Origin of the sequence: Nostoc sp., assembly GCF_036919555.1 — a bacterium.
Lineage (GTDB): Bacteria > Cyanobacteriota > Cyanobacteriia > Cyanobacteriales > Nostocaceae > Nostoc.
Window position 1 is genome coordinate 1 of sequence record NZ_JBALCS010000015.1, and the last position, 57,671, is coordinate 57,671.

53 protein-coding genes and 4 pseudogenes (1 of these 57 running past the window's edge) are annotated in these 57,671 nt (G+C 42.2%); 28 read left to right on the plus strand and 29 right to left on the minus strand.

The window, feature by feature from the left end:
* Positions 1–338 (plus strand): hypothetical protein (locus V7K36_RS06005; protein ID WP_335114027.1); only part of this gene is annotated, 338 nt, incomplete at its 5' end.
* Between the two features lie 397 nt (positions 339–735).
* Here the strand turns inward: V7K36_RS06005 and V7K36_RS06010 are convergent.
* The gene (locus V7K36_RS06010; RefSeq protein WP_335114029.1) at positions 736–2,673 is read right to left on the minus strand and encodes an ATP-binding protein; all 1,938 of its coding nucleotides are present in this window, start codon (positions 2,671–2,673) and stop codon (positions 736–738) included.
* Positions 2,674–2,955: 282 nt separating this feature from the next.
* On the opposite strand from V7K36_RS06010, the gene V7K36_RS06015 reads away from it, so the two are divergent.
* Positions 2,956–3,240: a hypothetical protein gene (locus V7K36_RS06015; RefSeq protein ID WP_335114031.1), complete on the plus strand. Its 285-nt coding sequence runs from the start codon at positions 2,956–2,958 to the stop codon at positions 3,238–3,240.
* Here V7K36_RS06015 and V7K36_RS06020 read toward each other — a convergent pair.
* Positions 3,191–4,369, minus strand: a complete 1,179-nt coding sequence (locus V7K36_RS06020; protein ID WP_335114033.1) for a GNAT family N-acetyltransferase — start codon at positions 4,367–4,369, stop codon at positions 3,191–3,193. The genes V7K36_RS06015 and V7K36_RS06020 overlap by 50 nt on opposite strands.
* Before the next feature lie 56 nt (positions 4,370–4,425).
* Between V7K36_RS06020 and V7K36_RS06025 the strand changes: the two genes are divergently transcribed.
* Complete coding sequence (locus tag V7K36_RS06025; protein ID WP_334830112.1) at positions 4,426–4,659, plus strand: hypothetical protein; 234 nt, start codon at positions 4,426–4,428, stop codon at positions 4,657–4,659.
* Here the strand turns inward: V7K36_RS06025 and V7K36_RS06030 are convergent.
* Positions 4,624–5,007, minus strand: a complete 384-nt coding sequence (locus V7K36_RS06030; RefSeq protein WP_335114035.1) for a hypothetical protein — start codon at positions 5,005–5,007, stop codon at positions 4,624–4,626. The two genes, V7K36_RS06025 and V7K36_RS06030, sit on opposite strands and share 36 nt — an antisense overlap.
* Before the next feature lie 241 nt (positions 5,008–5,248).
* Between V7K36_RS06030 and V7K36_RS06035 the strand changes: the two genes are divergently transcribed.
* The gene (locus V7K36_RS06035; RefSeq protein WP_335114036.1) at positions 5,249–5,569 is read left to right on the plus strand and encodes a hypothetical protein; all 321 of its coding nucleotides are present in this window, start codon (positions 5,249–5,251) and stop codon (positions 5,567–5,569) included.
* A 67-nt stretch (positions 5,570–5,636) separates the two neighbouring features.
* Positions 5,637–8,141, plus strand: coding sequence for a phosphoenolpyruvate--protein phosphotransferase (gene ptsP / locus V7K36_RS06040; protein WP_335114145.1), 2,505 nt, complete (start codon positions 5,637–5,639; stop codon positions 8,139–8,141).
* A 343-nt stretch (positions 8,142–8,484) separates the two neighbouring features.
* Here ptsP and V7K36_RS06045 read toward each other — a convergent pair whose 3' ends face one another.
* From V7K36_RS06045 to V7K36_RS06065, 5 genes are all read right to left on the minus strand, one after another.
* Entirely contained in the window at positions 8,485–9,009 is a 525-nt protein-coding gene (locus tag V7K36_RS06045) for a GNAT family N-acetyltransferase (RefSeq protein ID WP_335114039.1), read from the minus strand.
* Entirely contained in the window at positions 8,996–9,283 is a 288-nt protein-coding gene (locus V7K36_RS06050; RefSeq protein WP_334943973.1) for a type II toxin-antitoxin system TacA family antitoxin, read from the minus strand. Before V7K36_RS06050 ends, V7K36_RS06045 begins: the two co-directional genes overlap by 14 nt.
* Positions 9,284–9,285: 2 nt before the next feature.
* Positions 9,286–9,465: a hypothetical protein gene (locus V7K36_RS06055; RefSeq protein WP_334830102.1), complete on the minus strand. Its 180-nt coding sequence runs from the start codon at positions 9,463–9,465 to the stop codon at positions 9,286–9,288.
* Between the two features lie 493 nt (positions 9,466–9,958).
* Complete coding sequence (locus V7K36_RS06060) at positions 9,959–10,891, minus strand: glycosyltransferase family 2 protein (RefSeq protein ID WP_335114041.1); 933 nt, start codon at positions 10,889–10,891, stop codon at positions 9,959–9,961.
* Between the two features lie 302 nt (positions 10,892–11,193).
* A complete protein-coding gene (locus tag V7K36_RS06065; RefSeq protein WP_335114043.1) occupies positions 11,194–11,418 on the minus strand; it encodes a Uma2 family endonuclease in 225 nt (74 codons plus the stop codon).
* A 223-nt stretch (positions 11,419–11,641) separates the two neighbouring features.
* On the opposite strand from V7K36_RS06065, the gene V7K36_RS06070 reads away from it, so the two are divergent.
* Together V7K36_RS06070 and V7K36_RS06075 are read left to right on the plus strand one after the other, a co-directional pair.
* Complete coding sequence (locus V7K36_RS06070) at positions 11,642–12,418, plus strand: class I SAM-dependent methyltransferase (protein ID WP_334830098.1); 777 nt, start codon at positions 11,642–11,644, stop codon at positions 12,416–12,418.
* A 55-nt stretch (positions 12,419–12,473) separates the two neighbouring features.
* Positions 12,474–13,022, plus strand: coding sequence for a hypothetical protein (locus tag V7K36_RS06075; protein WP_335114045.1), 549 nt, complete (start codon positions 12,474–12,476; stop codon positions 13,020–13,022).
* A gap of 89 nt (positions 13,023–13,111) precedes the next feature.
* Here V7K36_RS06075 and V7K36_RS06080 read toward each other — a convergent pair whose 3' ends face one another.
* Positions 13,112–14,269: an extracellular solute-binding protein gene (locus V7K36_RS06080; protein ID WP_335114047.1), complete on the minus strand. Its 1,158-nt coding sequence runs from the start codon at positions 14,267–14,269 to the stop codon at positions 13,112–13,114.
* Between the two features lie 345 nt (positions 14,270–14,614).
* Between V7K36_RS06080 and V7K36_RS06085 the strand changes: the two genes are divergently transcribed.
* Positions 14,615–14,986, plus strand: a complete 372-nt coding sequence (locus tag V7K36_RS06085) for a hypothetical protein (protein ID WP_335114049.1) — start codon at positions 14,615–14,617, stop codon at positions 14,984–14,986.
* 340 nt (positions 14,987–15,326) lie between these two features.
* Positions 15,327–17,291 (plus strand): di-heme oxidoredictase family protein, encoded by a 1,965-nt coding sequence (locus V7K36_RS06090; protein WP_335114051.1) that lies wholly within the window; start codon positions 15,327–15,329, stop codon positions 17,289–17,291.
* Positions 17,292–17,440: 149 nt separating this feature from the next.
* Here V7K36_RS06090 and V7K36_RS06095 read toward each other — a convergent pair.
* Positions 17,441–17,689, minus strand: a pseudogene (locus V7K36_RS06095) (TIGR00303 family protein); the annotation flags it as partial.
* 580 nt (positions 17,690–18,269) lie between these two features.
* On the opposite strand from V7K36_RS06095, the gene V7K36_RS06100 reads away from it, so the two are divergent.
* A complete protein-coding gene (locus tag V7K36_RS06100) occupies positions 18,270–20,240 on the plus strand; it encodes a di-heme oxidoredictase family protein (RefSeq protein ID WP_335114053.1) in 1,971 nt (656 codons plus the stop codon).
* 134 nt (positions 20,241–20,374) lie between these two features.
* On the opposite strand, the gene V7K36_RS06105 is transcribed toward V7K36_RS06100, so the two are convergent.
* Together V7K36_RS06105 and V7K36_RS06110 are read right to left on the minus strand one after the other, a co-directional pair.
* Positions 20,375–20,962, minus strand: a complete 588-nt coding sequence (locus V7K36_RS06105) for a PEP-CTERM sorting domain-containing protein (RefSeq protein WP_335114055.1) — start codon at positions 20,960–20,962, stop codon at positions 20,375–20,377.
* 174 nt (positions 20,963–21,136) lie between these two features.
* Positions 21,137–23,518: a phosphoketolase family protein gene (locus V7K36_RS06110; RefSeq protein WP_335114147.1), complete on the minus strand. Its 2,382-nt coding sequence runs from the start codon at positions 23,516–23,518 to the stop codon at positions 21,137–21,139.
* 423 nt (positions 23,519–23,941) lie between these two features.
* Here V7K36_RS06110 and V7K36_RS06115 point away from each other — a divergent pair, with 423 nt between their 5' ends.
* Positions 23,942–24,472 carry a hypothetical protein gene (locus V7K36_RS06115; RefSeq protein WP_335114057.1) on the plus strand — a complete coding sequence of 177 codons (531 nt, stop codon included), beginning with the start codon at positions 23,942–23,944 and terminating at the stop codon, positions 24,470–24,472.
* A 320-nt stretch (positions 24,473–24,792) separates the two neighbouring features.
* The gene (locus V7K36_RS06120) at positions 24,793–26,601 is read left to right on the plus strand and encodes an STAND family AAA ATPase (RefSeq protein ID WP_335114059.1); all 1,809 of its coding nucleotides are present in this window, start codon (positions 24,793–24,795) and stop codon (positions 26,599–26,601) included.
* 40 nt (positions 26,602–26,641) lie between these two features.
* Here V7K36_RS06120 and V7K36_RS06125 read toward each other — a convergent pair whose 3' ends face one another.
* The 4 genes from V7K36_RS06125 to V7K36_RS06140 form a co-directional block, all read right to left on the minus strand.
* The gene (locus tag V7K36_RS06125) at positions 26,642–26,887 is read right to left on the minus strand and encodes a type II toxin-antitoxin system PemK/MazF family toxin (protein WP_335114061.1); all 246 of its coding nucleotides are present in this window, start codon (positions 26,885–26,887) and stop codon (positions 26,642–26,644) included.
* The gene (locus V7K36_RS06130) at positions 26,887–27,141 is read right to left on the minus strand and encodes a hypothetical protein (RefSeq protein WP_335114063.1); all 255 of its coding nucleotides are present in this window, start codon (positions 27,139–27,141) and stop codon (positions 26,887–26,889) included. The genes V7K36_RS06125 and V7K36_RS06130 overlap by 1 nt, the downstream gene beginning before the upstream one ends.
* A gap of 120 nt (positions 27,142–27,261) precedes the next feature.
* Positions 27,262–27,849, minus strand: coding sequence for a ribosome maturation factor RimM (gene rimM / locus V7K36_RS06135; RefSeq protein WP_335114065.1), 588 nt, complete (start codon positions 27,847–27,849; stop codon positions 27,262–27,264).
* Positions 27,850–27,959: 110 nt separating this feature from the next.
* On the minus strand, positions 27,960–29,243 hold the full coding sequence (locus V7K36_RS06140) for a valine--pyruvate transaminase (RefSeq protein WP_335114067.1): 1,284 nt from the start codon (positions 29,241–29,243) through the stop codon (positions 27,960–27,962).
* Positions 29,244–29,526: 283 nt separating this feature from the next.
* Between V7K36_RS06140 and V7K36_RS06145 the strand changes: the two genes are divergently transcribed.
* The 3 genes from V7K36_RS06145 to V7K36_RS06155 are packed head-to-tail and all read left to right on the plus strand — an operon-like array spanning position 29,527 to position 31,386.
* A complete protein-coding gene (locus V7K36_RS06145; RefSeq protein WP_335114149.1) occupies positions 29,527–30,636 on the plus strand; it encodes an S-(hydroxymethyl)glutathione dehydrogenase/class III alcohol dehydrogenase in 1,110 nt (369 codons plus the stop codon).
* 37 nt (positions 30,637–30,673) lie between these two features.
* Positions 30,674–30,865 (plus strand): hypothetical protein, encoded by a 192-nt coding sequence (locus V7K36_RS06150; protein WP_335114069.1) that lies wholly within the window; start codon positions 30,674–30,676, stop codon positions 30,863–30,865.
* A gap of 11 nt (positions 30,866–30,876) precedes the next feature.
* Positions 30,877–31,386 carry a DUF29 domain-containing protein gene (locus tag V7K36_RS06155; protein WP_335114071.1) on the plus strand — a complete coding sequence of 170 codons (510 nt, stop codon included), beginning with the start codon at positions 30,877–30,879 and terminating at the stop codon, positions 31,384–31,386.
* Positions 31,387–31,405: 19 nt separating this feature from the next.
* Here V7K36_RS06155 and V7K36_RS06160 read toward each other — a convergent pair whose 3' ends face one another.
* Positions 31,406–33,325 (minus strand): GTPase family protein, encoded by a 1,920-nt coding sequence (locus V7K36_RS06160; protein ID WP_335114073.1) that lies wholly within the window; start codon positions 33,323–33,325, stop codon positions 31,406–31,408.
* 252 nt (positions 33,326–33,577) lie between these two features.
* Here V7K36_RS06160 and V7K36_RS06165 point away from each other — a divergent pair, with 252 nt between their 5' ends.
* The 3 genes from V7K36_RS06165 (at position 33,578) to V7K36_RS06175 (ending at position 34,585) form a co-directional block, all read left to right on the plus strand.
* Positions 33,578–33,868 (plus strand): DUF433 domain-containing protein, encoded by a 291-nt coding sequence (locus V7K36_RS06165; protein ID WP_335114075.1) that lies wholly within the window; start codon positions 33,578–33,580, stop codon positions 33,866–33,868.
* On the plus strand, positions 33,865–34,239 hold the full coding sequence (locus V7K36_RS06170; protein WP_335114077.1) for a DUF5615 family PIN-like protein: 375 nt from the start codon (positions 33,865–33,867) through the stop codon (positions 34,237–34,239). The genes V7K36_RS06165 and V7K36_RS06170 overlap by 4 nt, the downstream gene beginning before the upstream one ends.
* Before the next feature lie 82 nt (positions 34,240–34,321).
* A complete protein-coding gene (locus V7K36_RS06175) occupies positions 34,322–34,585 on the plus strand; it encodes a DUF5763 domain-containing protein (protein WP_335114079.1) in 264 nt (87 codons plus the stop codon).
* 305 nt (positions 34,586–34,890) lie between these two features.
* Here the strand turns inward: V7K36_RS06175 and ebsA are convergent, their stop codons facing one another.
* Both ebsA and V7K36_RS06185 read right to left on the minus strand, forming a co-directional pair.
* Positions 34,891–35,265 (minus strand): type IV pilus biogenesis protein EbsA, encoded by a 375-nt coding sequence (gene ebsA, locus V7K36_RS06180; RefSeq protein WP_334830063.1) that lies wholly within the window; start codon positions 35,263–35,265, stop codon positions 34,891–34,893.
* A 262-nt stretch (positions 35,266–35,527) separates the two neighbouring features.
* Positions 35,528–35,836 carry a hypothetical protein gene (locus V7K36_RS06185; protein ID WP_335094997.1) on the minus strand — a complete coding sequence of 103 codons (309 nt, stop codon included), beginning with the start codon at positions 35,834–35,836 and terminating at the stop codon, positions 35,528–35,530.
* 31 nt (positions 35,837–35,867) lie between these two features.
* Here V7K36_RS06185 and V7K36_RS06190 point away from each other — a divergent pair, with 31 nt between their 5' ends.
* Both V7K36_RS06190 and V7K36_RS06195 read left to right on the plus strand, forming a co-directional pair.
* Positions 35,868–37,274, plus strand: coding sequence for a glycosyltransferase (locus V7K36_RS06190; RefSeq protein ID WP_335114081.1), 1,407 nt, complete (start codon positions 35,868–35,870; stop codon positions 37,272–37,274).
* A 164-nt stretch (positions 37,275–37,438) separates the two neighbouring features.
* The gene (locus V7K36_RS06195) at positions 37,439–38,698 is read left to right on the plus strand and encodes an RNA-guided endonuclease InsQ/TnpB family protein (protein WP_335114083.1); all 1,260 of its coding nucleotides are present in this window, start codon (positions 37,439–37,441) and stop codon (positions 38,696–38,698) included.
* 37 nt (positions 38,699–38,735) lie between these two features.
* Here the strand turns inward: V7K36_RS06195 and V7K36_RS06200 are convergent, their stop codons facing one another.
* Entirely contained in the window at positions 38,736–40,832 is a 2,097-nt protein-coding gene (locus V7K36_RS06200) for a DNA polymerase III subunit gamma/tau (RefSeq protein WP_335114085.1), read from the minus strand.
* A 415-nt stretch (positions 40,833–41,247) separates the two neighbouring features.
* Between V7K36_RS06200 and V7K36_RS06205 the strand changes: the two are divergent.
* Positions 41,248–41,814 (plus strand): annotated as a pseudogene (locus V7K36_RS06205) (DUF4114 domain-containing protein); the annotation flags it as partial.
* Positions 41,815–41,875: 61 nt separating this feature from the next.
* On the opposite strand, the gene V7K36_RS06210 reads toward V7K36_RS06205, so the two are convergent.
* The gene (locus tag V7K36_RS06210; protein WP_335114087.1) at positions 41,876–42,022 is read right to left on the minus strand and encodes a hypothetical protein; all 147 of its coding nucleotides are present in this window, start codon (positions 42,020–42,022) and stop codon (positions 41,876–41,878) included.
* 239 nt (positions 42,023–42,261) lie between these two features.
* On the opposite strand from V7K36_RS06210, the gene V7K36_RS06215 reads away from it, so the two are divergent.
* The 3 genes and pseudogenes from V7K36_RS06215 to V7K36_RS34010 all read left to right on the plus strand — a co-directional run.
* A complete protein-coding gene (locus V7K36_RS06215; RefSeq protein WP_442948438.1) occupies positions 42,262–42,948 on the plus strand; it encodes a hypothetical protein in 687 nt (228 codons plus the stop codon).
* Between the two features lie 254 nt (positions 42,949–43,202).
* Complete coding sequence (locus tag V7K36_RS06220) at positions 43,203–47,078, plus strand: CHAT domain-containing protein (RefSeq protein ID WP_335114091.1); 3,876 nt, start codon at positions 43,203–43,205, stop codon at positions 47,076–47,078.
* Between the two features lie 21 nt (positions 47,079–47,099).
* Positions 47,100–47,273 (plus strand): annotated as a pseudogene (locus tag V7K36_RS34010) (transposase); the annotation flags it as partial.
* A 145-nt stretch (positions 47,274–47,418) separates the two neighbouring features.
* Here V7K36_RS34010 and recR read toward each other — a convergent pair.
* The 4 genes from recR to V7K36_RS06240 form a co-directional block, all read right to left on the minus strand.
* Positions 47,419–47,976, minus strand: coding sequence for a recombination mediator RecR (gene recR, locus V7K36_RS06225; protein ID WP_335071955.1), 558 nt, complete (start codon positions 47,974–47,976; stop codon positions 47,419–47,421).
* Between the two features lie 104 nt (positions 47,977–48,080).
* Positions 48,081–49,775 (minus strand): KGGVGR-motif variant AAA ATPase, encoded by a 1,695-nt coding sequence (locus V7K36_RS06230; RefSeq protein ID WP_335114093.1) that lies wholly within the window; start codon positions 49,773–49,775, stop codon positions 48,081–48,083.
* On the minus strand, positions 49,772–50,296 hold the full coding sequence (locus V7K36_RS06235; RefSeq protein WP_335114095.1) for a helix-turn-helix domain-containing protein: 525 nt from the start codon (positions 50,294–50,296) through the stop codon (positions 49,772–49,774). Before V7K36_RS06235 ends, V7K36_RS06230 begins: the two co-directional genes overlap by 4 nt.
* Positions 50,286–50,675, minus strand: coding sequence for a type II toxin-antitoxin system RelE/ParE family toxin (locus V7K36_RS06240; RefSeq protein WP_335114097.1), 390 nt, complete (start codon positions 50,673–50,675; stop codon positions 50,286–50,288). The genes V7K36_RS06235 and V7K36_RS06240 overlap by 11 nt, the downstream gene beginning before the upstream one ends.
* Before the next feature lie 255 nt (positions 50,676–50,930).
* Here V7K36_RS06240 and V7K36_RS06245 point away from each other — a divergent pair.
* Positions 50,931–51,047: pseudogene (locus tag V7K36_RS06245) on the plus strand (Uma2 family endonuclease); the annotation flags it as partial.
* Positions 51,048–51,122: 75 nt separating this feature from the next.
* Here V7K36_RS06245 and V7K36_RS06250 read toward each other — a convergent pair.
* Entirely contained in the window at positions 51,123–51,473 is a 351-nt protein-coding gene (locus tag V7K36_RS06250; RefSeq protein WP_335114099.1) for a histidine triad nucleotide-binding protein, read from the minus strand.
* Positions 51,474–51,694: 221 nt separating this feature from the next.
* Between V7K36_RS06250 and V7K36_RS06255 the strand changes: the two genes are divergently transcribed.
* Positions 51,695–52,573 (plus strand): glycosyltransferase family 39 protein, encoded by an 879-nt coding sequence (locus V7K36_RS06255; protein ID WP_335114101.1) that lies wholly within the window; start codon positions 51,695–51,697, stop codon positions 52,571–52,573.
* Positions 52,574–52,800: 227 nt separating this feature from the next.
* Positions 52,801–53,232, plus strand: a complete 432-nt coding sequence (locus V7K36_RS06260) for a hypothetical protein (protein ID WP_335114103.1) — start codon at positions 52,801–52,803, stop codon at positions 53,230–53,232.
* 392 nt (positions 53,233–53,624) lie between these two features.
* Here the strand turns inward: V7K36_RS06260 and V7K36_RS06265 are convergent, their stop codons facing one another.
* On the minus strand, positions 53,625–53,885 hold the full coding sequence (locus V7K36_RS06265) for a hypothetical protein (RefSeq protein WP_334945020.1): 261 nt from the start codon (positions 53,883–53,885) through the stop codon (positions 53,625–53,627).
* Between the two features lie 529 nt (positions 53,886–54,414).
* On the opposite strand from V7K36_RS06265, the gene V7K36_RS06270 reads away from it, so the two are divergent.
* On the plus strand, positions 54,415–56,553 hold the full coding sequence (locus V7K36_RS06270; protein WP_335114105.1) for a tetratricopeptide repeat protein: 2,139 nt from the start codon (positions 54,415–54,417) through the stop codon (positions 56,551–56,553).
* 79 nt (positions 56,554–56,632) lie between these two features.
* Here V7K36_RS06270 and V7K36_RS06275 read toward each other — a convergent pair whose 3' ends face one another.
* Together V7K36_RS06275 and V7K36_RS06280 are read right to left on the minus strand one after the other, a co-directional pair.
* On the minus strand, positions 56,633–57,388 hold the full coding sequence (locus V7K36_RS06275) for a hypothetical protein (RefSeq protein ID WP_335114107.1): 756 nt from the start codon (positions 57,386–57,388) through the stop codon (positions 56,633–56,635).
* 128 nt (positions 57,389–57,516) lie between these two features.
* Positions 57,517–57,671 carry the end of a DUF1565 domain-containing protein gene (locus tag V7K36_RS06280; protein ID WP_335114151.1) on the minus strand. The gene runs 1,378 nt beyond the window's last position, so the window shows 155 of its 1,533 coding nt (coding positions 1,379–1,533); its start codon lies beyond the right edge, outside the window; its stop codon occupies positions 57,517–57,519.

Genomic DNA, 57,671 nt, shown 5'->3' on the forward strand with positions numbered 1-57,671 from the left:
GGATTAAAGTGCGAACTCAATCCTGGTGGATTACCTTACTAAAGCTCTCATCCTTGAGTTTTTTATACCCATTTCTGAGAAACGAATCGCACCCCAATCCTAAAGAGACGGGGATTCTTGGCTCACCGAAACCACTTAAATTAGAGTCCTTGCGTCATCTAATCCAGAGGTGGGATTCTCCCCAAGCGTTAATTCGGGTATGCCCTACCCTATTCGCGTTGCCACGAGTTCTGTTTAGATTTGGAGACAATTGCCCCAAAATGCTGAACGCCCTAGCTCCTCTGAATCTTTTACCTACTGCGAGGTGGAGTCTAGAAAAATGCAGTAGAACCGCTTAGATTCAATTTTCAAGGTACAGCGCTTCGCCTTTCGGCAGCAAGGTTTTTAGCGTGGTTGATTACCTTTCCGACTATCGCTATTGTACCAAAAGCCGCCCTAGAACGGCGGGGCTTTAGACCCATTATTTTGGTAAGGGACTTCCAAATAAAAAAATACTCAACTACTTCTTGTGGGGTGGGCGTCTCGCCCGCACGTAGAGAAGGGCGGACAAAATGTCCACCCCACAAGATTGGATAATTTATTTCTTGGAAGTCCCTAAGAACTTGAAACGTTCTTGGCTTTCAGATTCTTACTGGTGGGCTTTCTGCTCTAATAGTTGTAATTGTTAGCTTATTAAGTGCTGTTGATTAACCTTTGGATTCAGAAATATTGGGTTGAGCGTCTTATTTACTTAGCTCACAAAATCGCTCCAGTTTCTTTCAAATAAACCCGTGTAAATGGTTCATCTTCACCCAAAGTATAATCTTCAATCAATCCTTGGCGACGGACAGAAATGCCGTTGCCTTTTCTAATCACCACAGTAGAAGCATCGACAACATTCCGCACTAGCATCATCTCAGTTTCTGTGGGATTATCCAAAACTACGATATTACTACTCTGGTAAAACATACCCTCGTCATTTAGGATGTCTTCCGCATACTCGACAATTAGCAAATCAAGTTTGGGATGACGCAGCAAAGTTTGGACATTGCCGTTGTAATTTTTGCTTAATACTTTTTTCGAGCGATTCAAAAAAACTGCATCACGACAAACAGCGCCTATTGTCCAGTTGGGATGTTGCAAAAGGATATGGTCAATCGTTGCTTCCAGTTCTTCAACTGAGATTTTATTAAAGGTAATAATCGGTATCCTCGCATCTGTACCCGACTCAAAAAAGGTTTCTAAGATCCGAGAAGGCACATCAACGCTTTCACCAACAGAAGGTTTAAGATGCATTAAAACGCCTGGTGCAGCATTGATTTCGAGAATGGCCAAGTTACTGAACTTCCAAGATTCTGAGAGACTTTTGGTCATGATATCAATCCCAAGGCAAGTTAGCTGGAAATGTTGGGCAATATCTTGCGCCAAGATAATATTGTCATCATGAACTGTCTGGGTTGCATCGATGCTTATACCTCCGGCTGAAAGATTGGCGACTTTACGCAGGTAAACAGTGCGTCCCTTCTCAATCACGCTGTCTAATGATAAACGCTGTTCGTCTAGGTAGAGTTCCATCGCTTCATCAATCTGAATTTTACTCATCGGCGAGGTTGGGGTGTCTAAACGTGCAGGTTTGCGGTTTTCTTGGCGGATTAACTCTGCAAGTGTTAAATACCCATCACCAATAACCGATGCTGGACGGCGTTCTGTGGCAGCAACAAATCTACCATTGACACACAACAAGCGAAAATCTGATCCTGAGATACTTTTCTCAACAATTATCCGGGTTAGCTGATCTTCGGGAATCGCTGCCAGTGCCCTATTATAAGCAGATTCCAGTTCTTTCGAGTCCTGCACGTCAGCCGTGACACCAATTCCTTTGTGACCGACCACCGGCTTAACTGCCACTGGGTAGCCAATTTGTCTCCCTGCTGCCAGGGCTTCCTTCTCGGAAAAGACGATATCACCTTCAGGTACTGGGAAACTCAAGGTTTTTAAAAATGCCTTGCAGTCATCTTTGCGGGTGGTGAACTCCGAATCTAGATGACTATCACAGTTAAATGTTGTTGCTACCCCCCGGACGTGTTTTTTTCCCAAGCCGTATTGCATCAATCCTTCTTCCCACAAATAAAAGGCGGGAATACCTTTTTCGTAGGCTGTTCGCAATAGGGCGTAAACCGTGGGGCCACCGTAGACCGATGCGCGGAATCTATTTTGCAGCTTCACTATCTGCTCATCAAAGCTAAAGTCTTCGTCTTGGGTAATGGCTTCAAACCAATCCCAAACAAAATAAACTACCTCCCTAGTTGTGCGTTCATGTAGCGATTGGACACTAATCCGCGTGCAATTTTGATATGGCTTGACACTGCAATGGTTAAGGTGCAAATCCATGTCCAGCTTTCCGACTTCGGACACAACTTGGGCAAATAAATGGGCATGGGATTCGTAGCTTTGACTGGCCAGGTCTTGATAGCGATCTCTCTCGGCAAGCCTCTGTGCGTCTGTGCCAATCCTTGCAATATAATCTTCAATGGGCAAAGGCTTTCTAGAGTCAACTAAAGCAAAGTCAAATACTAGCGCCCCTGTATCTAAATAGGGGTTAGGCCCAATATAATGCTTGAAGTTGAAAATATCAAATACGTCCGTTCTTCTAGCATTAATGCGGACTAAATCACTGCTTTTTTGTAAGACCATTGATTACGAACCTTTGGCTAAACACCCTGAAACTGAGATGCTGAGTTATGGTTACTCAGACTTATTGATTGTAGATTGATTCAGATTAATTTTAGAGAGTGATGGCAAAGCCATTGATCTAATTCAGAACTCACCCTAACCCTATTAGTAAGCATTTTCAACTATCTCAAGGCATAAGGAACTTCAAAATCAAAAAATACTCAACTACTTCTTGTGGGGTGGGCATCCTGCCATTGGTGTGAAGTTAAGAAAAATAGAAACCTATCAAGTAGGTAAAACTTAATGATTAAACTGAACACCAGGGTGTTGAGAATAGCCATGAGTAAGCCAGGGAAGAAACAAGGAAATCCAGACTTTCGACATCGGGTAAGCTCCTCAGCCCCGACAAGTGAAGAGATAGAATCACGGTTGGTAGAGCTAGTAACTCCAGGGACATTTGCCAATCTCAAAGGGGTAAAAGACTTTAAGCGTAGTTTATGCGATCGCCGACTTACTTATTTTTCTGTTTGGAAGTCTCTTAAAAGAAATCAGCCATCCAAGGCGACGCACCTGCAAATATTTGCGTAGCTGCTAAGATAGCCGTTTCTGTCCCATGCAGTTTTCCCACTTGTTGCAAATGGTAGGGGGTGAACAAACTTGTATACAATGATGCCAATTCCCGGATATCTAGCTGCAACTCACCCTTTCCACCTTTTGTAATTTCACCACGTCCGTTGGCGACAGAAAGAATGAATTTACCATTATTTCCAGTTAGCAAATTATCTTGAATTTCTAAGTGCAGTTCAGCTTGGATTTGCGATGGATAACCCCGCGCCTCCAGCGCCTTGACTACATCTATTACGCGCAGCAGCCAACGATTCGTATCCTTAATTTTGGCAGTTTGCTCTGGTAATAGCAATGTCAGGGAATCAATCGCAGAACTCTTCCATCGCACCTGCTGAATTTGAGAACGATGATTTGCTAGAAAAGACCAGAAGGTTTGTGCAGCAGCAACTGTATTGAGTACCCAATCTTTCACCGAGAGGATTTCACCATCCTCTGTTCGCTCTTGAGTGAAGATGATGTAACCTTGGGGTTGGTCTTTAGTACCAATAAAATACGCATAGACTGTTTCTTTCTCACCTGGTTGGATTAAGCGCTCCCAAATTGCTGGATGTCGGTCTAAATATCCATGCGTTAGTCTTGCCTGCTGCTGATATAGTTCATGAAAGACTTCATGATTAATCGGACTTACTGGTTCCAAAGGTAGGAGTTGCTCCCACACTTGGATATTCTTGGTAGCAACTTCCCAAATACACCAGCTACCTCCCTGCTCATACCCGACTTTTCGGTACAGGCTTTGAACAGCTGGATATAGAGCGGAGATTGCTACGCCCCTAGCATAAAGTTCTTTGAGGGTGTGCTGCATCAGAGCGATCGCAACTCCCGAACCGCGATACTCTGGAGCAATACCTACTGCGGCAATTCCTGTCATTGGTACACGCACACCACCCCACCACTGACCCATATCCAGAGTTGCCAATCCACCAACTACTTGCTCCAATTTACGGATAATGCGGAAATTTTCTACACCAATTAGATTGATATAAACTTCCTCGCCACCAAGTGCGCTGATGAAACATTGCTCAAAGATATACCCCAGGTGCTGAATATCCTGTGGATGGGCGAGAGTGCTGTATTCAAATTGAGCCGTCATCTCTTATACCATTAGTAGGATAAAACCACAATCATACTACAGCAGGCGTTGCCTCAATGCTTCACCAACTGACTGGAGAATGGGGACTGGGGAAGAAAGATTTTCATCTGTTCTGCTGTACGCAGTTCATAATGGCCATACAACAGACGCAGCCAAATATCCATGCTTCGGAAACACCTTGGGTGGTCAGTAACTATTCAGTAATGTTCATCTCTGGAGAAAAAGTCATTATTCATGGAGATGATCTTAAACAGTTAATATCGCCGTTGCACACCGACAATCAGCCATAACAGTGCTAAAACGAATAGAATCACATGGAAAAACTCATACCCTAAATTAGGCAACCAACTCAACATCCAGCCTAAGCCTAGCTGAAATGAGTTTGCCTGAATTGTTAGAATTCCGACATATAGCAACAGAACAATACCAATACTCAAAGGAATCCTTAGTACATCTTTTAGTGCTAAAGAAGCAATTCCCAAAAAGCCAAGGTAAGGAAATACGAATAGATATATCCCGAACCAGTAGCCTACGCGATCAGGGTTAGGAGGTGATAAAAACCAGCCCAGATACAAATAACCGTTAACCCCCATCCCCAAAAAAATTAGCACGTAAAGCAGCTTTTTACCAATTATCATATTTACGCAAAGGATGAAAATTTTTGAATGCCATGCAGGCTCAATTATAAGTAACTGCTAAAAATACTTCATCTTTTGCAACAAATGCTATTACATCTATAAGCAAACCTACAATTATCCTTAGAGGGTGTTTGAAAAGTATTATTGCTAACATCAAAAGCTCAGAAACCTAACCCCCCTAGCCCCCCTTCCCTACAAGGGAATGGGGGTTTCAAAGCCTCTGGACCCTTCGGGGAGAGGAATGGAAGCGTGGTTTTGTTATACTTTACGACTTTTCAAACAACCTCTTAACCCAAGCGTATTAGCTTATTTACAAAGTCAGCCAGTTGCTAAAGTACTTCCAAAGAAGGATCAGCCTTATTTAATATTGTGGCAGGATAATTTTGATAGCGATGTCTCGATTAAGTTGTACGATGGAAAGAAATTTATCCAAAACATTTCTTCCCGTACTGCTAGCGATGGAGTTTATGAGTGGACACCACGTATTCCTGTAAAAGAAGGCTATTTTGTTCGCATTTATAGCTGGAAAGACCGGAATGTTTTCGGGCAGTTGCAATTGTAGCGGAATGGGAAAATGAAATGGATAACTTGCTAAACGCAAACCTCTCAACAAGGTTGACAATGTGGCAGTGGTCGGAATTGTCATCGTTTCTCACAGTAAAAAACTAGCTCTGGGTGTGCGGGAACTCGCCGCGCAAATGGTTCAAGGCCAAGTTTCCATAGCTGTTGCAGCAGGTATTGAAGATCCAGAAAACCCACTGGGTACAGATCCTATTCAGGTTTATGAAGCGATCGCTTCTGTTTTTTCTGATGATGGTGTCTTGGTGTTAATGGATTTGGGTAGTGCTTTGCTGAGTGCAGAAATGGCAATCGAGTTTCTGCCAGAAGCACAGCAACAAAAAGTGTATTTGTGTGAAGCACCTCTAGTAGAAGGCGCGATCGCTGCTGTGGTGGCGGCGGCGGCTGGTAGAGATATTCACCAAGTTATGGCGGAAGCACGCGGCGCACTTTTAGCAAAAGCAACTCAATTGGGTGTAGTTAGTAGGGCGTTGTCAATTGTCACCCCAACAACCCATGTAGAATCACCTACGCGAGAAATCCGGCTGATTGTGAGCAATCGCTTAGGATTACACGCCCGGCCAGCAGCGCAGTTTGTGGCAACCGCAGCCCGATTTAAATCCCAAATTCGGGTGCAGAATTTAACGAGAAATACTGAGCTAGTCAGGGGTGACAGTATTAACCAGGTTACAACTTTAGGGGTGCGTCAAGGACACGAACTGGTGATTACTGCTAGCGGTTCTGATGCAGATGAGGCGCTGGCTTCATTACAGGTATTATTCGCAACAAATTTTGGTGAAGATAATGCTGCCTTGAATTATCGACCCGCATTTCACCATGCAGTTACCCCAGCAACTCACGGCGAACTTTTGGGAATAGCAGCTTCTGGTGGAATAGCGATCGCACCCATTATTCATTATCAACCCGCCCACATTCTAATTACGCAATACCACGTAGATGATGTTGAGGGGGAGTGGCAACGAGTACAAGCAGCAATCCACATTGCCAGACAGGAAATTCAAGCAGTTTTCTCACAAGCATCTCTTCAAATTGGTGACGCTGAAGCCGCCATCTTCGATGCCCAACTACTATTTTTAGAAGATCCAGTACTGCTGGAAGCGGCTAAAGAGCGGATCTCAGAACACCATCTAAATGCTGAAGCAGCTTGGCAAGCCGTAGTCGATGAAGTAGTGACTTCCTACCACACACTTGAAGATTCTTACCTACAAGAGCGAGTTGACGATGTTGTGGATGTCGGACAAAGAGTGCTGCGATTACTAGCTGGGAATGCCCCTACGAATCTGCATCTTCAGGAAGCTGTAATTTTAGTGGCGACTGATTTAACCCCCTCAGATACGGCTGGATTAGATCGGACTAAAGTGTTGGGTATTTGTACTACTTCTGGTACTGCCACCTCCCACAGCGCAATTATCGCCCGGACATTGGGTATTCCCGCAGTTTTGGGACTGGATGCCCAGGTGTTGCACTTGGCAAATGGTACACTTATGGCAGTTGATGGTGAAAGTGGCAAAGCTTGGGTAGAACCAGAATCACATATCCTAGATTTACTGGAGGCAAAGCAAAAAGCTTGGCAAACTGCCCAACAAGAAGCACAAGCTACGGCACACCAGCCAGCAATTACTCGTGATGGTCGGCAAGTGAGCGTCTTCGCCAATATTGGTAGTATAAGTGATGTCCAAGTTGCTGTGGCTAGTGGTGCAGAGGGCGTGGGACTACTCCGCACTGAGTTCCTCTATTTCGACCGGACAAGCGCCCCCACTGAAGAAGAACAACTTGAAGTTTATCAGGCGATCGCCCAAGTTTTAGATAATCGTCCGTTGATTATTCGTACCTTGGATGTCGGTGGTGATAAGCCACTCCCCTACCTGAGAGTAGGGTTAAGAGAAGCTAACCCTTTCTTAGGCTGGCGGGGAATTCGTTTCTGTTTAGATCATCCAGAACTCTTCAAAACTCAGTTACGGGCAATTTTGAGAGCTAGTGTCAGACACAAAATTAAGATCATGTTGCCGATGATTACCACTGTCAGCGAGGTACGTGCCGCTAAGGTAATTTTGGGTGAAGTGCAGGCGGAACTAAATCAAGCTGGTATCGCCTTTGATGCAGCGATGCAAGTGGGGATTATGGTGGAGGTACCGTCAGCAGTGGCGATCGCTGATCAGTTAGCGGCGGAAGTAGACTTCTTTAGTATAGGTACCAATGACCTGAGTCAGTATATCATGGCTAGCGATCGCACTAATCCCCGCGTGGCAAATTTGGTTGATCCACTACATCCAGCAGTGTTGCGAATGGTGCAGCAAACTGTCCAAGCTGCCCATGCAGCGAGGATTTCGGTGGGATTATGTGGAGAATTGGCAGCAGATATTTTAGCAACACCAATTTTATTAGGTTTAGGGCTGGACGAATTGAGTGTGAATCCCCAAAATATACCTGCAATCAAACAGGCGATCGCTCGGTTTAGTATAGTTGAAAGTGAGGCGATCGTGGCGTCAGCATTGCAACAAGATTCCGCAGTTCATGTCAGAGAGCTAATCTCAACTTCAGTAAACAATATGTAAGGCATTACATTGAGACTGTGTTTAGCGCTATTACTTGTGTTTTTCCCAAGTTTATTCACGCAATAAATTAAGTATAGGAATCATATTTGATTTTTGAATAAAATTAGGTATTGTAGGGTGTGTTAGAACGCAGTTCGTAACGCACCAAACCCTTGATGATGGTGCGTTACGCTGTCGCTAACACAACGCCAGTTGCTACAACGGAGGGAACCTCCGCAACGCACTGGCTCCCCTACGTATCTTTTCAGAAATCAAATACTAGTCCTGTATATTGAATTTTTATACGCGGCAAGGTATGCGAAGCACCCTGAAATACGATAACTAGCAACTTAGGTTAATTAAGTTAATCAAACTCTCTAACTATCGTTGCTATCGGCAGAAATAGTGAGAGTTCATTGTCTTGAAAAGGAATAAACTCATACTTAAGATAAAATTCCTTTGCTTGCAAATCGATAGCATCAACTCTCACGGCGTATATACCAATTTCTTGAGAAGCACGAACAGCACGATAGAGAGCATCAACTAACAATTCACCTCCCAAACCTTGTCCTTTAACCGAGTTATTTACAGCTAATCTCCCAATCAGCATTGCTGGAATCGGATAGGCAGGCATTCCACGATGATCAGATTGCGGTAAGGATTTATACTCAATAACGCTGGGACTGACAGTATAATAGCCATCAATCTTCAAGCTTTCTGATGCTGGAATTGCTACAAATGTTTTAGCAATTCCTCTAGTATGATTTTGATGTGCATATTTCTTGAGATAATCATTCAAAATTGCATAACCGCAATCAAAAGAATCTCTTTGATGCTTTTTATCAATTGGTACAAAATTCCATCTTGTCTCGCTATCATTTGTCGTCATACTTCTGTCTATATTTGTGAATAGCAGATTTGAGTTTTTCCTTCAGTTCTGGGGGGTTTTCCATTACTGACATAAACAAATCTCTATCAAGATTAGACAGCACCAGCCTTTCATTCGCATCTATATCTTGCTTGGCGACTGGTAAAACATGAAAAAGTGTATAAGCACTCAAAGAAATTCCTTTAAGACTCGCAGCACGTTCTAATAGTTCTTTTTGCTCTTGGGTGACTCGTAAATCGATACGGTAATCTTTTGCAGATGATGTTTCTGACATGGCTAATTCCCACCTTTAGCTGAGTCTGTATTTACAGCATAGCTAATATTAGTGGACGATGTACACACAATATTTGGAAACAGGATCACTAGCGTGGAGATAGCGATCGCACCTCCCCACCAACTTAGAGGATGAATGAACAAGTCTAATTTATTACTAGCCCTGGCGACTAGAAGTCGCACGCCAGTTGCTCATGGGGAGCCACTGCGGTGGACGGGAACACCTGCATAAAGCAAGTGGCGTGGAAACCCCCTTGGCGCCAGCCTCTCCCTTTGGGAGAAGACGGCACTGGCTTGGCTATACGAGACTTTACCCACCGACCTGGGTTAAAAACCCTACTTTTTCGTTAGTCCACGGAGGAAGACGAAAGTTTGTCTAGTAGGGAATTTTATTCCCCCAATACTTTTCAAACATCCTCTTAGATAAAATCACTATGGTGCTAGTTAACCCTCTCTAAATCGGATGAAAAGCTATATCTCCGATGGGCTACGCCTACGCACTTGCAGCCGTACCCTTTGAGATTTATTTAGAGGATTTATACAACAAGGTGAAGTTTAATCTGGTTGAACCAAAAGCTGGAAGCACTGATGCTAAAGAATGAAGTTTAAGTGAGGTAGTCTGTTTGATTTGCTACAATCCCATCAAATCAATAAACTGAGCAGAAGACAGACAATATTATCCAGGCCATTTAGTGTTGTAAGCTTTAGCAAATGACTCGGCAATTCCCTTGGTTTTAGCTCGGAATGGAATATCTATCACAATATAAAATAACCATTTTGCAGCTAGATAAAATTGTCGCTCTTTGATAAATATAAATAGACGATTCGGTGTTTGTAGAACTTGATGATAAGGATGATTATCAAATTTTTTATTCAGATCTACTTTTGTCACTAGTCGTTTTAGCATCAATATAAACCCAAGAATTAACAAGGCATAGTACTGGAAAATAGATCCATATTTCAACTTTTCATAAAGGTAATTCAAATCTCCACCTAGTCCTCTCCAGGTTCTGTTTTCAGCAGGGGCATGGAAATGATTTGCTTCGATTGTTTTAGCCTTAATAATTTTGAAACCATGCTTTTGTATTCGTCGTGCTAACTCGTGTTCGTCGCAAGCACTGCTTCTAAAATATCGAAGATTTGTATCGAAGCGAAAACGATCAAAAATTTCTCGTCGTAATGACCAGAGGCTACCAGTGCCAAACGTTGGTGTTCCTTTGGCAGAACCACCTTGTTCGTAAATACATCCCCAAATAGTCATCACATCTGGATCTTCTGTGTAGATTTTGATTAATTCATTAAAGCAATCAGGAAATGGACTTACATCGTCGTCCATCAGGACAATAATCTCACCTTTGGTGTGAGCAACACCGAGATTTCTAGAAAAGCAAGCTCCTTTGTTCTGATTATTTCGTAGAACAAGAAGGGTTTTTATATTCTCGTCACCAGTCTTGAGAAAGCTTTGTGTATCGTCTGTTGAGGCATCATCAACTATTACTACCTCATAGTTTGGATAGTTGAGTTTAGCGATCGCTGGAAAACTGTAGCTACGTAAGCTTGAGGCTCTATTATATGTTGCAATTACAATAGATATAAGTGGCTGTTCCATATACTTTAATCTGTATATATTTTGTAATTTATTTAATTGAAGATTCTAAAAATTTAGATTAGAAAATCCCTAAAAGACTATAATAATTTTAAAAAATCTATACTTGTTACCGTATAATTACTGGAATCGTAAAAAATAAAAAAATTCCCATCTTTAGCTGAGTTTTTATTTACAGCATAGCTAATCTTGGTGGACAATGTACACACAATATTTGGAAACAGAATCCTTTTTTCATCACCTCCAGGTGAATTAAAACACTAGTGTGGAGATAGCCCAGACGCGCACTCCTGGGGAGAAGCAAGCTACGCGGAGCGTCTCGTAGAGAAGCGGCTTGTCGTTATTGGTTCTGCTGAAAGATTATTTTGATTTATCACAATCACATCAGGCGAATAACCTAATTCTCTGTTAGTAACTTTGACCAGTGCTTGATTAGGTATGAGGTATGGGAGTTTTAATGGTTTGAACTCTAAAGTTATTTCACCTGCTAAAAAACCATTAATCTCTTCATGATCTCCTACTGGTTGCATTTAAACAATTACCCCATCGTGTAGTTCATAGCGATCGCTATCTGGTTTCCAATTGAGGAATTCTTCAAAAGAGATTGTTTTTGGTAAGGCTTGAAACATCACACTTACTCCTGATGATGATTTAGGATTGCTATAGATTCTCGACTTCTTAAATAACTTGAGAATCTAACGACTACAATAAAAAGGTTTTGTTATATTAAATTAAAAACCACCATAGTTATTTATGAATAATATTTCTACAAGTAATAATTGGGATACTGCCCTTTACGAAGATAAGCACGCCTTTGTTTGGCAGTATGGTGAGGACTTACTAAAATTTCTCAACCCTCAGCCAGGAGAATTGGTTTTGGATCTTGGTTGTGGTACAGGACAACTCACAGAAAAAATTGCTCAAGCTGGAGTCCAAGTAATGGGAGTTGATCATGCACCCACGATGATAGAAAAGGCTAGACAAAACTATCCCCATATCCACTTTGATGTTGCTGATGCTACGAACTTTCAAGTAGACAAGCCATTGGATGCTGTGTTTTCCAACGCTGTACTACATTGGGTGAAAAAAGCAGATAGTGCGATCGCTTCCATACACCAATCACTAAAACCAGGGGGACGTTTTGTGGCAGAATTTGGTGGTAAGGGAAATGTGCAGGCGATCGTCAAAGCCTTATACAGCGCTTTAGAGTCCATTGGTATCCCTCAAGCACAAGTAGAGAATCCTTGGTATTACCCTAGTATTGGTGAATACGCCACCCTGTTAGAACAGCAAGGCTTTGATGTCATCCATAGCACCCTGTTTGCTCGTCCAACTCCTTTAGCAGAAGGAGAAGCAGCTATGGCAAACTGGATTCAGATGTTTGCCAGCACTTTTTTAGCCAGACTTTCACCTGAGCAACAAATACAAATAATTCGCGCCGTGGAGGAGCAACTGAAAGCGACGCTGTATCAACAGGGAACTTGGACAGCAGACTATCGAAGAATTCGCATCGTTGCCATTAAACTTTAAATTGTGCGAATTTTGACTTCTGCCTTAATTACAAATTACGAATTACGAATTAGTTATGCATATACTCAAATTGTGCGATGCCTGCGGCGGGCTGCGCCATCGCCAGACATCATTTTCATTACTATTAACCATTAGCCTCACCACTTTAGCCGTCCCGCCCTCACTAGCACAACCCCCCCTAATACCCTCGCCTTCTAGTGCGCCCCTAGAACTAGACTTATTAACCAAGCCAAAAGACTATGTAATCACAGCTAACACTATAAACCCAGAACGATTAACCGTTCCCAGTTTATGGTGGGCACAACAAAACTCTGAGAAAAAGCTATTGGATAATTGGATAGCATATCCAGCTTCTGACAAAGAACCTGCACGAGTAGACTTAATCGTGAATCAGCAAATTTGGAGCTTACTAGAGTATGTAGAGCGCTACGACTTTGTTAATCGCTTGGGTAGCGCTGCACGGAACTTTGGTTACAACGTCCGGGTATTTAATTATCAAAAAGAACCCTTGGCAACCTATACTTGCAACTTTAATATAAGTCCAGCTTTATGCAATATCCAAACAACTATTAAGAACAAGATCGGGTTACTACGTTCACTCTAGTAAATAGTTAGGAGTTAGGAGTTTGGAGTTTGGAGTCAAGTGATTAATGTCCAATGCTCCATGCCCAATGCCCAATGCCCAATGCCTAATTAAACCTTAATTTTGGCGAATAAAGACTCGTATTGTTTTATTGTTGATGGTGGTAAGGGAAGCAAAAATTCACTTTTCTCGAAAACTTTGCGAGCGCTCTGCAAAATACTCCATAATGGTTCTTGGATATCGGAAGCGACAATATTTGTAGAAATTGGCGAATTAGTTTTGGTCAGCACTGAAATTTGTTTAGCTGTGCTTGGTTGCCAACAAAAATCAATCCATTGCTCTGATAAAGTACCCTTAGCAATACCTGCCGGACGTACCCACAAGTCTGCCCAGATTGCTGTTCCTGACTGGGGGATAACTGCGGCAAGTTGTGGATAACGTCCCAGAACTGGCAGTACATCGCTTGACCAACCAACGGCTAGCCAAGTGTCTCCCATAATTAGAGGTTCCAAGTAGTTATTGGAACTGTAGAACTTCACCTGTTGATTTAATGTCTGTAATTCCTTTTCTAAGTCTGGTACTTGGTCAAGATTCTCTGTATTGTAAGATTTTCCTAGCTTCTTTAAGACCAAACCAATAACTTCTCGTGGTTGATTGAGTAGGGAAATCTGCTGCTGCATTCCATCTCGCCACAAATCACTCCAATCTTTGGGTATCCATCCCAATTTTCGCAACTTGTCACGATTATAAACAATCACCGTACTACCCCAACGGTAAGGCGCACCCCACACCTTCCCTTGAGTATCCAAGTTACCTTGGTCGTTGCGCGTTACCAGTTGTTTCCATCTTTCATCTAAAGCAGACCACTGCTTTAATTGGTTTCCCTGTACCTCTTGGAGTGGTTGAATTAATTTCTGCTCAATAGCTGCTTTTAACCAGTAATCTCCTAATGTCACTAGGTCTATGTCAGCCGCTTTTTGACCTTGCCTAAAGGGTATAAAGCGACTCCATCCCTGCTCATCAGTGGCTTTTGGTTTCTGCTGCCAATTTTGTAATTGCTGAAATAAATCCTGTATCTGCTCAACAGGAGCAAACTTTAACTGCACCTGTTGCTGCAAACTTTTGTGGAACTGATTAACTACTTGACCAGGTATAGAACCTTTTAATAACTGTACTTTTAGTTGCGTCTGGTTGTTTCCACCACAGCCAAAAAGCAGTTGTGAAAGTGCCAGTGTACTTGTACTTAGCAAAAAAGATCGTCGATCCATTGATTTTGGATTTGAGATTTTTGATTATATCTAATATTAAGCAGAGATTCACTAGCTGAAAAAGTGGAGTTGGAAAATCATCGGTATTTTTTCTTGGCAATACGGATAAATTTGAATATTTGACTCAAATTAGCAAGTTTTTCGGGAAATCACTACCTAAAGATTAACTTTTCTCCATAAATTGCCTTAGTGGTAGTTATGGTCAAGCTTTACTTATATTTATAATTAATAATTTAAATGTCACATTTCCACCAAAAATTATCAATACTTAAATAATCCCTAAGTATAATTAAGGTGGCGAGTAAATTGAATAACATAGAGAAAATTTGCGGATAAAGGTTTTAAATGGAGCCATTACAGCAACAGATCCTGACTTTAAGCGAAAAACTGGATACCCTGTGCCAAGTAATTGAGCAGCTTGATGGTAAAGTCACTCAAGCTTTTTCAGAGTGTTCTTTAGCGAATACACAAGCAAAGGATAATTATCAGGAAAATGTCGCAGCTGGGGGCTACCAGCTCAAAGGACGTAACAGTTTAAATCCAGAAATGGCACACAAGGATGTATTGACAGATGGCATTTATCTAGACATGCATCGTCAAAGTGGAGATAACATAACACCAGAAATTCAAATACAACGACTGACAGCGCAATTAACAGCAGCATACAATCGCATTGCTGCTTTAGAAGAACAACTACTCAGAGAAAGAATTTATTAAATTTAACTTAAGTTCAACGAGTTAAAAAAATGGCTGAAGGTAGGGAAGGAAGGCAAGCCTTTAGGTTCAATGTCGAGCGATCGCTTTGTAAGCAGATATTAAGTATAATCAACTAATCCAGCCATCAAATTGATAAAAAACTTAAACACACTATTGCATATATTTACGTAAGAGTGTGATATATCTACGTATGGCTTTTAGTGACTACCTGACTATGAAACAAAAAAACAACCCTAAGACTGCTATCGTTAGGGTTTTGTATGGTTCTAAAACCAAGATTTTCTTATTAATCTGCGTTTTTCTCATTAGTGTTTTTGGCATCTTGTTATCAAATTGGTTGATGACAAGCCAAACAGCTTTCGCAAAAATTGACCTTTTGCAACCTGCTCCTACTCAACCGCTAGGCTATTACGACTATTTCGGCAAACTGCTGAGTCCACAAGAAGCATTAGAACTAGTTGTAAATAAGGGACTCAATCCTAATGACCCTATTTCCTATCAACGGATAGGAGCAGTTAAAATTACTAAAGAATTAATCGCCCAAGGTGAAGATATATTCTTCAACCGGAAGATTGGCGACACATTTGGTTTGCAAGGAGTATTCGGTTTTGGACAAGGAGCAAATATCATATCAGATGAAATAGGTGCAGCGATCGCTAATTTGCACGGACAATCAACGACAAACCTAAAAATTACCCTCCAGAAGGATTTAACTATAGGTAGTAGAACTTTTCCCAAAGGGACTATTATTCCTACAGGTTTAAAAATTCAACAGGGACAAGTTGTTCCAATAGGAAACGCACCTAACGGCGATATTACTTGTGCGCTCTGTCATGCAACCCTTTCTAATAATGCTAAAATTCTTGCAGGAGTACCCAACGGTGAACTTGCCATTCAGCTTTTCATTGCCTTAGCACCAAATACAGCCGCAGGGTTTGCGCGGTTAAACTTTAATCCTCTAGACCCACAATACAAAGGCAATGGCAAGACGATTATTGACAGTAAAGGTAATAAAGTAGAATTACCCGATCCTAAGAAGTTTGAAAAAGCCTTTGACGATGCAGTGTTAGATGTACCTTTTGGTCATTTCGAGAGTTCACCGGATGGTATTAGAGACAGTACTCAAATCCCCAGTCTTTTCACGTTTAAAAATCACCCCTATGCAGCTTCAGGAGAGGGTGCAGTTGGGCCGTTTGCGGGACTCAGCAGTCTCAACAACGGTGTTCACTCTTCGGAAATCAATCTGTTGGCAGCCGCTCAACTCAGTGCAGAAACCCTTGGTATTGACCCAGAAGTTTATATTGGGACATTTCTTCAAAATGCTGCCGTTAAGAGCCTCCGTTTACCAGAGGGAGTTACAGTAAAACCCTCAGAGTGGCTACGGGGAGTAATTGCACCAAATTCTACACAAGCAGAATTAGAAGACCAAATTCCTGCCCCAGGCACAGGAACTTACCCAAATCTACGACCCAGTTTGTTTACTTACAACGGTTTGGTTTTCAGCCCCAATACTGGAAAGCCCGGAGATATTGCTAGCGGCACTTTCTTATTTGCTGAAAACGCTATGTCTGCTTTCCAAAATAGCTTAGTACCACCTGCCAACCAGACTTCGGAAAACTGGCAAGCGTTGAACAGCAATTCTGTTAAACGTGGCGCAAAAGTATTTGAGAAAGCCAATTGTGCAACTTGCCATATTCCACCCTTCTTCACTGACAACAAAATTCATCCAATTGATGAAATTCGTACTAACCCAGCTCGTGCCCAATCTCACTTGGCGCTGAATAAATTGTTAGTACCACCCAAGCTGTACACTTTTAACACTCCAGTTCCCATACCTGCTAACGCTGAAGTGCTGGATCTACCAACACAGGGTATCTCTGATAGTCCCACAACTCTACCCAAAGGTATATTGCCAAAAGGTGGTTATAAAACTACTTCCTTGCGTGGTCTTTATGTAAGCGCACCATATTTGCATGATGGTGGTGCAGCAGTACGGGCAGGAAGTCTGAAAGTTGACTCAAATGGTAGTTTCACGGTTGTTAACAAGAGTGGCTTAGGTCTTTCTGGCACTCTCAGCCAAAGTATACCCGCCGATGCAGCTAGCAGCTTGCGTGCCTTAGTTGATCGTGATCTTCGTACCTTAGTTGTGAAAGCCAACAAAGCTAACCCTAGTTTAGTGCGTAGTAACCTTGATGGCACAGGTCACGATTTCTACGTAGATAGACAGGCTGGGTTTAATTCCAACCAGCAAGCAGACCTGATTAATTTCTTGCTGGCACTTGATGACAATCCTGGAAGTTTTTAATAAAGCTACGGCTGATATTTTATCTTAATACCAAGTCGTCTAGTGATATATCATGAAGGCGACTTGGTATTACTTTAAGTAAGAGTTAAGATGGCAGGCACATTTTAACGCAATCTAGATCGGAGATCCACTATGAACCTACAGATAAATGCTAATAGGGAAGGGGTTATTTCACTCTGAGTTAAGCTGCTTTTTTCTAAGCTGAGAGCTAAGTCAACTGTAGCGCCAGTAGAGTCTTCTGCCACCCAGCGAGTTGTGCCGACAACTACTGCTTCTGGTCGTCATGATAAAGTGTAAACTTGAGCGATCGCACTGATCAGCGCATAAACCGCCAGCATTTGCGTCCCACCAGCCAGCATTACACCACAATTACGACTAGCAGCGATAATCACATTGCTGCTTTAGAAGAACAATTACTTAGAGATGACCTGAGTTCAACGAGTTAAAAAAATGGCTGAAGGTAGGAAAGGAAAGCAAGCCTTTAGGTTCAATGTCGAGCGATCGCTTTATGTCCAATATATAAGTATAAGCAACTAATCCAGTCATCAAATTGATAAAAAACTTAAATAAACTATTATACAGCAGATTGCAACTTAGTCGGGTACAGATTATTGTAAGGGCACAAGATTGTTGTGCCCCTACCTGTGTACCTCATTTACCTGAAAAACGCTGTATATAGGAATCTGGTTTGATTTCTGAAATTACTTGCGTAGGAAGGGAACAGGGAACAGGAAAGAAGGCTCTTTGAGGTTTTGAGGTATACTGAGTTTTTTCAAAAATCAAATAGGAGTCCTATATCTACCTAATAGTGTGATATATCTACCTATAGGCTTTTAGTCATTACCTCACTATGAAACAAAAAAAAACAACCCTAAGACTGGTGTCTTTCGGGTATTGTATAGTTCAAAAACCAAGATTTTTTTATTAATCTGCGTTTTTATCATTAGTGTTTTTGGCATCTTGTTATCAAATTGGTTGATGACAAGCCAAACAGCTTTCGCAAAAATTGACTTTTTGCAACCTGCTCCTACTCAACCGCTAGGCTATTACGACTATTTTGGCAAACTACTGAGTCCTCAAGAAGCATCACAACTAATTGTAAATAAGGGACTCAATCCTAATAATCCTATTTCCTATCAACGGATAGGAGCAGTTAAAATTACTAAAGAATTAATCGCCCAAGGTGAAGATATATTCCTCAACCGAAAGATTGGCGACACATTTGGTTTGCAAGGAGTATTCGGTTTTGGACTTGGCATTGCTAAAATTTTCCCAGAATTACAGACAGCAATAGTTAAGTTGCAAGGTCAGCCGACAACGAACTTACAAATTATTCTTCAGAAGGATATAGCGTTAGGTAGTCGAACTTTTCCCAAAGGAACTGTCGTCAATACAGGCTTAAAAATGGAAAAGGGAGGGACTCTTCCGATTGGGCTGGGAATCACACCTAAGATTGATATTAGCTGTGCTGCGTGCCATGTATCTCTTTCAAATAAGGGTGAACGTCTTTTGGGAGTACCTAATGGCGAAATTGCCACGCCCCTGCTGGTTGCTTTAGCACCAAATTCTTCTGCGGGGTTTTCGCGGTTAAAATTTAATCCCCTAAGCCCACAATACCGAGGCAATGGGAAAATTATTCTAGACAGTAAAGGTAATAAAGTAGAATTACCTGATCCTGAAAAGTTTGAAAAAGCTTTCGACGATGCAGTATTGGATGTGCCTTTTGGTAATTTTGAGAGTTCTTCAGATAGTATCAACGATACTACTCAAATTCCCAGTATGTTCACATTTAAGAATCATCCTTATTTCCTTGATGGACAGTTTGCTGTGGGGCCGTTTGCGGGACTCAGCGCTGTCAGCAACGGTGTTCATTCTTCAGAAATCAATCTGTTCGCAGCCGCTCAAATCAGTGCAGAAACCCTTGGTATTGATCCAGAAGTTTACATTGGTACATTACTGCAAAATGCTGCCGTTAAGAGCCTCCGTTTACCAGAAGGACCTCCGGTAAAACCCTCTCAGTGGTTGCGGGGAGCGATCGCACCGAATCCTATACAAGCAGAATTAGAAGACCAAATTCCTGCCCCAGGCACAGGAACTTACCCAAATCTACGACCCAGTTTGTTTACTTACAACGGTTTGGTTTTCAGCCCAAATACTGGAAAGCCCGGAGATATTGCTAGCGGCACTTTCTTATTTGCTGAAAACGCCATGTCTGCTTTCCAAAATAGCTTAGTACCACCTGCTAACCAGACTTCGGAAAACTGGCAAGCTTTGAATAGCAATTCTGTCAAGCGTGGCGCAAAAATATTTGAGAAAGCCAATTGTGCAACTTGCCATATTCCACCATTCTTCACTGACAACAAAATTCATCCAATTGATGAAATTCATACTAATCCAGCCCGCGCCCAGTCTCGCTTGGGGCTGAATAAATTATTAGTACCACCCAAGTTATACACTTTTAACACTCCAGTTCCCATATCTGCTAACGCTGAAGTACTGGATCTACCAACGCAGGGTATCTCTGATAGTCCCACAACTCTACCCAAAGGTATATTGCCAAAAGGTGGTTATAAAACTACTTCTTTACGTGGTCTTTATGTAAGCGCACCATATTTGCATGATGGTGGTGCAGCAGTACGGGCAGGAAGCCTGAAAGTTGACTCAAATGGTAGTTTCACGGTTGTTAACAAGAGTGGCTTAGGTCTTTCTGGCACTCTCAGCCAAAGTATACCCGCCGATGCAGCTAGCAGCTTGCGTGCCTTAGTTGATCGTGATCTTCGTACCTTAGTTGTGAAAGCCAACAAAGCTAACCCTAGTTTAGTGCGTAGTAACCTTGATGGCACAGGTCACGATTTCTACGTAGATAGACAGGCTGGGTTTAATTCCAACCAGCAAGCAGACCTGATTAATTTCTTGCTGGCACTTGATGACAATCCTGGAAGTTTCTAATTAAAGCTACGGCTGATATTTTATCTTAATACCAAGTCGTCTAGTGATATATCATGAAGGCGACTTGGTATTACTGTAAGAGTAAGATGGCAAGCGGATTCTAACGCAATCTAGATCGGAGATGCAGTATGAACTTACAGATAAATGCCTTTATCGGGCTTCTTCTGAAAAGCTACTGCTTGCTTTCGCTTTGTCCACCAGCCAAAACCAAGAGCAAGCAATGAGCCACTTACTGTGTAGGGTTCGGGAACAGGACGTGGTATAATAGTAAGACTGCCATAATCTACATCGCTTGAAAGTTCTGAATAACCTTCATTCAAACTACTGTAGAAGAGGTTAACGTTCCCATTTCCGTCTTCCCCGCTTCCAGAAACTAGGTAAGAAAAACCGTTCTTGGTTAACAGGGGCGTACTCACATTTAAGAAATTATCATTGATTCCGTATGTACCTGGTGAGAGCAACCCGGTGATTGTCTCGGTAATTCCTTGAGCTTTCCTTGTGCCACTGATTCCTGTGATTGTGTAATTGTTGTTTATGGGATCTAGATCGGTAGTAGTGAGGATGCCGCTAGCGGAAATCGCTGTATCATTTACCTGATAACTGGGAAAAGAGTACTGAAAATCAAATAACTGTACAGCTTGTGCCGCAGAAGATGCACCGACAGCAGTGATACCTATAACAGCACTAGCGGTAGCAATACCAAGCTTTTTGACTAATTTCATCAGATAATTCTCCTAAAAAACAAGAAGTTGACGTTCTCATTGGCCTAAAGGTACGGGGATTCTAATTATCACTGATTAGGTTTTCTCTTTCTTCGAGTTCTCTTACAAAGAAAGTGTTTCCACATCTAAGCAGAGGGGAATCTCTCCAGATTTCCCCTCTGCCTCTTTCACCTCTTAATACGGCCACTTCCAATCGCGAATTTCCGGCATATCGTCGCCGTACTTATCAATGTAATGTTTGTGTTCGATCAGCTTATCTTGCAGATGCTGCTTGACATAAGCTGCTCTATATCCTAGTTTTGGTACGCGCTCAATTACGTCCATCACTAAATGGAAGCGATCAAGCTCGTTAAGAACAACCATATCAAAGGGGGTGGTGGTAGTTCCCTCTTCCATGTAGCCACGCACATGCAGCTGATCGTGGTTGGTGTGGCGATAGGTTAGGCGATGAATCAGCCAAGGATAGCCATGAAAGGCAAAAATAATGTGTTTATCTGTGGTGAAAATCGTGTCAAAGTCTTTTTCGCTCAAACCGTGGGGATGTTCGCTTTTTGGCTGTAGTGTCATCAAATCGACTACGTTCACTACCCGCACCTTTAACTCAGGGAATTGCTGGCGCAGAATGTCTACAGCCGCCAAGGTTTCTAAGGTGGGAACATCCCCAGCGCAAGCCATCACTACGTCTGGTTCGCTGCCTTGGTCGTTGCTTGCCCATTCCCAAATACCGATGCCTTTGGTGCAGTGCTTGATGGCAGCATCCATGTTGAGATATTGCAATGCTGGCTGCTTTCCAGCAACGATGACATTGACATAGTTGCGGCTTCTCAAGCAATGGTTAGTTACTGATAGCAGAGTGTTGGCATCGGGGGGCAAATAAACGCGGACGATCTCTGCTTTCTTATTGATTACATGGTCAATAAAACCGGGGTCTTGGTGGGAGAAGCCGTTGTGGTCTTGTCGCCAAACGTGAGAGGAGAGTAGGTAATTGAGGGAAGCAATTGGTCTACGCCAGGGAATATGTCTGGTCGTTTTCAGCCATTTGGCGTGCTGATTGAACATCGAGTCAATGATGTGGATGAATGCCTCGTAGCAAGTGAATAACCCGTGACGCCCTGTGAGGAGGTAGCCTTCTAACCATCCTTGGCAAGAAGTTTCGCTGAGAATTTCCATCACCCGACCGTCGGGGGAAAGGTGGTCATCTTCGGGATAAATCTCGGCTACCCAAGTTCTATCTGTGACTTCCAACACGGCGTCCAAACGATTTGATGCCAATTCGTCGGGGGCAAATATGCGGAAGTTGCGACTTTCTTGATTAAGTTGCATAACATCCCGCAGGAATTTGCCGGTAACTTTGGTAGCTTCAGCGATCGCTTTGCCTGGTTGGAGAACATTTACAGCATAGTTTTGAAAGTCGGGCATTTTCAGGTCACACAGCAAAATACCGCCGTTAGCGTGGGGATTGTCACCCATGCGTCGATGCCCTTTGGGAGCCAGTTCTGCTAGTTCGGGAATCAGCTTACCGTTGCTGTCGAAGAGTTCTTCTGGTTTGTAACTCTTCATCCAATCTTCTAGGAGTTTCAGGTGTTCTGGCTTTTTGGCTATTTCGCCCAAGGGAACTTGGTGCGATCGCCAAGAACCTTCAGTTTTTTTGCCATCTACTTCCTTGGGCCCTGTCCAACCTTTGGGGGTTCTCATGACAATCATCGGCCACTGGGGGCGTTCGGTGAAACCATGTACACGGGCTTCCCTTTGGATGCTTTGAATTTCGGCGATCGCTATATCTAGAGTCGCCGCCATCTGCTGGTGTACATCTGCGGGATCGTCACCTTCTACAAAGTATGGCTTGTAGCCGTAGCCCACAAATAAACTTTCCAACTCCTCATGGCTAATCCGTGCCAGTGTCGTTGGGTTGGCAATTTTATACCCATTCAGATGCAGAATGGGAAGTACAGCACCATCACGCACGGGGTTAAGAAACTTGTTGGAATGCCAACTAGTCGCTAAAGCACCTGTTTCAGCTTCACCATCACCGACAACAGCAGCAACGATCAAGTCAGGGTTATCAAAGGCAGCACCGTAAGCGTGGACGAGGGAGTAACCTAGTTCACCGCCTTCGTGGATCGAACCAGGAGTTTCCGGTGCAACGTGGCTGGGAATACCACCAGGGAAAGAGAATTGTTTGAAGAGTTTCTGGATTCCTTCAGCATCCTGGGAGATGTTCTGATAATACTGGGTGTAAGTGCCTTCTAAGTAGGTGTTGGCTACCAGTCCAGGTCCTCCATGACCAGGGCCAGCAATATAGATCATGTTTAGGTCATATTTTTTGATCAGCCGATTCAGGTGAACATAGATGAAGTTCAGCCCTGGTGTTGTTCCCCAGTGACCCAAAAGCCTGGGTTTGACGTGTTCCAGCTTTAGCGGTTCTCTAAGTAGCGGATTGTCGAGTAGATATATCTGCCCAACGGAAAGATAATTAGCTGCACGCCAATAGGCGTTCATCTTACCTAATTCTTCATCTGTTAAAGGCTTTGTTTGTGGAGTCGTTGCTAATGTCATTTCGACACTCCATTCCAAAAGGATTTTGACGGCTTCATCAGTAAGCAATTGTACTTGTTTTCCAGATGATGGCCATCTACCCATGAGAAGTTTTTCTAGCCTTTGTGACTAAATTCTTTCGCTCTTGGCACAGGATAGAGAGCGATATCTACGACGGGCTACATCTACGCTATTGATTAATCCTATCAATTGGCATTTTCTTCATCTAGAGCTTTCTGTACAAATTAACCATAATGTGGAGCATTATATTTGGTGGTTTCAGGCGCTTCGCATAACCCTGATTTACTCGCATATTTGTGATCGCTGGGTGCTAAACATGGCTGAAATACCCAAATTACGTATAGTACTTATGTACGATGTGTAAGTCCTAGTTATGTAAAAACCCTAAAGACATAATGAACTAGATTGTGTAAAACTGAACAGTTGTCTTTCAAGTTTTGGAGTTTAGGGATGTCAAGCGATCGCCTAGGTGTGGTTGAGGAAATTTTGACCAATTATCGTACACAAGTGTCAGGTAAAGAATTGACTTTGACAATAACTCCTGATGAAGACAAAGAGCGAATTAAGTTGCAGATCACCAAATTGAAAACACAGATGCAGCCGTATGAGCAAGAGTACTGGGAGATTCTCTCAGAGCAGTCAGGATCTATCGAAATTTCAGAACAAGAGGCACAGGTTGTAGTTGCAGAAATTGTCAACCAAGTAGGTAAAATTGAAGTAAGCTCATCTACATACCCTGATGAAGTCCTTATGCTTTTGAGAGGAATCCGAGATAAACTGAATCAGCCAGATAAATCAGCAGCAGCAAAGCTCAAAGGAATAATTTCTTCAATCCCGCCTTTTGTGGGAATTTCTTACGAAGCGGAGCTAGATACAGAAAACTTCTTGCATAACCATTTCCCAACTTTTACTAAATTGATAAAGGGAACAATTAAAAAAAAACAGCTTCCTTAACTTCTAGTGAACCCCAACTCAGTAATTTAAGCATTCCTTCTAGCTCAAATATAGAATTAACAAACGAATTTCAAGAGTTTCTTGAAAATACTGCAATAAAGGTTGCACATCGAAGTCGTGAACGTATTTATCTGAATGATATATTTGTCTTCCCTAACCTAAAGGTCATAAATGAATCGTTAGAAAAATTTCCATCGAAGAAGATTTCAGGTGAAAAACTATTAGAATATGATAGCCGTATCCTTATTTTAGGAGATGAGCAGTCAGGTAAAACTACTCTTGCAAAAAAAATATTCCTAGATGCTCTTTCTTCTGGATTCTTGCCTTTACTAGTTGAGGGAGCAAATATAAAAAGTTCTGATATTAAGGAACAAATTTCAAAGCTAGTTTCAGCTACATATCAATCGCTGTCTGCGGAAAAATTTCTTCAAGGACTTAATCTTGTTTGTATTGTCGATGATATATCGGCAAGTACACTTAATAAGAAGGCCAAAAGTAAATTTATAAGAAATATTAATTCGATTTTTCCTCATACTATTCTGCTTGCAGAGGAATCCTTTATATTTATCATGCCTGATTTTCCTGAGCTTGATGATTATAAGAAGTTGGAAATTCTCCCTTTCGGTAATGTTGATCGTGCCAAACTAATTGATAAATGGGTCGCACTAGAGTTAACTGAAGAAGCAGACGATCAGCAGGTTTGGAAAAAGACAGATGAACTGCGGCATCATGTAGACTTGCTTGTAGGCAAGAACGTAGTTCCAGCAAAACCATTCCACATCTTGATGCTTCTTCAGACTTTAGAGACAATAACCACACAGAGACTTGAACTCACTGCTTACGGACACTATTATCAGTATTTGATCTACCAAGCTCTACAGCGTGTTCATGTAAAACAAACCGAGATTGATACATACCTTAATGTTTTATCAGAACTTGGAGGAGCAATTTTAGAGTCTCCCTCGGAAAGTCTTGATGAATCTGGCTTAGATGCATTTTTTAAAGAATACTTAAAGAATTTTCTTCCAGTTAGTCAAGACAAAGTGATTAATGATTTGGTCGATTCATTTATTCTGCAACATTCAGAGACTGGTCTAAAGTTTCATTACCGTTATCTGTTTTACTTCTTTGCGGCGAAAAACTTGGCAGACTCTCTTTACAAAGGAGAGGAAGCTAAAAAGAGAATACAACATCTAGTAGATACAATTCATCTTGAAAAGGCATCGAACATAGTTCTGTTTCTTACGCACCATTCCAAAGATCCGTGGATTCTTGATCAGATTCTATATTCTGTCATGGGTATTTTTTCTAATGAGGCAGAAGTAACATTAGAAGCAGGTTCTCTATCTTTTCTTCAAGATTTTGTTAAAGAAATACCTCACCTTGTTTTAGAGAATCGTGACGCAAAGCAAGAACGATTAGAAAACGATAGACAAAAAGATATTATTGATCAAGATGAAGAGCAGAATAGTCCTTTATATGACAACAAAGACGTAGAAGAGTTCATGGTAAAGGTAAACAAAGTATTCAGAGCAATTGAAGTTTGTGGACAGATTTTGAGAAATAGGCTTGGCTCCCTAGAGCGAAACTCTCTAGAGTCAATCTATGAAGAATCACTTTTGGTTTCACTAAGATTTCTTAGCGTCTTTCTAAGATTTTCGGAATACGTGCGAGAAGAGTCAATCAGGAAAATTAAAAAGATATTGGAAGAGAATCCAAATCTTTCCAACTCAAAAATTATTCGGGAAGTCGAGTCTTTTTACTTAGGGATTAATTATACCGTTATTCTGGGGATGCTTCACAAAATTGCGTTTTCTCTAGGTTCTGCCAAAGGTCGTGAGATCTATATTAGAGTAACTGAAAGCAACGATAAGCCTTCATTCTGCTTAATTCAAGAAATTATTGAATTGCAGTTTGAAAAAAGATTAGATATTCACAAGATTGATAAATTGCACTCTGAATTCTCTAAAAATCCTGTTTGTGATCGCTTATTGAAACAGATTATTTTGCACCACTGTTATATGCACGATATAGGATTTAAGGATCGTCAAAAACTAGCTAACATACTTAATATTCAAACTCAGGTACGGCGTTCAATTTTGATCGCATCAAAAATAACTCAAGATTAGTTTGTTGCTCACACAAAAATAAAATACTGTGAAGCTATAGTCAAGCGATAACAATAATTTGATAACAAAGCACCACTGACTCTTGCGTTAAACCGCCTTCACCTGAAGGTATGACAATTGTACCTGGTATGTTAGCGCGTCGCAGATTAGTGGTTAAAGGAATTACTATTGATGTTGTTGTAAACTGAGCTAGTCTATCTCGCTGTACAATAATAACTGGTCGGATACTTGCTTGCTCTGAACCTCGACTCGGATTCAAATCAGCCAAATAAACATCTCCTCGCATTAAACTGTGTCCTCTTGCTGAAGCTGGGAGAGATAATCAGTTAAAACGGATTCTGCAAAAGCTAAATCTTCATCAGCAAACTCTGTTTTTAATGCAGCAGCTTCTGCATCAGAAATAGCATCCCAATGCTGAGTTAGTTTTTTTTTCTGGAGAGAGATAGCAAAATCTAATACTTCTTTTTGAGAAGATAAGGGCAATCCGGACAATATTTCTAGCAGTTGCCTGTGAATAGTTGCTGTTATTTTTTCTGGCATTGCCACATTTGCTAAATTAATAGATAGCGTGTGTATTCTAATTTTCTCATGCCTCAAGCTTTGCTTCTTGTTGAAGTATCCAGTACAGCAAAACTAGCTAGAGGCAGATAAAGGAATGACTTAATTATTAATTTCCAACAACCCAGGCGGTGGTGTAATTTCAATGCGACCAGATGCCAAGTCTACCACAGGTGCGATCGCTAGCACAAATGGAATCAAAACAGTCTTTTGCTTTTTGTCATTTGTCATTTGTTGTTTGTCAGTAGCAAATGATTCATGCAACTTGACTTCTAACAAATCATTCCCAGCAGAGATGATATCTACTACCGTCCCAACCAGTTCGCCAGATGCTTGCATAAAAACTTCCAAACCAATCAAATCGAGGACATGATATTCATCTTCGCCTAATTGGGGGCGATCGCTTGCTGGCACCATTAACTTACAACCGCGTAACGCCTCCGCCTGATCACAATTTTCCACACCAGCTAATTTGATCACATATAAGTTTTTGTTACTGATGTAACGTCCTGTCAATAATTCGATTGGTTGTGGTTCTCTTTCACCTGAACGCAACAACCAACGTTTTCCCGGCACCTGAAATCTTTCAGGGAAGTCAGATACAGGATAAACCCGTAATTCCCCAGACAATCCTTGAGGGGAAACAATCTTACCAATTTCTAACCAATTATCTGATTTGTCATTTGTCATTTGTCATTGGGCATTGCGCATTGGGCATTGGGCATTTGTCATTGGGCATTGGGGTCGGGGGAGAATAATAACTTATAACTCCTAACTCAACACTCAGCACTCAGCACTCATCACGCACTCACAACTGCACGCTGATAAACTTCTTCAGCCACTTTTGCTAAACGTTGCATAGCAGTGGTAATTTCCTCATCGCTGCCGGTAAGGCTGATGCGGAAACATTGGTGCTTGTGCGCCCATTCTTCCTCTAAACCGGGGAAGAAGCTAGTTCCAGGGACAATAATCACACCTACTTGCTTGACTCGTTGGTAAAATTCCCAATCACTGATGGGTAAATCCTCTAACCACAACCAAGCAAAAATTGCTCCTTCACCGCGATGGAGAAACCAAGGTAAATTCTTGGGCATTGCTTGTTCTAAACTGGTTTCTAAAACGGTAAACTTATTTTGGTAAAAGGGACGGATGACAGTGTGAGAAATTTCCACTAAAGCGCCAGAATTGATTGCAAAAGCTGCGATCGCTTGGCCGTAACGTGAAGAATGGAGACTCATATTTGCCTGGAAACACTCCAGCACTTCAATCCACTTTTCATCCCCAATGGCAATCCCAATCCTTTCTCCTGGTAATCCAGCTTTCGATAAACTCATGCAGTGGAGGATGTTATCACCAAACACTGGTGTCATTTCGGTAAAATTCAATGCTGGGAAGGGAGGTGCATAAGCCGAGTCAATTAACACGGGTACATTGTAAGGCGCAGCCAGGGCAGCAATCTTTCTCACCTCATCATCAGTGAGGACGTTACCAGTGGGATTACAGGGGCGAGAAAAGAGGACACAACCCGTGTTTTCGGTAATCGAAAGTTGACTGAAGTCGGGGCGATATTTAAATCGGTGGGCAGCTGTATCGATATCGAGAGTCGGTTTGTAGGCGGTTAAGGCTTTCGGAACTAAGCAGATACCCCCGTAACCCGTGTAGTCAGGACTGAGGGGCAAAACGATTTGTTTTAACTCGCCACTGGGGGTGTAGCCACCGAAGCTATTCACGGCGTAGAAGTAGAGACTTTGACTACCTGGGGTGATCAGGATATTGCGTTCGCTTAAGTTTAACCCGTAGCGTTTGTTAAAATCATTAGCGATCGCTTCAACAAATGGTGCATAGCCCTGACTTGAGCCGTAGCGACAAACTACCTCACCATATTCTGGACTAGCGAGAAGCTGTGCAGTACAATCCCGCCATAATTGCTCTACCTCTGGCAAAATCAACGGATTACCAGCACTCAAATTAATAAACTGCTGCCCTGCACTTGTTTGTAATGTGTCGATAATATCCTTCATGATTGCTCTGACGCCAGTCAGGTTAGACATTTGAGCGCCAATTTGAGTGAGGGCAGGGTTCATAAGCTGTGACAAAATATATAAATTGAGGGGTGGACAAATTATTTGGGGGTTGCTGCTGGCATCAAGTTTACATCGTTGCCAAAACAGCTGTTGCCGCCTTTAACCAATTTAGCTACAGAATGATATTTTAACAAAGTGATATTTATCGTTATAGGAGCGATCGTGCTTACTAAATACGATGAAGTGATACAAAAGTGTATCATGCGCTCGATATCTTTAAGTGAAAGAATTCCGTGCTTCAGCATTGGAGAGAACGTCAAAAAACTATACACGAGGGCTGACATTGCAAGTTAAAGCAGCAGTAGCTTACAGCGCAGGTAAGCCGTTGACGATTGAAACCGTTCAACTATCGGGGCCACAAGCCGGGGAAGTGTTAGTTGAGGTGAAAGCCTCCGGGATTTGTCATACCGATGCCTTTACCTTATCTGGTAACGATCCCGAAGGTTTGTTTCCGGCAATTTTGGGACATGAAGGCGCTGGTGTGGTAGTGGAGGTAGGCGCTGGTGTCACCAGTCTCAAACCAGGGGATCATGTAATTCCCCTCTACACTCCCGAATGCCGCCAGTGCGAATATTGTCTGAGTTTCAAAACTAATCTCTGTCAAGCCATTCGCTTAACTCAAGCACGCGGTGTCATGCCCGATGGTACTAGTCGCTTTAGTCTCGATGGGCAGATGATTCATCATTATATGGGTACATCCACTTTTGCCAACTATACGGTGCTGCCGGAAATCGCCGTGGCAAAAATTCGGGAAGACGCCCCATTTGATAAGGTTTGTTACATTGGCTGTGGTGTGACTACTGGTATTGGTGCAGTCATCTACACTGCCAAGGTGGAACCAGGAGCGAATGTCGTGGTTTTCGGTTTGGGTGGTATTGGCTTAAATGTCATCCAGGCGGCGCGGATGGTAGGGGCGAATATGATTGTCGGGGTGGATCTTAATCCCAGCAAACGCGCTTTGGCAGAAAAGTTTGGCATGACGCACTTTGTGAATCCCCAGGAAGTAGAGGGTGATTTAGTTCCCTATCTGGTTGATTTAACCAAAGGCGGTGCTGATTACAGCTTTGAATGTATCGGTAATGTCAAAATTATGCGTCAAGCATTAGAATGCTGCCACAAAGGTTGGGGCGTAAGTGTGGTTATTGGTGTTGCTGGTGCTGGACAAGAAATCAGTACTCGTCCTTTTCAATTAGTAACTGGACGCGTTTGGAAAGGTTCAGCATTTGGTGGCGCTAGAGGACGTACAGATGTGCCGAAAATTGTTGATTGGTATATGCAAGGTAAGATAAATATTGATGATTTGATTACCCATGTAATGCCTATTGAGCAAATTAATGATGCCTTTGAATTGATGCATAAAGGTGAATCAATTCGCAGTGTGGTGACTTTTTAGCTGTTAGATTCAAAGCTTTTTCTCAAAACACAATCAAGTGTCAGGGCGCACAGATGTAATGCGTGTCAACTTCAGCCAGAACACGAGAGAAAATCCTCGTTTCCAGCCTCTGGCTGGAAACGCATTAAGAGCGGCTCTGCCGCAAATTCAGGAGGCGGAGCCTCACAATAAGCATTCCCAGACTCTGCCTGGGAACGAGAGAAATTTATTAGGACAGGCTTTCACCTGAAGTTGACATCAATGCACATTTATGAGTCTTTACTAGAATTAGGGAAAACAGAGGGAAACCTGATGCCAAACCTCTACGAAAATGACTTTTATACTTGGACTCAACAACAGGCTAACCTTCTGCGTCATCACCAATGGAACCAGCTTGATCTACCCAATTTAATTGAGGAAATCGAATCTTTGGGAAGAAGGGAACGGCAAGAATTGAGAAATCGTCTTAGTATATTAATTGGACATTTGCTCAAATGGGAATATCAACCAAAACAACGGAGTCGTAGTTGCTTGGCGACAATTAGGGTACAAAGACGGGAGATTCTCAAGTTGTTGAGCGAAAATCCTAGCCTGAAGCCTTACCTTGAAGAAGCACTCCAGGAATCATATCAAAACGCTAGGGATTTAGCATCGGGAGAAACAAATCTGTCACTCTCAACTTTTCCCCAGCAATGTTTATATCCTTTTGAGGAAATTCTGAGCGATCGCTTTTATCCGGGTGAGCCTGCGACAGATGATTTAATGGAATAAAAGCGATAAAGCAGACAAATTATTTGGAAATCGATAGATAATACTCAAATCGCTCCCGCAGTTGTTCAACCGTCAAATTTTGAGTCCAGTATTCCACTAGGGCGTGACCAAATGCCCAGGCGTTGCGATCGGGTGAAGCGGAGTTTTCCAGCAGTAGCGGCCAGAGGGATAGCAATTCAAAGTTGAGCGAGTTATGCTTGCCTGTATTCAAGAGCGAGAAAAGCTCATATCCCATTTGAAGTTTGCCAATCACAATCGGCAACTGTTCCAGAGGAATTTGCTCTGCCAACATATATGCTAGGGCTGGAGATCCGGTTGAGAGCGTAGAAACAAACTGGAGGACGGGACTTTTAAGCAATGTCGTTAGTCCCTGTGTTGTCGTCATCTGGAAGGTATAGTGGTCGATGATTTTGGCTGCGGCGATAGTACGGGCTTCTAGGTTACGTAAAAAGCGGGCGAGACGGAGTTGCTTGGTAGGCGCGATCGCATCCACTAATCCCAACGATAGCGCCTCCACTCCCCAGGCGATTCGATTTGTTTTGCTGTCACCTGTAACCACAGGTAGAACTAGATTACAGAAGTTTCCTAGCAGTTTGGCGCGATACTCGGTGGCTTCTCGAATCGCAATTTCTTTGGGGCGATCGCCCCATTCCCAATTATAAGGTGGTTGCCATTCGCGGAGCGGACGCAAACGATCTATTTGAGTGACGATCGCGATCGCTGGTAAATCTGCAACTTCTGCCTTGATGTCTTGCAAAAAGTCTACATCCATTTGCAGGGCAGGATCGAGGGCAGGGGTAGCTAACAGCAGCAAATCTGCATTAATGGCATAATCAAGCACCAGATTTCGGAGATCGGCACGGTTGACTTGTTCATAACCAGGTGTATCCCAAAGCGTCAGGGTTTCGCCACTTTGACTCTGCCATTGATAATTCTGAATGCGATCGGTACTGGGTAAAACATCAACGGCTGCGAGATCCGCCTGAAATAGTGTGTTAATCAAGCTACTTTTTCCTGACCCCGTGCGCCCCACCAGCAGAATATTCACGGGTTTTTGCTCAACCGCCTCGGCTGGTTGAGCTTGAGTCAGGATTTCTCGGAGTGTTTGGGTTTTTGCTTTGGGTAAAGTTGGTGTGGATACTACGGCTGCTGAAACTGGTAATGTTCCACGTCCGTAGAGTGCGATCGCCTGTCGGCATAAGTTTCTGAGTGCAGCTTCCCGGAATAACTGACTCAAATTCCCCAATAATTGCTGAGTTGCTTGGTTACTGTAACCCTGACTAGCTTGTTTTGCCACTGCCGCCACCGGGTTTAAAACCCACTGTGCCCAGTTCCAAGCTTTCCAGAATTTCCGAGCCGATGGTTCCAACTTCCGGTAGACCTCATATCCTTGGTATGCTTGCCCAACTGTTACCTGATTGAGGACTGGGGATAACTTTTGCATCCACTGATCCATATCATCCACCGTTCCGCGAATCAGCCCGTAAGCTTGGGGGACGTAAATGTTCAGCAGGGGATATTGAATTTGAGGATTGTAGATATGAGCGATCTCTACCACCAAATCCTGGCATCGCGTCCAAAATGTTTGCCAGTCTTCCCAAATCGGGCGATCGCTTTGTGCTGCTTGCAGAATCTCTTGGAGTGCGGTTTCTGCAAGCTTTGTGATATCACTTCCCACTGGTGGTCTTACTGTATCCTCTGCTGCCGATTCCAGTTCTTCGCGGACTTGGGCTAATACAGTTTCCACTTGGTTAACAGCTGGTTGAGTCCATTTTACCAACAGCCAACGCCAACCCACGAATAAAAGGGTGAACACACCCCAGATCCAACTAATACCCCACGCATGAATTTGCGAACCGGCGGATACTAGTAAGAAAATAATGATAAACGCGATCGGCATTGCTAAGACGACCCACTGCCACGGTTTTAATCGCACCATTGCTCCATACCTGCCTTGAAATGTTGGGAAATTCGAGTTTTTGCAAAAATTACTCTTATAAAAAGTCTATCGTCTCCAATCGAGGCAGGATGTTTGCTATTCTGGGATTAGTACTAGACTCCTAATTATTAAGGATAAATGTTTTATTTTGCTGTGGGCAGCTAAATAAATAACTGGACATTTATATTTCTACATTAAAAGAAGTTTTAAATTGCTCAGTTGCTTATGGGAGCAAAATTTAGTAAACAAGCTATGCAAACCATTACCGACATTGGCACGCTGATTGTCAGCACACCGGGAACCTGTGGTGGTCGCCCTCGCATTACGGGACACCGGATTACGGTACACAACATTGCGATCGACTTCAATGCAGGCATGAAACCAGAAGACATCGTTGCTGAAAGACCACAGCTAATGTTGGCACAAATTTATGCAGCGTTAACTTACTACTATGTCAATAAAGAAGTAATTGACACAGAGATTGCCGCAGAAATTGAAGAATACGACCGTTTGGAAGCTGAATATACGGCGAAGAGACAGTGAGCCAAATTCGTTTGTATTTAGATGAGGACAGCGTTGAGAAGTCTTTAATCAAAGCTTTCTGTAATGCAAACTTGGATGTTGTAACAGTGGCCGATGTGAGCAGGCAGACTTATTCTGATGATCAGCAGCTAATTTGGGCAACAGAGGAAGGGCGTGCCATATATAGCTACAACCGAAGAGACTTCTGCTGTTTGCATAACGAGTTTTTAGCTACAGAGAGAAATCATGCTGGCATTATTTTGTTGCAGCAGCAACGTTATTCCGTAGGGCAACAGTTACAAGGGTTGCTCAAGTTGGTTGCTACTCGTTCGGCTGAGGAGATGGTAAACCAACTGGTATTTTTGAGTGCTTATATTGATAAAAGCTATTAGACCACTGTCGGCGTTTTAATTAATACTAGTTTTCATTGATAAGACTGCTATCTTAATAAAGATATCCTCGAAGTTATCTCGTATGTCATCAGCTAATTGCAAAGCAAAAACTAAATCTGGAGAAAAATGCAAGCTCAAAGCTAATTCTTCTGGGTACTGTCATATACATGAGCCTGAGAGATTTTCTGAAGGCGAGGTAAGACAACAATTACCTGAGATGTTTAAAGTCGAGTTTTCAAGCAATACATTTAGTCAAAGACGAGGCTTAAAGGCAACTTTAGGAGAAGCCCTGAAGGTTCTAGAAGTTTCTAACAAGTTACATCCGGCTTTGAAAATTCATTCTTAAACCTGTATGGATATACAAGTGATGAGGGAGGTATTAGACACGCTATGTTGACTGAGCCTGACCTAAGTATTGCTGATGCAAAGTACTTTTTACTTTCATGTACGTCTTTCATAAACTACCTGAAATCGAAGATTTAGAGTACGATCGCTTTTTAATTAGATTTTGGGAGATCAGGAGCGATTATCTTCGACACCTCCGCGATCGCAAGTAAGAATAAGAGTGCAATATTCTTCTTTTCTGATGTCGGCATCAGAATAAACAGTTTTAAAGACAAGCCGAACTTGCAAAAGTCCGGCTGAGTTTAATCAATCGTCTATACGCAGTAGCTTGCGGTAAAACGGTTGTGAAAAATCGGTCACGCGATGACGTTTATAGTTGTCCATAAGTTCAATTAAAAAATTAATAAATTCAAAACTAGCCATCATCAATTCGTAACTCAGATCAGCGTTGCCATCAAACTGGATTCGGCAACGGGTTAAGTCTGACGGTAAAGTAGCAACATTCCAGGAGGCGACGAAGGGGATATGTTCACTGGCTTCTATCTTCCGATGTCCCTCTAAGACCCCTTTTTGATAAAGACTGATGGCATAAGGTAAGAAATTGCGCCTAGCGCCCTGAACGTAAGGTAAGTAAACACTGGCTTGTTGTTGAGTGGCGGGCTGGAGTTGCTCAATAGACATTGTTAAATATTCCTCAAGTTGGTTGAAAACTGGGGATATTAGTGGTTATTAGTAGTATTCCCAAAAGATGTATCTAAAGCACACGGCAGGGGAAGGAAGCAGGGAGCAGGGGAGAAATAACTAATGCCCAATACCCAATGCCCAATAAATGAAGTTACTGCTAAGAAATATTAAAATTTCGGTTACAATGATCCTGCATTAACTTTTATCGAAGCTGGGAACGATAACACTAAAAATCCCGACTGTAAAGTGGTGGATGCCGTTATTGCAGTTTCTCCCAACAACAAGCTGCTGCTACCTTGCTATTACTTTGCCCAAACCGGAGTTCTGATTGGAAAAAGTCCGACTCTACAAGCTTCCTGCCCAAGTGGCTATCAAAGGAATCAAGCCTCTGTCTAAGAGTAGCAAACGTGGTTAATGTGAGGTAATTACGCAGAGTGGCGGTGACAACAAAGGTAGTCCCAGCGGCTTTTGGCTTAGGGATAGCGGGTATTGCAGTTTGCCCATTCCGATTAATATCGGGAAAAGTAGCTTCGGGATATTTGTCCGTAAAATTACTAACTGTAGACAAATACTGGTTTTTGAATCAAGCAACCTAACCTATGCCAGCGAATTCCTGGCCCGAAGAAGATTCTTATCAAGAGCTTGATCCGCTCAACTCCTTATTGTCTGATCTATCAGTAAATGAGGAGCCAGTGTTAGAGACAGATCCTGTGTCTTTAACACCCCGGTTTCAAGGTCGTAGACGCAAAGCAGCTCTAGTCTTGACTATCGTCTGGAGTGGCACGATCGCTCTACATTTAGTTTCTTGGGCTTCTATATTTATTCTAGGACTGACCACCATTCTAGGATTTCATGCCTTGGTGGTAGTGTTTACTAAACCCCGTCGCTATCCAAAAGAAATACAGGGAGATTTGCCCTTTGTATCTTTGCTAGTGGCTGCGAAAAATGAGGAAGCGGTAATTGCTAAATTAGTCAAAAATCTTTGTAATCTGGAATATCCAGGTGGGCATTACGAAGTATGGATAATTGACGATCACAGCAGTGATAGCACCCCACATTTATTAGCAGAACTAGAACAGAAACACGAGCAACTGAAAGTACTAAGGCGTTCAGCAGCAGCTAGTGGTGGCAAATCGGGGGCGTTGAATCAGGTATTGCCACTGACAAAGGGCAATATTATAGCAGTATTTGATGCTGATGCCCAAGTGACACCAGACTTGTTACTACAGGTAATACCTTTATTTCAAAGAGAAAAGGTGGGGGCGGTGCAGGTGCGAAAAGCGATCGCCAACGCTAAAGAAAACTTTTGGACTAAGGGTCAAATGGCGGAAATGGCGCTTGATACCTGGTTTCAGCAACAGCGAACTGCCCTTGGTGGCATTGGCGAACTGCGGGGCAATGGTCAATTTGTCAGGCGTTCAGCCTTGGAAAGCTGCGGTGGCTGGAATGAAGAAACCATTACCGATGATTTAGATTTGACAATCCGTTTACATTTGGATAAATGGGATATTGAGTGTGTTTTCCATCCAGCCGTGCAAGAAGAAGGAGTGACGAGCGCGGTTGCACTTTGGCATCAGCGCAACCGTTGGGCAGAAGGCGGTTATCAACGCTATCTGGATTACTGGGATTTAATTCTCAAAAACCGCATGGGAGGGCGCAAAAGCTGGGATTTGCTGATTTTTATGCTGATTATGTATATCTTGCCCACAGCAACAGTACCAGATTTATTAATGGCGATCGCTCGTCATCGTCCACCAATGTTAAGTCCGATCACAGGCTTGTCCATTTCTATGTCAATGGTAGGGATGTTTACAGGTCTGAAACGGGTACGTCAAGATCAAAAATTCCCACTTTCTACATATTTTCTGATGCTGGTGCAAACCCTGCGCGGCAGTTTATATATGTTGCACTGGTTAGTCGTCATGAGCAGTACTACTGCCCGGATGTCGGTAAGACCAAAGCGACTGAAATGGGTGAAAACCTTGCATACTGGGGATGGGGAATAGCCCCTAAGGGGGAATTCAAAATTCAAAATTCAAAATGCAAAATTACCAAAAATAATTTTGCATTTTTTTATCAGAAAATTGGGTTGAAAATCCCGTGCTTCTAGCACGGCTTTCATTGATTTACTACGCGACTCGTAGCTAGTAAATATGCTATAATTAAGGCTATGCTGATTCTTAACTACCGCTATAGACTATATCCTGATACCATCCAACAAGACCAATTGGTTAATTGGATGGAGACTTGTCGCATTGCCTATAACTATGCTTTGCGAGAGATTAAGGATTGGTGTAATAGCCGTAAGTGTCAGATTGATAGATGTTCCTTGGTTCATGAATATATCTTGAGTGCGGATTTGAAGTTTCCCGGCGAGGTGCAACAACTGAACGCACTACCTAAAGCTAAGAAGGATTTTCCAAGATTGGGAGAACCGGCTTCTCAGGTATTGCAGCAAGCGGTTAAAGAATTGCACAAAGGATGGGAGTCCTTTCAAAAACGTGGGTTTGGTTTTCCACGCTTTAAGAAGTTTGGACAGCTTAAGTCTTTGCTGTTTCCCCAGTTCAAAGTTAATCCCGTTACTGGATACAGCTTGAATTTGCCGAAGCTGGGAAACATCCCTATCAACCTGCATCGACCAATCCCTGATGGGTTTGTAGTCAAGCAAGTCCGCATCATTAAGAAAGCTGATAGATGGTACGCCTCTATCAATATTCAGTGCCATGTCAACGTTCCCTCCCCGATGCCACATGGTCACGGAATCGGTGTGGATATCGGGCTTAATAAATTTTTGGCAACCAGCGACGGGGTTCTCGTAAAACCGCCAAAGTTTTTTAAAAGTCTGCAAAGCAAGCTGAAATTGCTGCAACGTAGGTTGAGTAGAAAACAGAAACGGTCAAAAAATTACGAGAAACAACGTCTCAAAGTTGCAAGGCTTCATCATACAATTGACAACACTCGTAAAGACTTCCACTTTAAGCAAGCCCACGCCCTTTGTGATAGTGCAGATCAGGTTTTCATGGAAGACCTGGACTACACTGTTATGGCAAAGGGGATGTTTGGTAAGCAGATGTTGGATGCAGGGTTTGGTCAGTTCCGTTCTCTCGTGAAATATGTGTGCTGGAAACGAGGCAAGTTTTTTGCCGAAGTCAATGCGAAGGGGACGTCTCTTGAGTGTCCAGAATGCGGAGCAATTGTTAAAAAGGACTTGAGCGTTAGAGTTCATAACTGTAGCTGTGGATTCATCACCGATAGGGACGTAGCAAGCGGACTTGTAATTAGAAATAGAGGCTATGCCCTCATTAGTACCGATGGACAGTCGGGAATCCAAAACGCCTATGCAGTCGGTCTGCCGGGGGTGGATGAGAAATCTTTACCTTTGTCAGAGGCGAAACCCCGCAAGGGAAAAACTAGGAAAGCTAAGAAGTGATTCTTGGAAGCTCCGTACCAAAAGGTGCGGAGTGTTGTCACTCATCATCAACTTCTGATTCTTCTACCCACTCAGGTGTAGTTATAGAATCGGAGAATTCTGTTGAATCCTCTGCAAAGCGGATAATTTGTCCGTTGAAAAATTCTGCTATACGTTGAGCTGCGATCGCTACTTCGTCAGGTTCCCAATCAGGTGGGGGTGTTCGCTTTGCCTCCAAATGCAAAGCTTGCACGCCATTTCCATTTACGCCATTTTCATTTACACCATTTCCATTTACACCATTTCCATTTACACCATTTCCATTTACGCTATTTCCATTTGCCCCATTTCCGTTCCTTGTTGCCGACTCGGTTTTTGGTGGTGGAGTGGTTGGCTGGGGTACTGGCGCTGGAGGCGGAATTTGCTGATTGTAACTGGGAGCTGGTGGCTGCTGAACGCGACTAGAGTCTTTTGGGGGAGGATTTTTTTTGGCTGAGGTAGAGTTTGAAGAAGTTCCTTTTTCTATATTTATCTGGATTTCACGCTGGAAAGTCTGCTGGAAAGCTGCCGTAATCATCGGTAGATAAGATTTCCCCTTGTCATACCATGCCTGTTTGATCGCAATTCGAGCCACAGTACCATCGAACTCTACGAGATGGCTCATTTGACGCAGCATTTCTTGCCTTGATTTTGGCTGGAGGTTAGCAAGCACCTGTTGCCAAACCTGAGTTAAGTCATATTCTGCTTCCTTAACAACTTCTGAAGTTACTGGTTCAATGTTCGCAGGTGACATGGGTAGAGATACAGGTTCTGGAGTTGGTGGCGAAACTGAGTTAGCACCAGAATTGTGATTTGTTTGCCGTTCAACTGGGGGAGATGAAGTGACGGGCTGATTTTGGGCAGCCGCTAGATGATTGGGAGATACAGAATTATGATTTGTTTGCGGATTATCTAGAGGCACAGAAGAGACTGCGTGATTTTGGGCAACTGCTGGAGGATAGCTTGGAGATACAGCAGGTGTGTTAACTCGCGGCGCGACACTTGGGGCTTGTGGCTGAATATTCGTCGCACTGGGTAACAATCCTAGTAATGTTACCTCTAACCACAAACGCGGCTGGGTGGTATTTTTAATTTGCACTTCTGATGTTCGCAGGTGTTGCTGTCCTGCTAAAATCGCGCTCATATCCAAGTATTGAGCAAACTCAACCAGCGCTGTCCAGGTTTGCTGAGTACAAGCAACTAAATCGTGGCGGTTGGGTGCAGTTTTGGCTATGAGTAAATCGCGGTAGAAGGCGGCGAGATTTTGCAGAATAGTTAGCGGTTCTCGACCACGATCTAGGATGTTGTGCGTACAATCTAGAACTGCTTCTGGTTTATCTTGAGCGATCGCATTTAAAAGCCCCAGCAAGTCCTGTTCGCTCACTGTCCCCACCAAATCCCAAACTCGCTCTGGTGTCACTTCACCCGCTAATAAACCCAATTGGTCAAGTAGACTTTCGGCATCTCGCAACCCTCCCTGAGCAAGTTGGGCTACCAGGGTTACAGCGTCGGGTGAAATATGAATATTTTCTTTAGAGGCGATCGCACTTAAATGCTTTACCATCGCTTCTAACTGAATGCGTCTAAAATCAAACCTTTGACAGCGCGAAATAATCGTTGGTAACACCCGTTGTGGGTCTGTTGTCGCCAACACAAAAACCACATGTCTCGGTGGTTCTTCTAGTGTCTTTAGTAGCGCGTTAAATGCCTGAGTACTGAGCATGTGGCATTCATCGATTACATAAACCTTGTAGCGACACTGCACAGGAGCAAACTGGGCTTTTTCAATTAACTCGCGGATATTATCGACACCAGTGTTACTAGCGGCATCGATTTCAATTACATCTAAGGCGTAGCCCTTGGTGATTCCCTGACAAACATTACACACGCCGCAAGGTTGAGCGGTGGGCTTGTCACTTTTGAGACAATTGAGGGATTTAGCCAGAATCCGGGCGCTAGAAGTTTTCCCCGTACCTCTAGGGCCAGTGAATAAATAGGCGGGGGCGATTTTGGATGTGCCGATCGCGTTCGTGAGGGTGGTAGCGATCGCCTCTTGGCCCACCAGTTCAGCAAAACTCTTGGGGCGATATTTGTGGTGCAGGGGTTCGTAAGACATAGAAATATAGACTTCAATGCCTTTCAAAGTTAATTAGTAGCACCGAGTCGAGTTTAGGATTCAACTATTTTAATCTCTTCTACCTGCTTAGTTTGTGGATGTTCACATAGCGCTTACACTCAACTAATGCTGTAAATTTTGGCACTCAGGAAAGCAAGCAACTAGATCTTATCCTCTACGATGATTTCAACATCAAAGTATCGGAATTATAGCATATTATTTAGTATATTTGTACTACAAAGGGGGAGTTGGAAAGATTGAAGAAACAGACAAGTCCCCAAGTCCCCTTGTCTCTTTCTTCAATAAGGGGCTAGAGCATCCCCCTTCCCTACTAGGGAAGCTACGGCGTACACACAAGTCATCGAATTACCCAAAACAAAAACCTCACCCTGTCCTAACTTTAATCCCTCTCCTTAATCTGGTGGTAAAAATTCAGTCGACAAATGATTTATTACCTCTGGGTACAAATCTGCAAGGAAACTCCCAAGGGGAAGTAATTGATTTGCGCGGTGTCACAAGTCAGGTAAAAGCTGATTTTGTGGTCAACAGAGAAGCAGCTTTCAAGAATTTCATCGGCTTCTATCAAGTAGCTGATGAGAATGGTGGCATTGACACCAACGGAGATGGCAAAGCAGATATTCTCACTGGACAGCCTGGTTATACTGAAGCCGCAATTCGTGGGCGTGTTGCAGGCATTGACTTGACAGTTAATAACCAAGGTACTGCAACTTACACAGGAACTTTCCAGCCAGGTTCTATCTTTGCACCATTTATTATTGCTAATGGTATACCTGATGCTTTAATTGATAGCAATCCAAATAACGATCCAGCAGTTTACTTCCCATTCTTGGGAGCTAACGCTGATAAAGTAGATCACATTCGCTTGTTAGGGAATAACGTTTTTGGCTTTGAGGATTTACCAAGTGGTGGTGACAAAGATTTCAACGATATGATCGTGCGAGTCAATATGACTATCGCCTAGCCTAAATTATTAAACATCGCCTATACTCAGTCGAGCCAATGTTGAGCAATGTGGTTAAGCGTCATTGGTTGGGAGCATCCGCTTTTGGAAGAAATACCTGACGATTGGAAATCGCGACTATCAGCAGCCATTCCTGCGTGATCGAAAAAAGCCTCGCCACCGCCCGCATAGCTAAGACAAAGCTAGCTAACAGTCGCCAATATTTCATAATGTTTTCTTAATAAATCTCAACACTTCCACCATTAACTATTAAACCTCACAGAAGAGGATAAAGGAGCAGGGAAGCACAGAGAAAGTTCCAGTAAGTCTTTCCCAATGCCCCATGCCCCATGCCCTAGAGGAAAAAAGAGATTTCCTGTCTATACGTTTTATTGACTGAACTAACGCCATAGTCCAGTGCGATCGCTACAATTTTAGGAGGATAAGCAATATTCGATGGTGCAGCAGATGCTCAAGCGGCTATTTCAATGGCTCAAAAAGCTTTTTCAGAGCTTGTTTGGTGGAAAACAGACTGCCTCAAAATCTAGGGAGAATGTGCAAAAAGAACCAGCACCACCCCTAAGCGATACGGATCTGGAATTTCTCTTCACCGAACTCTTGCAAGGAGTACATCAAGCACGAGGGGAAGCATGGGCACGGAAGTGGCTGCATAATATTGAACATCGCATCTCAACTGAACGCTGGGTTGAGTGGTTAGGGCGCTTTGGCGACAGATTGCTAGCATCACCTACACCCAATAATGAAATAGCCGCGCGGTTAGTGCAGCTGGGTGAGTTGGACATCCCAGAAATTGGAGATGTTGCCTATAGTATCGGAATGCAGTTGTTGACACGTAATCAAGGCGAACCCATTTGGGAATATGAAGGGCCAGATGCTGTCAACACAACTTTGTCCTCTGAGCCAACTGCTCCAATATTAGAGTCAGCAGATGCACCAGAGAACCTCCCAGAGGGAGAATCCCAAACTGTCACCCTAGAAGAGTTGTTTGTGATGTTGCAGGAGGATCAAAACTTACGCCAGCAGATTGCTCAACAGCTTGCCGTTGAGACAGACGATCCACAAGTGCTTGTCCAGGCATTGATTAGTCAATTATATCCGGCTGGTCAATCGACTACAGAGCAAACAGAAAATTAACGGCTTCGCAAAGTCAGCAGATTTGGGATTTGAAATTTTGGATTGAGCGAAAATTTCAAATTGGCACGGTCAAAATTTCAGAGTTTAATCTGGTAATTGTAACATTGTAATGCTATTCTCTTGAAGTTTTGTATATTTTTTGCTAATCTCCTACGGAAGCGCTGTCTGAATCTAATGGATTTTTACGTGATTCATGATTTTTTTAACACAACGATGGCTACAATCTAGAAAAAGAAAATCCAAGAGTGTGGCAGATGCTCAGGCGGATATCGCAGTCGCTTAAAAGGTTTTTAAAGCGCCTCATTGCAAGTAAGCAGACTCGTCGTTCTCTCAAGGGTGGGAGAGGACGCAATCTGGTGGGGGTACTACCAGAACTAACCAATGCGGATCTAGAACAATTGTTTATCCAATTGCTAGAAGGCGTGCATCAAGCACGAGGACGACAGTGGGCATTGAGGTATCTGCAACGGATCGAAAATCGCATTCCGGCTGAACGCTGGATAGATTGGTTGGTGATGTTTGGCGAAAGCTTGCTAGCTTCACCCACACCAAATCCTCTGTTAGCAACCCAGATGGTGCAGTTGGGAGAACTTGGTGTTGGCAGAATTGGAGATGTTGCATACAACATTGGTATCAGGCTGATGCAAAACTCACCCATACAAAACTCACCCACACCAATAGAGTATGAGGACAATCAGGCGCAAGATGGGGTAGAAATCACTCCTGGGCAAGAACTGATCCGCGACTTAGGCGAACAGTTATGGGAATATAATCAGCCAGATGTAATAGAAACTACTCCTGGGCAAGAACTGATCCGCGACTTAGGCGAACAGTTATGGGAGTATAATGAGCCAGATGTCGTAGAAACTACAACCGATGAAGAAATTCTCCCAACTTCCCCTGGGCAAGAGCTAATCCGTAGCTTAGGTGAACAGTTATGGGAATATGATGTGCAAGATGTTGAATCAATAACGTCAGCACCCCAAAATGTCTCTTCTGAGGAAGGATTTACCGAGAACTTAGAGGAACCGGTATTGGAATATGAACGAAAAGACACCCAAACCACAATCAGAGAAAATCTCCCTCTCCCTCCCGCAGAAGATTCAATCACCTCATTAGCCCAACTGAGGTTCGGCGATGAAGAGGAAGTTACTCCAACTAAAACACCAACAAATCTCCTTTCCACTAGACAAAAAACTGAATTAACAACATCTTCCTCAGAGGAAATCTGGGATAACACTTTGACGGATTTAGATCCAAATGTGGCTTATACCCTAGATGAGTTGTGGGTAAGGTTAGATCAAAGTACCAATTTAGTCCAGCAACTTGCTGCTAATTTGGCAGTTCAAAGCAGTAATTCCCCTGGTATTATTGAGCGACAGAGCGATAATCCTGTTACCCAGGCTCAAGCGTGGTTTTACCAAGGTCTTCAGCAAGCTAAAACGGGTGATTTGTTAGGCGCGATCGCCTCTTATGACCAAGCGATTGAACTTCAACCCGAATTCCCAGAATATTGGTTTAACCGAGGCTTGACGCTGTTTCATTTAGAACGTTTTGATGAAGCGATCGCATCTTACCAAACAGCCACAGAACTGAAATCCGACTTCTACAAAGCTTGGTACAACAGAGGTCGAACTCTGGGAGAATTAGGATATTTTGAAAAAGCGATCGCTTCTTTTGACAAAGCCATAGAAATTAAACCAGACTACCAAGAAGCTTGGTCTAGCCGGGGTTTGGCGCTGCTAAAGTTAGGTTGGCTACCGGAAGCTATTTCTAGTTATGATCAAGCGCTGCATCTGGAACCAGAAGACCAGGAAAACTGGTATTACCGAGGCATAGCCCTGGCTGTTGGCGAACAATTTGCCGAAGCGATTATATCTTACGACAAAGCGCTAGAAATTGACCCAGAGTATCATGAAGTCTGGATAGACCGGGGTGTAGTGCTGTTTAATTTAAGAAAGTGGTCAGAAGCGATCGCCTCCTGGGATAAAGCCCTTTCAGTTCAAGCCGACTTCTACTTAGCTTGGTACAACCGGGGTATAGCATTAGATAACTTAGGACGCCGCATTGAAGCGATCGCCTCCTATCGACAAACGATCGCCATTAAACCCGACTTCCACTTAGCTTGGTATAATCAGGCGGTAGCACTGTTTTATTTAGAAGAATTTACCGAAGCGATCGCCTGTTATGACAGCGCCTTGCAAATTAAACAAGACTATTGGGAAGCTTGGATTGGTCGGGGAACTGCGATCGGTAATTTAGTAAACTCTGACGCATTGCTGAATTTGTCGAGTAGTATAACAGCGACAAATCCCGCCTTACAACAGGGCGGCTACGAAGGAAAATTAGCCAGCTACGAGGAAGGGTTGAAATACCTGCGTACAGATACCCACCCAGAAGGTTGGGGTAGATTGCATGTTGCGATCGGTAATACTTACTACGACCAAGGCAAAAAACATCCCAATACCCGCGATTATTGGCGCAAAGCCGCATCTGAGTATCATCAAGCGTTGTTAACCCTTACACTAGAACATTTTCCCCAGTTGCATCTAGAGGTTTTGCAATCTCTAAGCAAAGTGCTAATGGGTTTGGAACAAACAACACAAGTTCAAGAATTGCTGCAACGCGGTACAGATTTATTGCAACAATTACTGAGTGAAGAAACTCGCTCAGACGAAAGTAAAAAACAGCTAGCTCTGAAATTTACCGGCTTTGAGCAATTAGCAGTTGATTTAGCCGTAGAGTCCGGTGATTTAGTTGAAGCTTGGCAAATTGCCGAACAAGGCAAAAATGCTTGTTTAAACTGGCTGCTTTCTGGCTGGAATGATCATATTTACTCACCTCATTATGGCGTAATTCAACAACTATTCAATCCCACAACAGCAATTATTTACTGGCATATTAGTCCAGTTGCCCTACATACTTTCATTCTCAAAGACCAAGCGCCATCACCAATCCTCCTCTTTACACCCATGCAAGATTCTGGGGCAATACCTTTAGGAGAAGACGCTATCCGTTTAAATGAATTGCCCTTACCCGAAGCAGTGCAACGCCTAATTGAATTTGAAACTTGGCTAGAAGATTGGCATCAACAATACCAAGAATATCGCAGCACAGCCCAAGACAAAGAAAGTAAAAGCCAGCATTCTTGGCGAGTTGATATGGAACAGAAGCTGTTGCAACTGTATGAAATCCTAAATATTTCCACAATTGCACAGGAACTCGAAGGCATCACCCAACTGGTTTTAATTCCTCACCGTGACTTGTTCAGATTACCCATTCATACACTTTTCCATCTCTCTTCACCATCGCCGGAAGAGTTACCGAATGTGGAATCAAATTTCAGCGTCACCTATCTGCCTAGTGCCCAAATAGGTTTATCAATAAAAACTGAAGAGATTTGGCAGTGGCAAAATCAGTTATTCCTCAGTGTTGAACATCCTGATAGTGCAGCTTATCCCACACTAAAATTTGCCAAACTTGAGTCTGAAGTTGTTAGCCAGATGTTCAATAATATTCAACGAATTCAGGGGTCAGAAGCTACGAAAACTATTGTCGAAAACGCCTTATTTGATAATTACAACATCTTTCATTTTACGGGTCGTGTTACTAATAACTTGTCTGAACCTAAAAAGTCAGAATTAGCATTAGCAGGTGAAGACAAACTTACTCTAGATGAAATCTGCCAACAAAATCTAGCAAGTTACAACCTTATTACCCTCTCTGCCTGTGAAAATTTAAGTACTAGCAACCACACTATCAGCAGCGAATATGTGAGTTTAGTAACTGGTTTTGTGAGTCAGGGTGTTCCTCATGTAGTGAGTACTCTTTGGAGTGTAGAATCTTCGGCTAGTGCCTTGGTAATGATCGAGTTTTACCGACGATTACAGCCCAATAAATCAGCAGTTACTGCCTTAGCGGAAGTAACACGATGGCTGAAAGAACTAACTGCTGGAGAACTGACAAAATGGTATGAAGATATCTTGAATAATCTGCATCCAGAGGAATTACGAATTCAAACTTATTTAGCGACACAACTATATAGAAATAGTAAAATGGCATCAGATAAAAATCTTTATAATCATCCTTACTACTGGGCAGCATTCACGATTACGGGTAAGCCAAATTAATCCTTTGAAACTTATACCAGTCGATTACGTTCTGAGTATGCGGATCACTTGTCTAAGTTTTATTGGGGAAGTAAACCACAGTTTTGGTCTAGTTCCTATGCAATTATCAGCGTGGGCACACAAGCACCTTTATCACGACTAATCCAGTATGTGCAGAATCAAGAAAAGCCAGAATACTTGAAGATGGACCAATAATACTGGTTTCGCTAACCCCACCTAAAATGTAGATGTTTTTATAGTATTTTTAGGTGGGGACTGCGCGAAACATTTCTTGTTCAAAAATCAAATACTATTCCTATATCAGAAAGCTTCAATCTAAAGTTTATACATTTAATTAAGCCTAATCTAACTCTCGGCGTCCTTCCAATGCCCTTGCCAGGGTCACTTCGTCGGCGTACTCCAAATCACCACCTACAGGTAAACCAAAGGCAATCCGCGTCACCTTAGTAAATGGCTTCAGTAGCTGACCGATATACAGTGTTGTTGTTTCACCTTCTACACTCGGACTAATTGCGAGAATTACTTCTTGAGGTTTTTGCTGACTCACCCGCCGTTGCAAAGCCAGTATAGTCAACTGTTCTGGCCCAATTCCATCAATTGGAGAAATAACTCCACCCAAAACGTGATACTTGCCTTTATACTCGCGGGTTTTTTCCAGCGCAATCACATCACGAGGATCTGCTACGACACAGATAGTGTTATTGTCACGGTTGGGATTGCGGCAGATTTCACAAACAGGTTCAGCAGATAAGTGAAAGCAGACAGAACACAAGCCTATCTGTTTTTTTGCCTCAATTAAAGCTTGTGCTAAAGCTTCTACTTCTGCTTCTGGTCGCTTCAAAATATGCAAAGCCAGTCGTTGGGCAGATTTGGGGCCAACTCCCGGCAAGCGTTGCAATTGCTCAATTAACCGTGCTAAAGGGCGTGCGTAAACCGTTGTCTTATCTCCAGAATGTCTTTACCATCACTATGATGACACTTTTACAAGATTTTTTAGATTGGTTATTTAATATTCTGACCCGATGAATACTTATAGGATGACTTTTGTAATTCACGTGCTAGTTCAGATAATCCACAGTCCTTTAAGTTTTGGTAAAAACTCTCGTCCTTTGATACACGGAGTTTTGCAAGTGAACGTATTGCATCTTCTAGTTCTTTGACACGATTTAAATGGTGAGCCAAACTAGCTGCTTGCTCTATAACGGTAGGATTGTAGTCTCGCCGTATAAACTGTTTAGCTGACTCAAACGCACCTTCCAAATCTCCATTATCTTTCAAAGTTTCTATTGCTAAAAAGATGAGCGAACCTCCTAGCTGCTTCGGAGGAATATCTAGAATTAATCTCGCTGCAATCTCAGTGTGACCTAGCTTCAAAGCTGTTCTAGCTGCAATCAATTTTGCTTGGATTTGGATATCGTCATTAAGTTCTTGATCATCACACAAAGGAAAAACAACATCAAAACTTTTAGAATATTCTTCTATATCTTCCAATATATCTGCGTAGCGTACAGCTTGTTCTGGGTTAAGCTCTTCCCTCTGACATAAGGGATCTATGACACGCACAGCTTTTTTCTTATCTTGTTTATCAAGCTTCCGCTCAGATAAATAGCTTTCTGCAAGAATTTGTTGTGCTTCTTGGTCAGTTGGTAATAGCTCAAGGAGTTCCCAACCAAAAGACCTTAATTTTTCTATGTTCTCCCTTAACCGAAAAAACCGCATAGCAGTACGATATACATCTGGATGCGGATAGAGTGCAACTAGCTCTAAAACATCCTCTTCTGACTTTTCGAGTGAAGATGAAAAGAGCAAGCGACTACCTATTTGCTCAATCTCAGCCCGAATATTTTCACTAGAAAGTTCTAAATTCAATCCATAAAATAATCGCACATAATTGCTTACTAGTTCCTTATTACTGTCAGGATCAGCAATTGCCAAGAACTCTTCTTGTTCTAGATTCTCACAGGAAAACAAAAAGAACAGTTTAGTCTCATCTGTTTCAAAAATTTGGCAACATCTTTGCTTAAAGCTGTCTAAATCTTTAGGTTTTGGTACGCGTGATACAACAACTTTGACATCGATTGACTTTCCAAGCGCTTTAGCTACTGCACTTTGCTCAATCAGTCGTTTAATATGCTTGCTTACTTTGATACTTTCTGAACTCAAAGGAGACAGCATGACAACTTCATCAGGTAGCTGCTGTGTACAAATACCTGCTATTTCGGTAATGCCTGTGCGGGAGTCTATAATCACAAAATCTGCCTGTAATTCTTTTTCAATCCGGGCAAGAAACTGTTGAAAAAACGCAACCCCATCACGTTTTTTAGAGAATAATAAATTCCAGTCAAGCTCAGTCAGCTTTCTGTAATACTCATCGGAGAGATACTGCCCTGCTGGAATGAGCCACAAGGGTGAAGTTTTTTTTGAAGGAATTGGTATCTGAAGGCTTATTTGCTTAATGCTTCCTGGATCAGTATTTTGTTGCTGATAATCTAGGATGTAGTCGAGAAGTCCTTTTTGCTCAGATGGTAATTCAAATCCAGAAAACTGGGCAAACTTTGCGTCTAAACCTGGTGCTTCCAGGTCAAAATCTACTAAAACAGTTTTTCGACCCAGTTTAGCTAGATAAAGTGCAAAATTTGCTGCGGCAAGTGTTCTACCAACACCACCTTTATACGAATAAAAAGTAATTGTTTTCATGCTACACTATCCTTCCCCCAAGAACCTCCTTGTCGATGCCGAACATGCTGTGCCTCAGAATATGTCTCTCTCTCTTTGGGTGAGATTAAGCTAAAATCTGGGGTTGGTAATTCGTTCACAGGCTCTGTGTTGTCAGCATCTTCAAATATTGCGTTGATGGCTGCCTCTACGTCTATTTTATCCACAGTCAGATTTGCTGCAATTATTTCAACCCGTTGCTTTTCTACAAGAATTGCTGCCTCAAAATCTGCCCCTAAAGCATTTAAGTAGGCAAGTACGGAGTCAAACGTGTGATCATTATTGATGTCTTCCAACTTGGATACCCAACTTTGTCCCACACCAAACCGTTCACCCATTTCTTTTTGAGTAAGTCCAAGCCGCTTACGTACATTTCGCATTGCCTGAGTTAAAGCAAGCCGAAAAATCTCCTGACGCTCGACGAGACGATTCTCAGGTGTATCCTGGACAATTTCATTTAAGGAAGCCAAAGCATCGCCGCCTAGATGGGGATTATTGCTCATCTGTTTTATCCTCCTTCGCTACTACCAAATCTCGCCTTTGAGCTGCAATCTTAATTTGATTTGGTGGAGTTTTACGCCCCTTTTTCTTAAAAGCGTGCAGCAAAATTAGACGCTTAGGTGTTAAGGCACAGAGAAAGATACGGATATTGTTAGGAGTGTTATCCAAACGTAATTCATAAAGATTATTTTCTGTCTCTATTTTGTCTAAAATATCTGAACGCTCGACTAGTAAGACTAATCCTTTGTTTTTTAGATAGTAGAGGCGCAGTTGAAACTGCTTCAATTCGCCCTGAGTGAGCGAGCGATCATTGAAGAACTCGCCAACTGGTTCAGTCCCATCTACCTCCTGGTAGTAAATAATCTGCCATTCTTCACTCACCACAGGCTCCTCACACCCAGAATTAATATGCCATATTTGGAATATTATTCGATATTACAATATTATCAACCTAAAAATTCGGTTGGCTTGATTGTCAGTGAGTTCAGTTGTTATACAGCTAGGCTATCAGTGCAGTAGTTTTGAGCCTATCGGGTTGGTGAGTTTAATTGTGAGGAGCGTAGGCGCAGCGCGCCGCAGGCATCGCCTTTTTGAGATACTGTAAAATTAAGTCAGACTTACAGAGATGATGTGAGCATCAAAACGCCAGCCAAATTGTCTGTAGGTGATTATCATCGCATGATTGAAGCGGGGATTCTGTGCGATCGCAGTGTGGAGTTGCTAGCGGGCGAAATTGTGGAAATGACTCCAGAAACCCTAATTTATTACAGTTATAGTGATTTTTTTTAGTGATGAATTGCGTCTAGAGACACAATTCATCGGGTTTTATCAACCAGGGGGCCAGTTTAACTGCCGTCCTCCCAAAATATGCAAATGTAAGTGGTGGACTGTTTGACCACCGTTATCGCCAGTGTTGATGACAACTCGATAACCGTTTTTCAGTCCAGCTTCTTCTGCAACACGTTTGGCGGTTAACAAAAGATGCCCCAACAGAGCATGATCCTCAGATTCAGCATCAGCTAGTGTGGGAATGGGTTTTTTGGGAATGAGGACGATGTGAACGGGCGCTTGGGGATGGATGTCTTTGAATGCCAAGACCAAATTATCCTCATAAACAATATCAGCCGGAATTTCCCGACGAATGATTTTGCTGAAAATCGTTTCTGTAGTTTCACTCATGCTAATCTACCTACTCATCTGCTAGAGATTTTAAAAGTTTACTGTAATGACTCGATCATCTACACAATAAAATACTCGTTTGTGTGATAAAGTTTTCCATAGATAAAATTCCTCCCACTCCAACATAGAGACAATAATTATAATCTCTCACTCAACTAGAGGGTAGCATTTTGATGCTTAGAAAGTTGCATATCTTGTATCCCAATGCTTTGGAAATTTAGATGAAACAGCCAAAATACTATTTTGTTGTTTTTCTTATTATCATAATTAGCATCTTTCTGCGTTTCTGTTTGTTGCAAAATCAAAGTCTTTGGTTTGATGAAGGCTGGAGTCTAGCTTTATCTGATGATACAACCTTTCAAGAAAATCTCTTCCAAATTGTAAATCGAGAAGCTGGTGACAAATACCAACCGCTTTATTATTTAGTCTTGTTCTATTGGCGTTCGGCTTTCGGAGATAGTGAATTTGCGATTAGATCGCTCTCAGCTTTGCTAGGAGTCGGCTCAGTAATTGCCATATTCTTTACTAGCCTACGTATTTATGGAAAAACACATGCCTTATGGTCTTCCATGATTCTAGCAGTTAGTTCTTTCAGCGTGTTCTACAGCCAAGATGCCAGACCTTACGCATTATTAATATTTATAGCCTCACTTCAGATATATTTCTTTAGTTATTCAATGGCTGAAGATAAGAGTAATAAAATTATTCCACAATTGCTTTTTGGTATCTTTACTGCTACAGGAACTTTTAGCAGCATTTTGACAATAATTTTTAGTTGTGCCCTGAGTTTATCTCATATTATTGTTTATAGAAACTTAAAAGAATGGATCAAATGGTGGATACCTGCGGTAATTTTTTCTTCTGGGATGATTTGGTTCTACTTGTCTTCACCTGCTGCATCTGATCCAACAGCTACTACAGTTACTCGTACTGGATTACCCATAGTTCAAAACATTATGTTTGTAATCTACGGTACATTAGTTGGGACATCCTATGGACCGCCACTGGAACAATTACGTGATGCGAATAGGATAAAAATTTTACTTGATTACTGGCCCCATTTCCTAATATTTATTAATGTCATTACTGTAATTTTATAGCTTTAGTAAAAAGTTTATTGACACAGTGTAAGAGAAAAAGATATCAACGGGCTGATTTCTTATTTACATCGCTTTTGGTAACGTCATTTTTACTAACTTTTCTGTTTGCCCTCATTACCAAAATTAATTGGCTACCGCGCCACTCTTTTTATCTATGTATACCAGTTATCATTCTGATTCCATCAGCATTTTTACATAACTACCAGAGTCACAAAAAACTTGATATAGTGCCTCAAGTTGCTAAGTTAGCTACTATTTCTTTGATAATTATGAATGTTTATTCAAATCTTCAATACTATTCAAATCCAGCCTATGCAAAAGATGACTACCGCTCTGCTGTTCACTACCTTTTACAACATCGAGATAAATCTGCAAAATCTGTATTGTTGTTTGGACAGCCTAAATTACTTCAATATTATGGAGATTCATCGACTTTATATGTACCAGAATATGTTCTTAAAACAGTGAATGGTAAAAATATGGCAGAAAAAGTTAGTACAATGACTAAAAATTCAGATCGAGTTTTTGTGATAATTAATCGTGAATTTAATTGGAAACTAAAAGATGTTTTTAAAAGAGAAATGAGTGATTTATATAACTTGGAAGATGAGGCTGATTGGCCTTATATGAAAATATATCGATTCACAAGGAATAAATAGAAGAGGACATCAAAATTCCAGCGCTGATTAGATTTTATTTGGGAGGATCTCAATGAGTGTAAAAAGCCTTGTAAAACCTCACCCCAACCCTCTCCTTAGTAAGGAGAGGGAGCAAGAATCTTGTTTCTCACTTTTATTTTGATGATTTTAAAAGGTATTTATGATCCAATACAAAGATAGGAATAAGAATTAAATAACATACAATTTATGTCCCTGGTTTACCTCACCCTCAATCCCTCTCCTTATAAAGGAGAAGGAAGCTGGAGACAGGATGAAGTTTTGCATTTTATTTAATCCACGTTCCATAACAAATAGCGTTCCCAATTGGGGAACGCTATATTTTGGTAAATTCTGTTAAGATAATTTAAATTTAAAATTGCTAGTTGCTAAAATCAGGCATGGAGATTTGCTTGTTCCTGCAACCAAGGATCTACAGGTTGTCCATCTTTGCGGCGTAATTCAATTTCTACTACCATCACTTCTTTTGAACCAGGAGGTGCGGGTTTTTTATGGAAAATAATGTCATAATCTTCTGGATTGTGTTTGTGTTCTTTTAACCAATCCTGTACCTTAGTTGTGGCAAAAAATGATTGCCCTTGCTCAAACATTCGGGTAATCTGCAATTGCAGTGTATAAGGATTTAAGCGACCCATTTTCTACCGCCTTTGTTAAGTTAATTTTAGGACAAGTAATCTGCTTACCCTAGATAATCTAATGTTAGTGCGAAGTACCCACATCTGACCAAATAATTACTAATTCGTAATTCGTAATTCGTAATTAAGAGGGTACAGCGCAAGCATTAAAATCTCCGATTTGGTGGTCAACAAGACAGTGGAGGGTTCAGAGTAAGCACTGATTGCAACTACGAATTACGAATTATTTTGACACTTGGCGTACAGATGCAAATTTCAGTTTCAACCCCCTACTAGTCTGTCAAGTTTAAAGTGATGGTTAATCGAGTTTGTAGTAAGGACTTTATTGCTTACTACAAACCATTGTGTCAAAAACTTGACTGCACTCACCGGGTGAAGTTCTACGTACACTAAGGGACAAGGAAACGGATTAGTTAAGGATTGTTCAGCATTTCTCACTGCCTCTACAACATTTCACTACTTAATTCTGTTATAGATTGGAGAGAGGCACGCCGCTTCAAAAACTGACCAACAGACTGAGATGGTTGTTATGAAAAGCAAAAATCAAGCTGTTTTCGCTTTAATTGTAAAAAGCACTGTTGTCTTTTTACCTTTACTGTTAGCCGTTGGAATTGCCACTGGTCAATCTGCACCATCACCTTCCCCAGCACTAACCCCTACTCCGGTGTTATCGAATCAGGAACGGGAAGAATTAGCGCGACTACGAGCCGAAAAGCGAATTCAACAGCAAGTCCAATCTGATTTTAATAGCGCTTTTAGCCGTACAACTATCTTACTCAATGTCTGGCTAGTTATATTAAGTTTATTTCCAGTCGCAATTATTGCTTTATTTTGGCTCCTACGACGGGTGGTAATTCGTGAAATTGTTGATAAAGCAATTCAACAAATACAGGGACTGGAAAAATTACAAAATCAGCTAACCACCGTTAAGCAAGAGGCTGAAAATGTTATTCAAGAAGCTAAAAAAATCAATTATGAATTAGAACAGGAAAAGACTGCTTTACAACAAAAAATTAAAGATGAACAAGAAAATATGTCTATTCTTACATCTGAAGTAGATTTAGCTAAAACACAGGTATTAAGTAGATTAGAAACTGAACTCAAAAAATCTCAACAAAATATAGAAACTTTAGAGTCAAAATTTGCTTCTGGACTATCTAAGTTAGAGTTTGATGCTCAACAACAAAGAGATATAGTACTGGAGAATCTAGGAAAATTAACATCTGTCATGGCAGAGGAACTGTCTAATTTAAAGTTAGGTGTGCAACAACAGCAAGAAATTGCAGTTGCTAATTTAGAAGTATCGAGGTCTGAGTTCACATCTCAACTTTCTGGATGGCAGTCTGATGCTCAAAAGCAAAAGGATATAGCTGTTGAAAATTTAACAAATTTGCAGTCAGAATTTGCTGATAAATTATCAGAATTACAGGTGGATGCTCAAAAACAAAAAGAGATTACATTTGATAATTTAGGAAAATTAGATAATCAACTGAAATCTCAATTATTAGAATTACAGACAGATGCTCAGGAGCAAAAAAATAAAATTGTTGATAATTTAGTAGCATTGCAGTTAGAGTTTACTGAAAAATTATCTGAATTACAAGTCGATGCTAAAAAGTGCAAAGAGTTAATCATTGAGAATTTAGAAAAATCTGGTTCTGAGTTTACTTCGCAATTCTCAGAATTACAATGGAATGCTCAACAACAAAAGATTCTAATTTTAGAGAAGTTAGAAAGATTAGAAACGGAGTTTGTCTCGCAACTCTCTGAGTTACAATTGGATGCCCAAGAAAGAAAGGATCTCATCCTTCAAGAACTAACTGAAATTACACCTGAATTTATCCCAGAGATTGTGAATTCGGAAAAGAATCTCATCCTTCAAGAACTAACTGAAATTACACTTGAATCTATCCCAGAGATCGTGAATTCGGAAGTTGAGGAAGAAATACAGGAACAGCCACAACAACCGGAATTCACAGCTGATGAGTATGTAAAACAGGGAGATGGACTGTTTTCACAAAGGCGTTATGAAGAGGCGATCGCAGCTTACAACCAAGCGGTAAAAATCCAACCTGATGAACCTGTAGCTTGGTTAAAAGGAGGTCTAACTCTCGGAAGGTTGAAACGCTACAAAGATGCGATCGCATCCTATGACAGGGCGATTGCGATTCAACCAGATTATCATCAAGCTTGGTGCGATCGCGGCGTTGCTTTTGGGAACTTACAACAGCATCAGCAAGCCTTTACCTCATTTGACAAAGCTACACAAATTAAGTCTGATGATGCCGTTGCTTGGTTGAATCGCGGTCTTTCCCTAGTAGCATTGGAACAATACGAAGAAGCAATGGCATCCTTAGAAAAAGCGCGGGAATTCCAACCCAATTCTCCCAAAATCTGGGATAAACGCGGTTATACTTTGGTAAGATTGGGACGCGATGATGAAGCGATCGCTAGTTTTAACAAAGCCTTAGAAATTAAGTCAGATTATGCCAGTGCCTATTACAACAAAGCAGCCTGTTACGCACTGCAAAGACAAGTTGAACTGTCTCTGCTAACTCTACAACAAGCTATTGAACTTAATCCCAGGTACAAAGAAGACGCAGCATCTGATCTAGATTTTGATGAGATTGCCGATGATCAGCGCTTTAAGCAGTTAGTTGCAGAGTAAAAAGCATTGGGCATTGGGCATTGGGCATTGGGCATTGGTTATTCCACTCCTGCTTCCCCTGCTCCTCTTCCCCGACTCCCTACTCCCCACTCCTCACAATTGAATTCTGTTCACCAGACATCGCCTTGAGTTTAGATGTAAAAGACTCAGAGCGATCGCTTTTTTCTGGAGTAAATTGCCCGATTGGGGCATGAATAGCAGCAGGTGGAAGCAGCTTTGCCCGTTTATGATGCAATGGTGATGGAGAGGGCGGTGAACTTTCTTGTGAAGTTTGCCTTTGGCTGACAGCAGATAGCTGAAGGGTTGCCGAAGAGGCAAATTTCCCAGAAAGCGGAGACTTCAAGACGGTTTTATGATCTCTATCTTCCTGCTTTCCCTCTTCTTCACTCAAAGATGTCTTTGGTTCGGAACTTTTAAGTTGTAGAGTTGCAGTATTGCTGTGTTGATAGCCATTGCCAATCTTAGCTGGTGGTAATTGAGGACTCGTCACTTTCTCTACAGTCGGATTTTTCTGGGCTGGCGGTAGGGCTGGTGCAGCCAATGAGGTTAACCTTTGGGGAAATTTGCTACAAATCATCCGTTCAAATTCCATGTTGAAATGATATGTAGCCTGATCCCGGCGCTGCCAAAATATTAAGATTTGCTGCACGGAAACCGCTTTATAACGACCTTGATATAGCGCCTCAATCACTGCCAGGTGTAACCAATTAAGGGGATATTGTGTTTGCCAACGCTCAACTAGCTCATTGGCACTATACCCAGTGAGATCAAAACTATAGTTAATTAATAAGGCGATCGCCAAGTTGGCAGATGTATCTGGAAGTGTTGTTAACATGGGGCTATTAGCTCTAGGCAATAGGTCTAAAATTTGTCACCCATCGCATATTAGCCTAGCGTGCTTTTAACTACATGGTTTTTTTCACGAGTTATTAAGCCGATAGGCAGTGTTCCCTATTTTACTTATCAACTTCTGGAATGCAACCCTACATAGACTGATTTAATCGCAGGTGTTCGCCCAATGGCGACTAATGCCTGATAAACCATCGCTGCAACTTCGGCTCGTGTTGCCGAATCTAAAGGTGCAAGCACTTTCGGATCAGGATAGTTGACAACTATTC

What these genes read in the sequence shown, in the direction of transcription:
- V7K36_RS06010 (WP_335114029.1), bottom strand. Translation starts at nt 2,673, where the DNA reads ATGGTCTTACAAAAAAGCAGTGATTTAGTCCGCATTAATGCTAGAAGA.
- V7K36_RS06015 (WP_335114031.1), top strand. Translation starts at nt 2,956, where the DNA reads ATGATTAAACTGAACACCAGGGTGTTGAGAATAGCCATGAGTAAGCCA.
- V7K36_RS06020 (WP_335114033.1), bottom strand. Translation starts at nt 4,369, where the DNA reads ATGACGGCTCAATTTGAATACAGCACTCTCGCCCATCCACAGGATATT.
- V7K36_RS06025 (WP_334830112.1), top strand. Translation starts at nt 4,426, where the DNA reads ATGCTTCACCAACTGACTGGAGAATGGGGACTGGGGAAGAAAGATTTT.
- V7K36_RS06030 (WP_335114035.1), bottom strand. Translation starts at nt 5,007, where the DNA reads ATGATAATTGGTAAAAAGCTGCTTTACGTGCTAATTTTTTTGGGGATG.
- V7K36_RS06035 (WP_335114036.1), top strand. Translation starts at nt 5,249, where the DNA reads ATGGAAGCGTGGTTTTGTTATACTTTACGACTTTTCAAACAACCTCTT.
- V7K36_RS06045 (WP_335114039.1), bottom strand. Translation starts at nt 9,009, where the DNA reads ATGACGACAAATGATAGCGAGACAAGATGGAATTTTGTACCAATTGAT.
- V7K36_RS06050 (WP_334943973.1), bottom strand. Translation starts at nt 9,283, where the DNA reads ATGTCAGAAACATCATCTGCAAAAGATTACCGTATCGATTTACGAGTC.
- V7K36_RS06060 (WP_335114041.1), bottom strand. Translation starts at nt 10,891, where the DNA reads ATGGAACAGCCACTTATATCTATTGTAATTGCAACATATAATAGAGCC.
- V7K36_RS06065 (WP_335114043.1), bottom strand. Translation starts at nt 11,418, where the DNA reads ATGCAACCAGTAGGAGATCATGAAGAGATTAATGGTTTTTTAGCAGGT.
- V7K36_RS06070 (WP_334830098.1), top strand. Translation starts at nt 11,642, where the DNA reads ATGAATAATATTTCTACAAGTAATAATTGGGATACTGCCCTTTACGAA.
- V7K36_RS06075 (WP_335114045.1), top strand. Translation starts at nt 12,474, where the DNA reads ATGCATATACTCAAATTGTGCGATGCCTGCGGCGGGCTGCGCCATCGC.
- V7K36_RS06080 (WP_335114047.1), bottom strand. Translation starts at nt 14,269, where the DNA reads ATGGATCGACGATCTTTTTTGCTAAGTACAAGTACACTGGCACTTTCA.
- V7K36_RS06085 (WP_335114049.1), top strand. Translation starts at nt 14,615, where the DNA reads ATGGAGCCATTACAGCAACAGATCCTGACTTTAAGCGAAAAACTGGAT.
- V7K36_RS06090 (WP_335114051.1), top strand. Translation starts at nt 15,327, where the DNA reads ATGACAAGCCAAACAGCTTTCGCAAAAATTGACCTTTTGCAACCTGCT.
- V7K36_RS06100 (WP_335114053.1), top strand. Translation starts at nt 18,270, where the DNA reads ATGACAAGCCAAACAGCTTTCGCAAAAATTGACTTTTTGCAACCTGCT.
- V7K36_RS06105 (WP_335114055.1), bottom strand. Translation starts at nt 20,962, where the DNA reads ATGAAATTAGTCAAAAAGCTTGGTATTGCTACCGCTAGTGCTGTTATA.
- V7K36_RS06110 (WP_335114147.1), bottom strand. Translation starts at nt 23,518, where the DNA reads ATGACATTAGCAACGACTCCACAAACAAAGCCTTTAACAGATGAAGAA.
- V7K36_RS06125 (WP_335114061.1), bottom strand. Translation starts at nt 26,887, where the DNA reads ATGCGAGGAGATGTTTATTTGGCTGATTTGAATCCGAGTCGAGGTTCA.
- V7K36_RS06130 (WP_335114063.1), bottom strand. Translation starts at nt 27,141, where the DNA reads ATGCCAGAAAAAATAACAGCAACTATTCACAGGCAACTGCTAGAAATA.
- rimM (WP_335114065.1), bottom strand. Translation starts at nt 27,849, where the DNA reads ATGACAAATGACAAATCAGATAATTGGTTAGAAATTGGTAAGATTGTT.
- V7K36_RS06140 (WP_335114067.1), bottom strand. Translation starts at nt 29,243, where the DNA reads ATGAACCCTGCCCTCACTCAAATTGGCGCTCAAATGTCTAACCTGACT.
- V7K36_RS06155 (WP_335114071.1), top strand. Translation starts at nt 30,877, where the DNA reads ATGCACATTTATGAGTCTTTACTAGAATTAGGGAAAACAGAGGGAAAC.
- V7K36_RS06160 (WP_335114073.1), bottom strand. Translation starts at nt 33,325, where the DNA reads ATGGTGCGATTAAAACCGTGGCAGTGGGTCGTCTTAGCAATGCCGATC.
- V7K36_RS06165 (WP_335114075.1), top strand. Translation starts at nt 33,578, where the DNA reads ATGCAAACCATTACCGACATTGGCACGCTGATTGTCAGCACACCGGGA.
- V7K36_RS06175 (WP_335114079.1), top strand. Translation starts at nt 34,322, where the DNA reads ATGTCATCAGCTAATTGCAAAGCAAAAACTAAATCTGGAGAAAAATGC.
- ebsA (WP_334830063.1), bottom strand. Translation starts at nt 35,265, where the DNA reads ATGTCTATTGAGCAACTCCAGCCCGCCACTCAACAACAAGCCAGTGTT.
- V7K36_RS06190 (WP_335114081.1), top strand. Translation starts at nt 35,868, where the DNA reads ATGCCAGCGAATTCCTGGCCCGAAGAAGATTCTTATCAAGAGCTTGAT.
- V7K36_RS06195 (WP_335114083.1), top strand. Translation starts at nt 37,439, where the DNA reads ATGCTGATTCTTAACTACCGCTATAGACTATATCCTGATACCATCCAA.
- V7K36_RS06200 (WP_335114085.1), bottom strand. Translation starts at nt 40,832, where the DNA reads ATGTCTTACGAACCCCTGCACCACAAATATCGCCCCAAGAGTTTTGCT.
- V7K36_RS06210 (WP_335114087.1), bottom strand. Translation starts at nt 42,022, where the DNA reads ATGAAATATTGGCGACTGTTAGCTAGCTTTGTCTTAGCTATGCGGGCG.
- V7K36_RS06215 (WP_442948438.1), top strand. Translation starts at nt 42,262, where the DNA reads ATGCTCAAGCGGCTATTTCAATGGCTCAAAAAGCTTTTTCAGAGCTTG.
- V7K36_RS06220 (WP_335114091.1), top strand. Translation starts at nt 43,203, where the DNA reads ATGCTCAGGCGGATATCGCAGTCGCTTAAAAGGTTTTTAAAGCGCCTC.
- V7K36_RS06230 (WP_335114093.1), bottom strand. Translation starts at nt 49,775, where the DNA reads ATGAAAACAATTACTTTTTATTCGTATAAAGGTGGTGTTGGTAGAACA.
- V7K36_RS06235 (WP_335114095.1), bottom strand. Translation starts at nt 50,296, where the DNA reads ATGAGCAATAATCCCCATCTAGGCGGCGATGCTTTGGCTTCCTTAAAT.
- V7K36_RS06250 (WP_335114099.1), bottom strand. Translation starts at nt 51,473, where the DNA reads ATGAGTGAAACTACAGAAACGATTTTCAGCAAAATCATTCGTCGGGAA.
- V7K36_RS06255 (WP_335114101.1), top strand. Translation starts at nt 51,695, where the DNA reads ATGAAACAGCCAAAATACTATTTTGTTGTTTTTCTTATTATCATAATT.
- V7K36_RS06265 (WP_334945020.1), bottom strand. Translation starts at nt 53,885, where the DNA reads ATGGGTCGCTTAAATCCTTATACACTGCAATTGCAGATTACCCGAATG.
- V7K36_RS06270 (WP_335114105.1), top strand. Translation starts at nt 54,415, where the DNA reads ATGAAAAGCAAAAATCAAGCTGTTTTCGCTTTAATTGTAAAAAGCACT.
- V7K36_RS06275 (WP_335114107.1), bottom strand. Translation starts at nt 57,388, where the DNA reads ATGTTAACAACACTTCCAGATACATCTGCCAACTTGGCGATCGCCTTA.